The 56523-nt window shown below is 68.7% G+C and carries 49 protein-coding genes, 7 pseudogenes and 1 riboswitch (1 of these 57 cut by a window edge); of the genes and pseudogenes, 26 read left to right on the top strand and 30 right to left on the bottom strand.

What is annotated here, in order from left to right; all coding sequences use genetic code 11:
• A pseudogene (locus AAW14_RS25215) lies at positions 1-593 on the top strand (hypothetical protein); the annotation flags it as partial.
• A gap of 336 nt (positions 594-929) precedes the next feature.
• Here the strand turns inward: AAW14_RS25215 and AAW14_RS25210 are convergent.
• From AAW14_RS25210 to AAW14_RS25195, 4 genes are all read right to left on the bottom strand, one after another.
• Positions 930-1166, bottom strand: coding sequence for a hypothetical protein (locus AAW14_RS25210; RefSeq protein ID WP_265566202.1), 237 nt, complete (start codon positions 1164-1166; stop codon positions 930-932).
• A gap of 269 nt (positions 1167-1435) precedes the next feature.
• Positions 1436-1873 carry a glycine-rich domain-containing protein gene (locus tag AAW14_RS25205; RefSeq protein ID WP_189815833.1) on the bottom strand — a complete coding sequence of 146 codons (438 nt, stop codon included), beginning with the start codon at positions 1871-1873 and terminating at the stop codon, positions 1436-1438.
• Between the two features lie 326 nt (positions 1874-2199).
• Positions 2200-2439 (bottom strand): hypothetical protein, encoded by a 240-nt coding sequence (locus AAW14_RS25200; protein ID WP_265566201.1) that lies wholly within the window; start codon positions 2437-2439, stop codon positions 2200-2202.
• Entirely contained in the window at positions 2436-2798 is a 363-nt protein-coding gene (locus AAW14_RS25195; protein WP_265566200.1) for a hypothetical protein, read from the bottom strand. Before AAW14_RS25195 ends, AAW14_RS25200 begins: the two co-directional genes overlap by 4 nt.
• A 182-nt stretch (positions 2799-2980) precedes the next feature.
• On the opposite strand from AAW14_RS25195, the gene AAW14_RS25190 reads away from it, so the two are divergent.
• Genes AAW14_RS25190 through AAW14_RS25175 form a run of 4 tightly spaced genes read left to right on the top strand, consistent with a single transcriptional unit; the run spans position 2981 to position 4943 of the window.
• Positions 2981-3388, top strand: coding sequence for a hypothetical protein (locus tag AAW14_RS25190; RefSeq protein ID WP_189815830.1), 408 nt, complete (start codon positions 2981-2983; stop codon positions 3386-3388).
• A complete protein-coding gene (locus AAW14_RS25185; RefSeq protein ID WP_265566199.1) occupies positions 3360-3884 on the top strand; it encodes a DUF6879 family protein in 525 nt (174 codons plus the stop codon). Before AAW14_RS25190 ends, AAW14_RS25185 begins: the two co-directional genes overlap by 29 nt.
• 7 nt (positions 3885-3891) lie before the next feature.
• Positions 3892-4746 (top strand): helix-turn-helix domain-containing protein, encoded by an 855-nt coding sequence (locus AAW14_RS25180; RefSeq protein ID WP_265566198.1) that lies wholly within the window; start codon positions 3892-3894, stop codon positions 4744-4746.
• A 17-nt stretch (positions 4747-4763) separates the two neighbouring features.
• Positions 4764-4943, top strand: a complete 180-nt coding sequence (locus AAW14_RS25175) for a DUF397 domain-containing protein (protein WP_322741109.1) — start codon at positions 4764-4766, stop codon at positions 4941-4943.
• Between the two features lie 171 nt (positions 4944-5114).
• Here AAW14_RS25175 and AAW14_RS25170 read toward each other — a convergent pair whose 3' ends face one another.
• Positions 5115-5453 (bottom strand): hypothetical protein, encoded by a 339-nt coding sequence (locus tag AAW14_RS25170; protein WP_189815827.1) that lies wholly within the window; start codon positions 5451-5453, stop codon positions 5115-5117.
• 318 nt (positions 5454-5771) lie between these two features.
• Here AAW14_RS25170 and AAW14_RS25165 point away from each other — a divergent pair.
• Positions 5772-5897: pseudogene (locus AAW14_RS25165) on the top strand (AAA family ATPase); the annotation flags it as partial.
• 588 nt (positions 5898-6485) lie between these two features.
• On the opposite strand, the gene AAW14_RS39835 reads toward AAW14_RS25165, so the two are convergent.
• The 12 genes from AAW14_RS39835 to AAW14_RS25110 all read right to left on the bottom strand — a co-directional run bounded on the left by AAW14_RS39835 (position 6486) and on the right by AAW14_RS25110 (position 18827).
• Positions 6486-7310 carry an SMI1/KNR4 family protein gene (locus AAW14_RS39835; protein WP_416223365.1) on the bottom strand — a complete coding sequence of 275 codons (825 nt, stop codon included), beginning with the start codon at positions 7308-7310 and terminating at the stop codon, positions 6486-6488.
• Positions 7311-7458: 148 nt separating this feature from the next.
• Positions 7459-7623 carry a hypothetical protein gene (locus AAW14_RS25155; RefSeq protein ID WP_265566195.1) on the bottom strand — a complete coding sequence of 55 codons (165 nt, stop codon included), beginning with the start codon at positions 7621-7623 and terminating at the stop codon, positions 7459-7461.
• Entirely contained in the window at positions 7620-8669 is a 1050-nt protein-coding gene (locus tag AAW14_RS25150; RefSeq protein WP_265566194.1) for an LLM class flavin-dependent oxidoreductase, read from the bottom strand. Before AAW14_RS25150 ends, AAW14_RS25155 begins: the two co-directional genes overlap by 4 nt.
• Positions 8666-10372 carry a dipeptide ABC transporter ATP-binding protein gene (locus AAW14_RS25145; RefSeq protein WP_416223364.1) on the bottom strand — a complete coding sequence of 569 codons (1707 nt, stop codon included), beginning with the start codon at positions 10370-10372 and terminating at the stop codon, positions 8666-8668. The genes AAW14_RS25150 and AAW14_RS25145 overlap by 4 nt, the downstream gene beginning before the upstream one ends.
• The gene (locus AAW14_RS25140; RefSeq protein ID WP_265566192.1) at positions 10354-11277 is read right to left on the bottom strand and encodes an ABC transporter permease; all 924 of its coding nucleotides are present in this window, start codon (positions 11275-11277) and stop codon (positions 10354-10356) included. Before AAW14_RS25140 ends, AAW14_RS25145 begins: the two co-directional genes overlap by 19 nt.
• Complete coding sequence (locus tag AAW14_RS25135; protein WP_265566191.1) at positions 11274-12233, bottom strand: ABC transporter permease; 960 nt, start codon at positions 12231-12233, stop codon at positions 11274-11276. The genes AAW14_RS25140 and AAW14_RS25135 overlap by 4 nt, the downstream gene beginning before the upstream one ends.
• A gap of 3 nt (positions 12234-12236) precedes the next feature.
• A complete protein-coding gene (locus AAW14_RS25130; protein ID WP_265566190.1) occupies positions 12237-13853 on the bottom strand; it encodes an ABC transporter substrate-binding protein in 1617 nt (538 codons plus the stop codon).
• A 202-nt stretch (positions 13854-14055) separates the two neighbouring features.
• The gene (locus AAW14_RS39520; protein WP_023551189.1) at positions 14056-14172 is read right to left on the bottom strand and encodes a putative leader peptide; all 117 of its coding nucleotides are present in this window, start codon (positions 14170-14172) and stop codon (positions 14056-14058) included.
• Positions 14173-14206: 34 nt separating this feature from the next.
• Positions 14207-14320: riboswitch (SAM riboswitch) on the bottom strand.
• 88 nt (positions 14321-14408) lie between these two features.
• Positions 14409-15233 carry a DUF1684 domain-containing protein gene (locus AAW14_RS25125; protein WP_265566189.1) on the bottom strand — a complete coding sequence of 275 codons (825 nt, stop codon included), beginning with the start codon at positions 15231-15233 and terminating at the stop codon, positions 14409-14411.
• Positions 15234-15295: 62 nt separating this feature from the next.
• Entirely contained in the window at positions 15296-16219 is a 924-nt protein-coding gene (locus AAW14_RS25120; RefSeq protein WP_265566188.1) for an LLM class F420-dependent oxidoreductase, read from the bottom strand.
• Positions 16220-16323: 104 nt separating this feature from the next.
• Positions 16324-17724 (bottom strand): NtaA/DmoA family FMN-dependent monooxygenase, encoded by a 1401-nt coding sequence (locus AAW14_RS25115; RefSeq protein WP_265566187.1) that lies wholly within the window; start codon positions 17722-17724, stop codon positions 16324-16326.
• Positions 17721-18827, bottom strand: coding sequence for an LLM class flavin-dependent oxidoreductase (locus tag AAW14_RS25110; protein ID WP_265566186.1), 1107 nt, complete (start codon positions 18825-18827; stop codon positions 17721-17723). Before AAW14_RS25110 ends, AAW14_RS25115 begins: the two co-directional genes overlap by 4 nt.
• Before the next feature lie 528 nt (positions 18828-19355).
• On the opposite strand from AAW14_RS25110, the pseudogene AAW14_RS25105 reads away from it, so the two are divergent.
• The 13 genes and pseudogenes from AAW14_RS25105 to AAW14_RS25040 form a co-directional block, all read left to right on the top strand.
• Positions 19356-19478, top strand: a pseudogene (locus AAW14_RS25105) (isopenicillin N synthase family oxygenase); the annotation flags it as partial.
• Positions 19479-19514: 36 nt separating this feature from the next.
• A complete protein-coding gene (locus AAW14_RS25100) occupies positions 19515-20129 on the top strand; it encodes a 2OG-Fe(II) oxygenase family protein (RefSeq protein WP_322741108.1) in 615 nt (204 codons plus the stop codon).
• Entirely contained in the window at positions 20126-21547 is a 1422-nt protein-coding gene (locus tag AAW14_RS25095) for an MFS transporter (RefSeq protein WP_265566185.1), read from the top strand. The genes AAW14_RS25100 and AAW14_RS25095 overlap by 4 nt, the downstream gene beginning before the upstream one ends.
• A gap of 64 nt (positions 21548-21611) precedes the next feature.
• Positions 21612-22853 (top strand): vanadium-dependent haloperoxidase, encoded by a 1242-nt coding sequence (locus tag AAW14_RS25090; protein WP_265566184.1) that lies wholly within the window; start codon positions 21612-21614, stop codon positions 22851-22853.
• Between the two features lie 241 nt (positions 22854-23094).
• Positions 23095-23364, top strand: a pseudogene (locus tag AAW14_RS25080) (TauD/TfdA dioxygenase family protein); the annotation flags it as partial.
• 636 nt (positions 23365-24000) lie between these two features.
• Positions 24001-24897 carry a TauD/TfdA dioxygenase family protein gene (locus AAW14_RS25075; RefSeq protein ID WP_265566183.1) on the top strand — a complete coding sequence of 299 codons (897 nt, stop codon included), beginning with the start codon at positions 24001-24003 and terminating at the stop codon, positions 24895-24897.
• Entirely contained in the window at positions 24894-25787 is an 894-nt protein-coding gene (locus tag AAW14_RS25070; RefSeq protein ID WP_265566182.1) for an ABC transporter permease, read from the top strand. The genes AAW14_RS25075 and AAW14_RS25070 overlap by 4 nt, the downstream gene beginning before the upstream one ends.
• Positions 25784-26515, top strand: coding sequence for an ABC transporter ATP-binding protein (locus AAW14_RS25065; protein WP_265566181.1), 732 nt, complete (start codon positions 25784-25786; stop codon positions 26513-26515). The genes AAW14_RS25070 and AAW14_RS25065 overlap by 4 nt, the downstream gene beginning before the upstream one ends.
• Positions 26516-26557: 42 nt before the next feature.
• Complete coding sequence (locus AAW14_RS25060; RefSeq protein ID WP_265566180.1) at positions 26558-27616, top strand: aliphatic sulfonate ABC transporter substrate-binding protein; 1059 nt, start codon at positions 26558-26560, stop codon at positions 27614-27616.
• Positions 27613-28941, top strand: a complete 1329-nt coding sequence (locus AAW14_RS25055) for an LLM class flavin-dependent oxidoreductase (RefSeq protein WP_265566179.1) — start codon at positions 27613-27615, stop codon at positions 28939-28941. Before AAW14_RS25060 ends, AAW14_RS25055 begins: the two co-directional genes overlap by 4 nt.
• A complete protein-coding gene (locus AAW14_RS39830; protein WP_416223363.1) occupies positions 28832-29287 on the top strand; it encodes an ATP-binding cassette domain-containing protein in 456 nt (151 codons plus the stop codon). The genes AAW14_RS25055 and AAW14_RS39830 overlap by 110 nt, the downstream gene beginning before the upstream one ends.
• A gap of 186 nt (positions 29288-29473) precedes the next feature.
• On the top strand, positions 29474-30310 hold the full coding sequence (locus AAW14_RS25045) for a hypothetical protein (protein ID WP_265566177.1): 837 nt from the start codon (positions 29474-29476) through the stop codon (positions 30308-30310).
• A gap of 77 nt (positions 30311-30387) precedes the next feature.
• Complete coding sequence (locus tag AAW14_RS25040) at positions 30388-31155, top strand: hypothetical protein (protein ID WP_265566176.1); 768 nt, start codon at positions 30388-30390, stop codon at positions 31153-31155.
• A 233-nt stretch (positions 31156-31388) separates the two neighbouring features.
• On the opposite strand, the gene AAW14_RS25035 is transcribed toward AAW14_RS25040, so the two are convergent.
• A complete protein-coding gene (locus AAW14_RS25035; protein WP_265566175.1) occupies positions 31389-32336 on the bottom strand; it encodes an integrase core domain-containing protein in 948 nt (315 codons plus the stop codon).
• 90 nt (positions 32337-32426) lie between these two features.
• Between AAW14_RS25035 and AAW14_RS25030 the strand changes: the two genes are divergently transcribed.
• Positions 32427-33023 carry an RICIN domain-containing protein gene (locus tag AAW14_RS25030; RefSeq protein ID WP_265566174.1) on the top strand — a complete coding sequence of 199 codons (597 nt, stop codon included), beginning with the start codon at positions 32427-32429 and terminating at the stop codon, positions 33021-33023.
• Between the two features lie 362 nt (positions 33024-33385).
• Here AAW14_RS25030 and AAW14_RS25025 read toward each other — a convergent pair.
• From AAW14_RS25025 to AAW14_RS25015, 3 genes and pseudogenes are all read right to left on the bottom strand, one after another.
• Positions 33386-33909, bottom strand: a pseudogene (locus AAW14_RS25025) (transposase); the annotation flags it as partial.
• Between the two features lie 107 nt (positions 33910-34016).
• A complete protein-coding gene (locus AAW14_RS25020) occupies positions 34017-34625 on the bottom strand; it encodes a hypothetical protein (protein WP_265566211.1) in 609 nt (202 codons plus the stop codon).
• Between the two features lie 36 nt (positions 34626-34661).
• A pseudogene (locus AAW14_RS25015) lies at positions 34662-35153 on the bottom strand (integrase); the annotation flags it as partial.
• A 341-nt stretch (positions 35154-35494) separates the two neighbouring features.
• Here AAW14_RS25015 and AAW14_RS25010 point away from each other — a divergent pair.
• The 5 genes from AAW14_RS25010 to AAW14_RS24990 all read left to right on the top strand — a co-directional run bounded on the left by AAW14_RS25010 (position 35495) and on the right by AAW14_RS24990 (position 43317).
• A protein-coding gene (locus AAW14_RS25010) for an IS3 family transposase (protein ID WP_265566173.1) occupies positions 35495-36744 on the top strand; the annotation gives its coding sequence in 2 pieces (ribosomal slippage) (positions 35495-35747 and positions 35747-36744; 1251 coding nt in all).
• A gap of 378 nt (positions 36745-37122) precedes the next feature.
• Complete coding sequence (locus AAW14_RS25005) at positions 37123-37677, top strand: SseB family protein (RefSeq protein WP_265566172.1); 555 nt, start codon at positions 37123-37125, stop codon at positions 37675-37677.
• On the top strand, positions 37677-38327 hold the full coding sequence (locus tag AAW14_RS25000) for a hypothetical protein (protein WP_265566171.1): 651 nt from the start codon (positions 37677-37679) through the stop codon (positions 38325-38327). Before AAW14_RS25005 ends, AAW14_RS25000 begins: the two co-directional genes overlap by 1 nt.
• Positions 38327-43036, top strand: coding sequence for a putative T7SS-secreted protein (locus AAW14_RS24995; RefSeq protein WP_265566170.1), 4710 nt, complete (start codon positions 38327-38329; stop codon positions 43034-43036). The genes AAW14_RS25000 and AAW14_RS24995 overlap by 1 nt, the downstream gene beginning before the upstream one ends.
• Entirely contained in the window at positions 43036-43317 is a 282-nt protein-coding gene (locus AAW14_RS24990) for a hypothetical protein (RefSeq protein ID WP_265566169.1), read from the top strand. Before AAW14_RS24995 ends, AAW14_RS24990 begins: the two co-directional genes overlap by 1 nt.
• A gap of 411 nt (positions 43318-43728) precedes the next feature.
• Here the strand turns inward: AAW14_RS24990 and AAW14_RS24985 are convergent, their stop codons facing one another.
• The 8 genes from AAW14_RS24985 to AAW14_RS24950 form a co-directional block, all read right to left on the bottom strand.
• On the bottom strand, positions 43729-44811 hold the full coding sequence (locus AAW14_RS24985) for an integrase core domain-containing protein (RefSeq protein ID WP_265566168.1): 1083 nt from the start codon (positions 44809-44811) through the stop codon (positions 43729-43731).
• 338 nt (positions 44812-45149) lie between these two features.
• Positions 45150-45431, bottom strand: coding sequence for a hypothetical protein (locus AAW14_RS24980; RefSeq protein ID WP_265566167.1), 282 nt, complete (start codon positions 45429-45431; stop codon positions 45150-45152).
• 146 nt (positions 45432-45577) lie between these two features.
• Complete coding sequence (locus AAW14_RS24975) at positions 45578-46261, bottom strand: TetR/AcrR family transcriptional regulator (protein ID WP_265566166.1); 684 nt, start codon at positions 46259-46261, stop codon at positions 45578-45580.
• A 41-nt stretch (positions 46262-46302) separates the two neighbouring features.
• Positions 46303-48006 carry an allophanate hydrolase gene (locus tag AAW14_RS24970; protein ID WP_265566208.1) on the bottom strand — a complete coding sequence of 568 codons (1704 nt, stop codon included), beginning with the start codon at positions 48004-48006 and terminating at the stop codon, positions 46303-46305.
• Positions 48007-48011: 5 nt separating this feature from the next.
• Positions 48012-51605: an urea carboxylase gene (gene uca / locus AAW14_RS24965; protein ID WP_265566165.1), complete on the bottom strand. Its 3594-nt coding sequence runs from the start codon at positions 51603-51605 to the stop codon at positions 48012-48014.
• Positions 51602-52405 (bottom strand): urea amidolyase associated protein UAAP2, encoded by an 804-nt coding sequence (locus AAW14_RS24960; protein ID WP_322741106.1) that lies wholly within the window; start codon positions 52403-52405, stop codon positions 51602-51604. Before AAW14_RS24960 ends, uca begins: the two co-directional genes overlap by 4 nt.
• A 1-nt stretch (position 52406) precedes the next feature.
• Positions 52407-53318 (bottom strand): urea amidolyase associated protein UAAP1, encoded by a 912-nt coding sequence (locus AAW14_RS24955; protein ID WP_322741105.1) that lies wholly within the window; start codon positions 53316-53318, stop codon positions 52407-52409.
• A 62-nt stretch (positions 53319-53380) separates the two neighbouring features.
• Positions 53381-54985: an amino acid permease gene (locus tag AAW14_RS24950; RefSeq protein ID WP_265566164.1), complete on the bottom strand. Its 1605-nt coding sequence runs from the start codon at positions 54983-54985 to the stop codon at positions 53381-53383.
• 654 nt (positions 54986-55639) lie between these two features.
• On the opposite strand from AAW14_RS24950, the pseudogene AAW14_RS24945 reads away from it, so the two are divergent.
• Positions 55640-55860 (top strand): annotated as a pseudogene (locus AAW14_RS24945) (ISAzo13 family transposase); the annotation flags it as partial.
• A 274-nt stretch (positions 55861-56134) separates the two neighbouring features.
• On the opposite strand, the gene AAW14_RS24940 reads toward AAW14_RS24945, so the two are convergent.
• Positions 56135-56523, bottom strand: partial view of a hypothetical protein gene (locus AAW14_RS24940; protein WP_265566163.1) — the 3' end only. It continues 739 nt past the right edge of the window; only the last 389 of its 1128 coding nucleotides appear in the window; its start codon lies beyond the right edge, outside the window — the gene reads right to left on this strand; the stop codon is at positions 56135-56137.

Genomic DNA, 56523 nt, shown 5'->3' with positions numbered 1-56523 from the left:
ACACCTGGAGTTTATCGAACAGCCCAAATGAGATGACCTCTAAGGGAGAGATGCTGTCTGCCGCGTTCACTCTGGTTCGGCGGTCGGTGCAGGACGCCGTACGCATCACCGGGAGGGCTACCTCTCCGAAGGTGAAGCGACAGCCACTCAGTCTCGCTGACAAGGTCCGGGCCCGGATCGAGATGCACGGCGGTCGGGCCATGTCCTCTCAGGTTCTCCCGTTCGTCGGGGCGACGGCCGCTGAGGTTCGCGCCCTGCCGGGAATCGTCGTGACTGTGGAGCGGTCGGGGAAGACGGGCCGACCGGCCACCGTTTTCTCAATCCGCGGTGACAGTTCCGGTGACTCTGCGGCACAGCCGGCCAGCACGGACAGCAACAGGAACCGGGACACTTCCCGTCACGCTGAGCCGCAGCCGGCCAGCGCGGAGCGTGAACAGAACCGCGCAAGGGTTGTCCGTCTGGACGCCTATCGTCCGGAACCGACGCAGGCCCCGGAGCCAGCGCCAGAACCGAAGAGGTTGGTTCGCACGCCGGTTTCCGTGACCGAGCGGCCCAAACCGCTCGAAGAGAACCCGTTCCGCGCACTGCTCTAGCCAGCAAAGCGTTCCTGACTTCTGGCAGGCGTCACAATGGAGAAACCCCCCGCATCCGAACTGCGGGGGGTTTCTGGCCTCCGGGACACGGCGGCGTCCCATTGGCAGTCATGGAGCCTAATTCACTCCTTCCGAGGCTGATGCCCAGAGGGCGGCTCAGCGGGGCTTGTGCTGGGTACCTTGCGGCCGGGCCGGTGGAGGACCGCCCGGCGGATCAGGCCCCGGTGTTGTCGCCGGAAGGTCTACCCTCATAGGTGAGTTCCCTTCATCTGATGGTGGTGGGGAGCCAGGCGCCTCGGCCACTTGACCTTTGCGAGAGCGAGAGTGGTCGGGGCGTCATCCCGCGTAGTGCGGGTAGTAGGTGAACTTCGGGGCGATCTGCTCGGCGGTGAGGTCCGGCACTGTGAGGTTGCCGGTGACCAAAACGTCCTGGTTGCACCAGGGGGCGCCGAGTTCCACGAGTCGACCACCAGGCTCCATCTCCCAATCGGAGTCGGAGAGCTTCACGACGACGTCACTGCCGCAGATGAACGCGCGGTTCGCCTGGGTGATGATCCACCGGGCGTGTGCCACTTCCCCTTCTCCCGCCCGACAGCACCTCTCTGCCACTCGCCAGAGCAGGCGCCACTCGATTCCGGGGGTCAGAGGACCGACGGAGGCAACCTGTTGGTCATCTACAAGAGTGCTCGCGTGGCCGAAGACGGGTCCGAACATGGAGAAGGCCGTGAAACGGCCCCGACCCTTCGCTCCTTCGGCAGTTGCCATGAAAATTCCCCTTTTATACCTAGAGTTCCGGATCGTGAGGGCCGGACTCTAGCGGCTGGCACTGACAGCGGCCGGCCTCAGCAGCACGGGCCGTCGCCGCAGCACGTCGGTTCGTTGCAGTCGGCCTTGGTGCCCCACAGGGACTCGTCCACCTCGTAGCCGTGGGCGCGGATCTTGGCCACGACGTCGACCATCGTTGCCTTGTCCCGGTAGCGGCTCTTCGGGGCGTGGTGGATGAACCGGCCGTACTGCTCCGTGCAGAAGGCGGCGTACTCCTCGGTGTGGAGCATGAAGGTGTGCCAGCCGGGGTCAACGATCTGAGAGGGGGACATGCCCTCACCGGTCTTGCCCATGACGTCGATGAACGCCAGGGCCTCGTTCATGATGCGGTCGGCCATCGACCGTTCGTGTCCGTACTCCTCGGCGCAGAAGTCCACCAGGCGCGCGAACAGCTCGGGCGACACCAGGTCCCTGCCCTGGAGCAGGGAGACGGGCCTTTCGGGTGCCACAGTCATTCGGAAGTCCCTTCTTCCTCTGATCTGATGTGCACTTGCTGACCCACCCCCGGCCCCGACCGTGACGTCCCAGGCCGGGGGTGGGCGTTGAACCCCGCCCATCCGTCGGGGGAGGCAGATGGGCGGGAGCTTTTAGGCCGGTTGCCTGTCTCGATGCCTGTTGTAGTTGCGGACGAAGTTCCGCATGTATGCGCAGCAGCCTTCACAGGCGTGTACGGGGGCTTGCATGCCGTCCGACTCGACCGGGCCTATGAAAACGACCATCGCCCAGTGCCGGCCGTGGACGCACCAGCCCCAACTCATCGGCCTGCTCGGTCGGCTTGCCACTACTCCACCTTCTCCACCAGGGCGTAATCCTTGTAGGTGCGCTCGAAGCGTGTGTGGCCCGTTTCCTTGGCGTGCTCGGCCATCCAGTCGATAGGGTCCTCGTCGCCGCCGAACACCATGGACTCGGCTCCACACTCCTCTTCGTCCCCCGAGACGCAGCGGGCCCGCCAGGTCCTCTCTCGGTCGGGGTCTCGGGTGATCTTGTACTTCACGAAGCGGAGTACGGCTTTGGCGCTCACTGGTCCTGGCCCTCGTTCTTCGTCACGTAGACCTTCAGCAGTTCGAAGGTGACAGTCGCCATGTCTCGCATATAGGCAAATGCGTCGTAGGCGGGGGTGGCCGGCGTCGGACGGCTGGACAAGTCGAGGTGCCTGTACGCCCGGCGGAACAGCTCCATCACCTCGTCGTCCTGGTCCGCGCCCAGGTCTACGACCAACAGTTCTTCCAGGTGCCTGATGCACTCGGCCGTCCTGGCGTCGATGTCCGCTCGGGTCGACCGGGAGAGGTCCATGAGCTGAATCACGGTGATGGTGTCCCTGAACCAGTCAACTTCGAGGTGTTCTCTGGTCGTCTCAGGCTCTCGGATCACGCTGGCCACCACGATTCTCCCCTCGGTGCTGCCTCAGCAGGCTGGGTCCGAAGACGAACGTAGAGGCGCTGTCGCCCAAGTCCCAAGGAGATTGCGCCAGTTTGCAGCAAACCGATTGACGGGCTCGAACGACCTCGCGACCATCGTCTTGTCGCGCAATCCGGTGCAAGGAAGCGGACGGGAGAGCAACCATGCAGCTACGGTTCCTTGGGAAGAACTCCACCCCGGGAGACAGCCCCACCCTGTACGCCAGCGACCAGGACACCTACGTCATCCAAGGTTGGAAGGTGTATGCGAACGAACTCCTCATGCGTCTCGATGTGCCGGACGGTCAGACCGTCATCGAGGTGCCGACTGAGCTGTTCGAGCACCTGACCAAGGACGGGCTCCCCACTGGCGAGATCAAGAAGTACAACGACCCGATCAAGATCGTCACTGAACAGGGGACCTGCGTCCTTCAAGGCCCGGAAATGCACGACGCTGAAGCCCTGAGCCAGATGCGCATGCCCGACTATGAGACCTGCATCGAGGTCCCCAAGTCCTCGATCACGGCCCTGCTGGAGGAAGACAGTGGACCTGATCAGCCCCGCACAGCGTGACGAGCTGTTCAACCAGTTCGAGCGTGATGCCTTCCATCTGGAGCTGCGAGACGACTACGGGTCTCCCATCGAGGACACGCCGTACGCCCGATGGAAGCGTGGCGAACCCGACGACTACTCGTGGCTCGATGACTGGACGACGCTGATGAAGCGCGTCACGGGTGAGGGCAAGACGGTCCGTCGCGTTCGCGTGGTCACCGAGCCCCACAGCCAGTACGTCACTTGGGAGCACTCGCTCACGCACCTCAACATCGAGATCGGCGAGGACATCCGATGGCTTCCGAGGCACCGGCTGCCGGAAGGGGTTGCCTTCCCCGTGGGAGGGAACGACTGGTGGCTGTACGACGACCGCCTTCTTGCCGTGGGGCACTTCGATCGTGAAGGCCGAGTTCTCGGGTCAGAGATCGTGGAAGACCCTCACACCGTGGCCGAGTGCATCCGGCTGCGAGACCTGCTCTGGGCCGTCGCCATCCCTCACGCCGAGTACAAGCCCTGACCCATCGGTGAGCAACCAAGCACAAGAAGCACGAGAGGCGTTGGGTGCCCGGCTTCGCGGGTTCCGCAAGGATGCGGGCTTCGCGAGCGGCCGGGCATTCGCGCTGGCCACAGGATGGCAGGAGTCCAAGGTCTCTCGGATCGAGAACGGGAAGCAGAATGCCAGCGAGGACGACATCCGCGTCTGGTGCACAACGACCAACAGATCCGAGCAGATCGAAGACTTGATTGCCACGGTCCGGCACATTGACGAGCTCTGGCTTGAGTGGCGCCGGCAGTTGGCGACTGGGGCAGAGAAGAGACAGCAGGCCGCGATACCGGTCTACTCAAAAACTAAGGTATTTCGAATCTGGCATCCGACGCTCGTATGGGGGACGCTCCAAACGTCCGAGTACGCCGCAGAGACCTTCAAGCAGGTCGTCAACTATTACGAGATTCCTGACGACACCGAAGCCGCCACGGCTAAGCGGCTTGAACGTCAGCAGTACCTGTACCGAGGAGATCGAATCTTTAACGTCTTGCTCGGCGAGCAGGCGCTGTACAGCAACTTTGGAGGAAAGGAGGTGATGAAGGGGCAACTGGACCGCTTGTTGTCGGTCATGGGGCTGGCCAGGCTGAGCCTGGGCATCGTCCCTAAGTCTGCACCCCTGCGTATCTGGCCTGGTAACTCATTCTCGATGTTCGATGACAAACTCGTCCTAGTTGAGACCTTCTCGGCAGAGTTTTCCGTCACGCAGCCACGCGAAATCGAGCTGTACACTAAAGCGTTCGCCCTGTTGAAACAGTCAGCGGTCTACGGAGCCGCTGTACGAGACCTCATTTTCGCTGCAATCCATCACTACGACAGGATGCCGACCGATTAGGAGGCGGGACCTTGGCCGTGAACCCGAATTGGCGCACGAGTTCCTACACGAAATCCGATAGCTGCGTCGAAGTCGCAGACAACGACCCCTCTCGGGTCATGGTGCGAGACACCAAGCATCGGGAATTTGGTCACCTGAGTCTCAATCCGGCTTCCTGGAGCCGGTTCATCGAGGCTGCGAAGGAGGTCTCTCAGTAGCACTACATCATCACCTGTGGGATCCGGCCCCCGTGCAGGGAGGGGGCCGGATCACCTGAGCTACTGGTCTCTGCCGAAACTCTCGAAGCGGTCCCCCGGAGCGGGGGCCTACAGCCCCCTGGCGCAGGGCGGGAGTTTTCATGCGCCCCCGGCCAGGGAGGACGGGAAGTTTCAAAGCCGGGCAGTATCCCCGAGACGATCAAGGACCGTGGAGGGCAGCGGTCCCGGCCTCCACTCCCCGCTTCCGCCGTCCTCACGGCTGGCATAGTGGCTGACCGCGCCGTCCGCGTCATGGCGCTCGCTCAAGAAGTGTCGGTTGCCCTTGATAGTCCACGGCTCGATGAGTGCCGTGCCGACACCCGGCCACGATAGTGCGAGGGTTGCGAATGCCCGTGCCTGCTCCAAGGTGCCGCCAACGAACTGGCCGCCCGGTGAGTCAAGAGCACCAACGTGGCTTCGCGGTACGACCTGGAAGTAGATCGCGTAGTCATCAATCGTCTGTCCACTCATGGCGCAAGACTACGTGTGGGACTGTGGCGCACGGCGGGGCTTTCCGCTGCTCAGAGCGGGTTGGCCACGTGACCAACGCATGACCAACAGCGGCCAGGAACAGGCAGAAACGGCAGGTGAGCATGACCAACCTCCACAGCCTCGAAGGCGGCTCGTGGGGCGTGTTCCCGCAGGTCAGCTAGCTAATGGGCTGGTGCCCGAGTGGAGAGTTCAAGTCCCCCCTCGGACACTCGCTATCCAGTTCTTCGGCCCCAGCTGTCCGAGCCTCTTGGCCCCAGCTGCCGGGTCGGGAAGTTCGTGTTCGTCAGAAGTGGCCCCAGGACGTTCACCGACCCCCGGCTCTGCGCGGCCATCGCCGACCGGCTCACCTTCGGGGGCAACATCATCGAGATCGGCACGGACTCCTACCGTCTCGCCACCACCCGGGCACGCGCCGAGCACTAGCGAACGGCCTGATCCTCCCAGCTGCCCCGCACCGCGTCACCGCTCGCGCAGGCGCCGATGCCACCAAGGACCCGCTGGCGACAGCGGGTCCGCCAGAGTCCGGCGCAGCAGTTCGCCATCCAGCCGTTCGACAATGACTCGCAGATCAGCTTGGGCCCGCGGCGGCAACCCGATCAAGGCTTCCTGGAGCGTGTCACGGGCAGAGACCACGTCGCAGCACGGGCAGTCCGCCCACGGGACATACAACACTCTCTCCGGGCCCTTGAGGAATCGGCCAAGTGCCACGATCGCATCGAAAACAGCTCCAGGCCAGAGACGCTCGGCCTCCAGCCGAGTCACCGCCGCCTGCGAACTGCGGCCGAGACCGTCAACCTGCTCGGCCCGCCGTTCACCGACACGGCGCCGTCGAGCGCGCACAGTGCTGGGCGGCCTACGCGGCATTGCCCCTTGAGATCGTCATGCCTGCAGTCTGCCATGCGTCGGCATATCAGTGGGGCCAATTCCCCCGGTCACAACCTCCCGCCAAGATCGCCCCCCTGGGGCCAGAACCCGCGGCCGAACGGGGCCAACGAACACGTTCCAGATCATTCAGGCCCACCAGTCGTCGCCGGTGTGCCAGCGCCGCACCCACTCCTCGAAGCCCCATGCCTCGTCACCAGGTGCAGCGATGGCACCGACGTCGGAGACCATCCAGACCTCGCCGCAGCGGGGGCCCGCGGTGAGGAGGAGCCAGAAGCACTGTCCGTCCTCGGAGCCGAGAACAAGAAATCCGTTGTTGAACGCGGCTTCGATCCGCGGGTCCTCGGGGGTGGCCTCCTCGTCGTCCTCCCAGTGCCAGGCCGCCTGCAAGGCTAACGGCCTTCCTGGCTGCCGTGGGCCGAGGTCAGGCCAGGTGCCGGGCAGCCAGCCAAGCGGCTGTAGACCACCGTCGCCTGCAGGGCCGAGGCTCGACCCGTTGCTGATCTCCGCGACGAAGGTTCTGTACGGCTCAGGAAGGCCCACCCCGTTCTCCGCCTCCCACGCTGCGACGGCCTCATGGCCGAGCGCCGGCTTGCGCCATTCCGGGGGGAACGCGGAGCGCGGTGAGCCTTCTAGGGCGTGTTTCAGAAGTGGATCTTGATGTGTCAAGATCCACTTTATGGGGAGGCACGATCTGACGAATGCGCAGTGGGCGAAGCTGGAGCCCCTGCTCCCGGTCGGGAAGAAGTCTACGGCGGTGGGCTCTCCCTGTGTGACCGCCGATACCTGCTCGTCTCTGGGCTGCTGAGGTCGATGGTCGCGTCCCGCCAAGTCGGTGGGGTGTCCCCGGCCGCGAACGGGTGGGCTCGCCCCTGCCCGGACCTCATGCCGGAGGGGGAGGGGTGAGGGCTGTTCACGACTTCGAAGTGCGTTGCCGGCGATGTCGTCGTGCATGAGTGGCAGGCCGCTGACGCCATGGCTGTCGAGGTATGGCATGCCCCGGGCCGGGCGCTGCGCTTCTACGACCGCCGCGGATGGTGTCGGGCTGCGGTTGACGGCGGACCCGTCCTGCCGAGTAGACGCCGTGACCGGTTGTGGCGGCTCAGCCGGCTGGCATTACCAGTTTTGGCGCCGTCGGGTCCACGGCGTAGTGGGCGGTGGTGGTGAGCGTCTCGTACGCCCCGGCGCCGTGGAAGCGGTGGGCCTTGGCGAACGGCTCGCGGGAGTGCATCTCCAGTCGGCCCGGGGGCTCCGGAACAGGACTCACCGGCCCGTCTCCTGAAACGCCGGGGAAGCGGGGCGCCAGCCCAGCTCGCGGGCGATCAGGTGCCGTACGTCGTGCAGGATCTGTTCGTACTCCTCGCGATGGAACTCGTACGGCAACTCCAGGCGCAGCTCCGACACCTGCGCGAGGACGGGATCGGCGGCCAGTTGCTCGAGGATCTGCTCGGCGGTGCCCACCACGTCCGGGGCGAAGAGGATCTGCTTGGGGCCGAAGGCCCGCGGTGCCAGGGTGCGCTCGTGCCGGCTCGCCGCGTACTCCCGGTAGCGGGCCCGGGTGGCCGCGTCGGCGCTGTCGTACGGCACGATCACCCGCCCCAGGGCCACCCGTGGTGCCGACCGGACGCCGCCCAGGGCCCGCCGGTACTCGGCGAGCAGGTTCAGCTGGGCCGTGGTGAAGTCGGTGGTGTCCTCACTGCTGACGATGTTCCCGGACAGCAGGTTCAGGCCGTTCTCGGCGGCCCAGCGCGCCGAGCGCAGGCTGCCTCCGCCGTACCAGATCCGGTGCACCAGGCCGGGGTTGTGCGGTTGCAGCCGCGGCCGCTGGGTGTTGCCCGGCGACTGGATGACCGTGTCCGGGCCGCCGAGGTACTCGCCGCGCAGGGTGTCGACCAGGCGGGTGATCCTGCCGTAAGACAGGTCGAAGCTGCGCCAGTCGCCGTCGTACACCAGGTCGCCGAGCAGTTCGGCGTGAGGCATGCCGGTGCTGAAGCCGACCTGGAGGCGGCCGCGGGACAGTACGTCGGCCAGCGCGAGGTCCTCGGCCAGGCGGAACGGGCTCTCGTACCCGATGGGGATGACTGCGGTCCCCAGCTCGACCCGCTCGGTGCGCTGGCCGGCCGCGGCGAGGAACACCGCGGCGGAACCGACGCCGTGCTCGAGGTGGCGCTGGCGAATCCAGGCCCCGTCGTAGCCGAGCCGTTCGCCGTATTCGAACAGCTGGAGGGTCTCCTCCAGGCCCGTATAGGGGTCGTCGTCGGCGAAATTGCCCGGAGTGAGGAAGGCCAACGAGGTGATGGTGGGAGTGCTCATGACGCTGCTCCTCGGCTCGTGGTGGTCTCGGGGGCGGGGGAGGGGACACGGCCGCCGGGGATCGCCGCGAGCAGTTCGCGGGTGTACTCGTGGCGAGGGCGGGTGAACAGTTCCTCCGGCGGGCCTGTCTCGACGACGCGGCCGGTCCGCATCACGGCGACCTGGTGCGCGATCTGCCGTACGACGGCCAGGTCGTGCGATATGAAGAGGTAGGTCACCCCCGTGTCGGCCTGCAACTCGGCGAGCAAGTCCAAGACTTGGGCCTGCACGGACACGTCGAGGGCGGAGACCGGCTCGTCGCAGACCACCAGGTCGGGGGAGAGGGCGAGGGCGCGGGCGATCGCCACGCGCTGCCGCTGTCCGCCGGACAGCTCCGCCGGCCGGCGCTCCAGTGTGGCGGAGGGAAGCGCCACCCGGTCGAGCAGTTCGCGGGCCCGGGCGAGCCGGGAAGCGCGGTCGCCGACCTTGAAGGCGCGCAGCGGCTCGGTGATCACCTCGCCGATGGAGTAGCGCGGGTCGAGCGAGGCGTACGGGTTCTGGTAGACGAGTTGGGCGCGGCGGCGCAGCTGCCGGGTCTGGGCGCCACGCGCGGTGGTGACGTCGGTGCCGTCGAAGAGGATCTGCCCCGCGGTCGCGTCGGCGAGGCGGAGCACCAGGCGGGCGGTGGTGGACTTGCCCGAGCCCGACTCGCCGACCAGGGCGAGGGTCTGGCCCCGGTGGAGGGTGAGGCTGACGTCGTCGACGGCACGCAGGGTGCGGGGCCCGTCCTCCGTGCGGGGCAGCCTGAACTCCTTGACCAGGTTGCGCACTTCCACCAGGGGTGCCGTCTGCGCCTCGGGGATGGAGACCGGCGTACGGGGCCGGGTGGTGGTGAGGCTCGGCGCACTGGCCAGCAGGTGCCGGGTGTAGTCGTCCTGCGGGTCGGCCAGGATGTCACGGGTGGGGCCCGCTTCCACGACCTTGCCCTGGGACATCACCACCAGCCGCTGTGCCCGGTCGGCGGCGACCCCGAGGTCGTGGGTCACGAGCAGGACCGCGGTGCCCGACTCCTCGGTGAGGCGCTGGAGATGGTCGAGGATGACCCGTTGCACGGTGACGTCGAGCGCGCTGGTGGGCTCGTCGGCGATGATCAGTTCGGGCTGCGCGGCGATGGCGATGGCGATCAGAGCGCGTTGCCGCATGCCGCCGGACAGTTCGTGCGGATACTGCCGGGCCCGGAGGGCCGCGTCTGGCAGTCCGGCCCGGTCCAGGACGGCGACCGCCTTGGCGGGAGCCGATCGGCGGGTCGCCAGACCGTGGATGCGCAGCACCTCGGCGACCTGGTCGCCGATCCGCTTGACCGGGTTGAGGGAGACGGTCGGGTCCTGGGGGACCAGTCCGATCCGTGCTCCGCGTACGGTGCGCAGTTCGGCTTCCGAGAGGGCGACGAGATCGTGCCGGCCGAAGCGGACCGTGCCCGCGTCGATACGGCCATTCGTCGGCAGGAGCCGGGTGATGGCGTGTGCGGTCGTGCTCTTGCCGGAGCCGGACTCGCCGACCACCGCGGTCACCTGGCCCGGCCACACGTCGAGGTCCACGCCCCGGACGGCCGGGATCGTGCCGCCCCGGGTGCGGTACGACACCGACAGGCCGCGTAGCTCCAGCAGGGGTGTGGTCACGTCATCACCGTTCTCACGTTCGTCGGTCATGGCTGCCGGGACCATTCGCCGTCCAGCGCCCGGGCGATGCGGTTGGTGGCCAGCACGGTAGCGGCGATCGCCAGTCCGGGCAGTGCTGTCAGCCACCAGGCGTTGGCGAGGTAGTTGCGGCCGTCGGAGATCAACGTGCCCCACTCCGGGGCGGGCGGGGGAGCGCCGTAGCCGAGGAAGCTCAGGGCGGAGACGGCCAGGATGGAGGAGCCGAAGTCGAGGGTGGCCAGGACGATCACCGGGCCCGCCGCATTGGGCAGCACATGTCGGCCGAGCACCGAGTACCAGCGGGCCCCGCTCGCGCGCGAGGCCTCCACGAACACCGCCTGCCGCACTCGGAGCACCTCCGCGCGCGCCACTCGGGCGAACGCGGCGACGCTGGCGATGCCGACCGCGACGGCCACCTTCACCGTGCCGTAGCCCAACGCGGTGACCAGGGCCAGGGACATGAACAGCGCGGGGATGGACAGCAGTACGTCGACGAAGCGCATCAGCACGTCGTCCACCCAGCGGCCCACGAACCCGGCGACCAACCCGAGCAGTCCGCCCACCACGAACGCCACCAGCACCGCTATCAGCGTGGCCTTCAGGGACAGCTGGGCGCCATGGACGACCCGCGAGAACACATCGCGGCCCAGTTCGTCGGTGCCGAACCAGTGACTGCCGCTCGGGCCGCGGAAGTTCTGGGACGGCACGCTCTTCAGCGGGTCCTGGGAGGTGAACAGGCCGGGCCAGAACGAGGCCAGCACCACCAGCACGAGGACGACGACCGACAGCAGCAGACCCGGGCGGCGCACCGCGAAGCGCAGCCCCCGCCGTACATCCATGCGGCGTCCCGGCTCCGGCCCCGACCCCGCCTCGACCGGGCGGGCCAGTCCCAGCGCCGCCTCGGCCGGGTCGTCGACAAGGCTCTGGCTCATGCGAGTGCCGCCCTTCTGTCTGAGGCCACCACGATCCGCGGATCCAGGAGCGGATAGATCAGGTCGATGACCAGGTTCGTCGTCACGAAGATCAGCGCCCCGAAGGCCACCACCCCCTGGACCACCGGGATGTCCTGGGCGGTGACGGCAGCCGCGGTCACGCGCCCGAGGCCGTCGCGGGAGAACACCGTCTCGACGACCACCGAACCGGCGATCAGCTGCCCCACCAGCAGGCCGACGACCGTCAGCGCCGGCAGGGACGCGTTGCGCAGGGCGTGCCGCAGATGGACCCGCCACCGGCCGGCGCCCTTGGCCCGCGCGGTCTCCACATACGCCTGGTCCAGTGCGGTGAGCAGGCTCTTGGCGAGCACCTGGGCGATCTGCGCGCCGGTCGGGACCGCCAGCGTCAGGGCCGGCAGCACCAGCCCCTTCAGGCCGTCGTTGCCGAACGCGGGGAACCAGTGCAGCCGGAAGGAGAACATCTCGACGAGCAGCAGCCCCACCCAGAACGTCGGGACGGACACCCCCAGCGGCGGCAACGACAGCAGAAGCTGCCGCAGCCAGCGCCGAGCGGTGTAGGTCGCCAGCACCGCCAGACCACCGCCGAGCAGCACCGCCAACAGGATGGCGGCACCGGTCAGTTGGAGGGTCTGCGGCAGCGCGTCGGCCAGCGTCGAGGTGACCGGACGGCCGGTGGCGACCGAGCCGCCGAAGTCCCCGAGCACCGCTTGTCCCAGGTAGTCGGCGTACTGCACCAGCACCGGCTTGTCGAAGCCGTACTCGTGCCGCAGCGCGGCCAGCCGGGCCGGGTCGACGTCCCCCGAGTCCATCCCGGCACTGGCCATCGCGGTGACCGGGTCACCGGGCAGCCAGTTCAGTACCAGGAACGACACCGTGTACGCCGCCCACAGCACCCCGACCGCCTGCGCCAGTCGCTTGATCACATAGCGGCGCATGCGCTAGCCGATCCAGGTGTCGTGCAACTGGATGCGGCTGCCCGAGTCGAAGTCGAGGCTGTGCACCTTCTTCGACACGGCCAGCTGGGTCTGGAGTTCCACCACCGGCACGTTGTACGCGTTCTGCACGATCAGCTTCTGCGCCTCGTCCACCAGCTGCTCCCGCTTGGCGGTGTCCGTGGTCGCGGCCTGGCCGGACAGCGCCGTGTCCAGGGAAGTGGCGGGCAGGCGGTAGAAGTTGGCCAGTTGGCTGGAGAAGGAGGTACGCAGGATATCCGGGTCGGAGCGGGTCACGTTGCTCCACACCAGGTCGAAGTCACCGCCCTGGAGCGTGGAGGCGAACTGGCTGACCTGACCCTGCTTGAGCACCACGTCGATCCCGACGGCCTTCAGCTGCTGCTGGACCAGCTCCAGTGCGGGCTGGTTGGTGGCGGCGTTGGGGAACCAGCTGATGGTCAGGCTCAGCTTCTTGCCGTCCTTGGCGCGTATGCCGTCACTGCCGGCTTTCCAACCGGCCGCTTCAAGCAGGGACTTCGCCTTGGCCGCGTCGAAGGCGAGGTCCGAGGAGAGGTCGGTGTAGTCGGGCGTGGTTTGCGCCAGGACGCTGGTCGCCGGCTGGGTCCCGGTCGGGAACACGGTGTCGGTGATCTGCTTGCGGTCGATGGCCGCCAGGATCGCCTGGCGCACCTTCACGTCCTTCAGCAGAGGCCGCGCGTTGTTGACGCCGAGCCCGAAGACCACACCGGGGTTGGCCCGGCGCAGCAGGGTGACCTGACCGCCCCCGAGCGCCGCCTCGTTGGCCTTGCCGACGCTGCTGATCGCGTCCACCTGCCCGGACTGGAGGCTGCCGACCCGCACCCCCGCCTCGGGGACGACCTTGAAGACCAGCTTGTCCAGGTAGGCCTCGCCCTTCTTGGACCACAGCGAGGAGCCCCAGTCGTAGCCGGTGCGTTTGGCCAGGGTGATCGACTGGTTCTGGACGTACTGCTTGAGCACGAACGGCCCCGACCCGATGACACCGTCGCTGCACTTCTGCTGCGGGATCTTCTTCACGCTCGCCGACGACTCGATGCCCAGCGAGTGGGTCGAAGTCGCCTGGAGGAACTGGGCGTTGGGCTCCCTGAAGGTCACCTTGACGGTGAGCGGGTCCACCACGGTGGTGCTCTTGACGCCGCTGAGATACCCCTGGGCGAGGACCCCGAGGGCGCCGAGCTTCGGCACCGCGTCGAAGTTGTCCTTGACCACCTGTGCGGTCAGCTGGGAGCCGTCGCTGAAGGTGACGCCCGAGCGCAGATGGAAGGTGAACTCCGTGGCGTCGGCGTTGATGTCCCAGCTCTTGGCGAGCCACGGCACGATCTTGCCGGTCCTGGGGTCCTGGTCGGTCAGGGAGTCCACGGTCTGGCGTACCGAGTAGATGCTCTCGTTGCTGCCGACCTGCTGTGGATCCACGCAGCCGGCGTCGGAACCCACCGCGAAGGTCAGGGTGCCGCCGGACTTCGGCCGGCTGCTTCCGCTGTTGGAGTCGTTGCCCGAACCGCAGGCGGTCAGCAGAACACTGGTGGTCAGCAGGGCGGCGAGGGGCGCCCAGCGGGGGGCTCTGAAAGCCGGAAGTGCGTTCACGGAGGGTTCTCCTACTCGTGTCACCAGGCATGGAGGCGCCGTACAAGGCACGACCGTGCATGGGTGTGCGGCCCCGGCCGGACAAGACCGGTGGCGGGGAAGCGCTGTGCAGACAGGGATCAGGGGGGAGCGGGGGTCAGCCGCAGGCGGGTGCGGTGACGACCGGCGTGTGCCGGACTACGACCGGCGGCGGAAGGGCCCGTCAGGCCTGACAGAGGCAGCTGGTCGAGCGCTTGAGGTCGATGTGGCGCCGACGCGAGAGCCGGGAGAACACGGTGGCGCCGGCGAAGCGGGCGCTGAGGTCACCACCGTGCCGCATGCCGGTCCTCCACATTTCCGGCCCCGGTCACGGGGCCACGCGCTTGCGGAGATCGTCGGTGATCCCGCCGGGCTTTCACCTGGAGCACCCCACCGCGCGGGAGGGTTGCCGGCCAGCGAGCCAGGGCTTGACGCTGACACTCAATGCCGTCCGTGATCGTACGGAGGCCTCTTGTCGTACGTCAATGCCGCAAAGCGACGCCCTGCAGGGGCAGTAGGACCGGCACCGGGTCCGGCTCAGGAACCGCCGCGCTCGCGGGGGATCTTCTGGCCGGCCTCGATCGCCACCGGCAGCCGGTTCTCGGCCGGGGGCAACGGGCAGGTGGCCAGGTCCGTGTAAGCGCACGGCAGGTTCGCGGCGCGGTTGAAGTCCAGGACGACCGTACCGTCGGCGGCGGGCGGCTCCATGGCGAGGGCCCGGTTGGCGGCGTAGGTGGTGACCCCGGAGGTCGCGTCGGTGAACAGCACCATCAGCCGGCCCGCACCAGGGCCGGGGAACGCGGTCAGCGACAGTTGCTGCCCGTCCAGCTCGAACTCGACCCTGCCCGGAGCGTCGTACACATGCTCAAGGCCCTCGACCGCGGCACCCACGGTGGTCGGCCGCGGCGTGTCGAAGGGGATGTAGCGGCCCGTCACGGCCCAGCGCGGGTCGGGGGCATAGGCGGGCGTTCCGGTGAAGGCCGTGCGCAGCGGCGCGTCCGGGTGCCGGGGGCGCACGATGTCGTTGCCGCCGCGCTTGGCGACCTCGATGACGGCGTCTCCCCAGACCGCGTCGACGCCGCCGCGTTCGGGGAGCACGCCGAAGCGGTGTTCACCGTGGACCGGCGTTCCGTCGACGGCCAGTTCCTCGCCGTCGTCGAGGTTTACGACGACCCCGCCGGGGCCGGTGCGCCACGCACCGGGCGCGTCCGGGAAGCGCTGGGGCCGGTCGTCGAGCCAGTGCAGGCCGGTGATCGCCAGGAACCCGTGCGGGTCGGCGAGCCGGGCCTCTTGGGCGCGGTACCACTCCAGCCAGTTCTCGGTGAAGGCCTGGAGGTCCGTTGCGGTGGCCTCGGTGGTCATGGGTTCTCCTTCGTCACGGGGGTGCAGGGGGGCCGGTCGGGCCGTCGGTTCGACCGGCGTGTTCAGCGGGCCAGTTCGCCGAGGAGTCGCCAGGTGCGTCGGCGGTCGGCTTCTCCCGCGATCTCGGTGCCCGAGAACACGACCTCGGTGGCGCCTGCGTCGCAGTAACGGCGTACCTCGGCCTCGACAGTCTTCTCGTCTCCGATCACGGCCAGGTCGGCGGCCCGCCGGCCGCCGGAGAGTTCGATGACCCGGGCGTAGGACGGGATCTGTTCGTAGAACGCGAGGTTCTCGGTGGCCTTGGCCCGCACCGCCTCCACGTCGTCGGTGACCACGCCGGGCACCAGGGCCACGATCCTGGGCGCGGGACGACCGGCGGCCTCGGCGGCTGCGGTCAGGTCGGGCACGATGTGGTCCGCCAGGGCGCGTGGTCCCGCCAGGTAGGGCAGGATCCCGTCCGCCAGCTCACCGCTGACCCGCAGCGCCTGCGGCCCCATCGCGGCGACCAGCAGGGGGACACCGCTCTCGGCACCCGGTACCCGCGCCGGGACCGGGGTGGTCGCGGTGAGCAGCTCACCGTGGAAGTCGGCCATGCCGGTCTCGGTCAACTGCCGTAGTGCGGTGAGGAATTCACGCAGGCGGGCGATGGGGCGTTCGAAGGGCAGGCCGAAGCCGGTCTCCGTCAGCAGTTTGGTGCCCAGGGCCAGGCCGAGGTGGTAGCGGCCGTGGGTCGCGGCCTGGGCGGTCTGGGCCTGGCTGGAGACCAGCAGCGGGTGGCGGCCGAAGACGGGGATCGCGGAGGTGCCGACCTGCAGTCCGGGCACTTCCCGCCCGACGATCGCCGCGAGCTGGGGTGAGTCCGCGCCGAAGGTCTGCCCGAACCAGGCCGACCGCAGACCGGCGGCCGCGGCCTCCTCGGCCAGTTGTACGGTGGCGTCGACCTGGTTCGGCGCGTCGGACGCGTTGAGCGCTACTCCAACAGTCATGTCAGTCAGAACGGGCGTCGGTCGGACCCGCATTCCGGTCCGTGTGTGACAGCTTCTTGTCAGTCATGTGTACTCAGTCGTGAGTGGAAGGGCCGTCCCGATGCTCAGCCCGCCTGCCGTCGGTCCAGCGCGGACCGGTGCGTGAGGGGTGCGCGCAGGCCGAGGTTCTCGCGCAGGGTGGTGCCGGTGTACTCGGTGCGGTAGATCCCGCGTTCCTGCAGTTCCGGGATGAGCAGGTCGACGATGTCGTCGAGGCCGTCGGGGATGAGGAACGGCGTGACGTTGAAGCCGTCGATCGCGCCGTGCCGCACGAAGTGGGCGAACTTGTCGGCCAGGCCGGACGGAGTGCCGACGTGCCCGCGCTGCGGTCCGAGCGCGATGACGGTCTCGCGCAGCGACCAGCCGTGCGCCTCCGCCTTCGCCCGCCATTCGGCCACGACCGCGCGCGGGTCGGCGATGCGCCGGGCGCCGAAGGAGCCGTCGTTCTCGGTGACGACCGGATCCTCTTTCGGCAGTGGCCCGTCGGCGTCGCGGTCCGAGAGGTCGATGCCCCACAGCAGCCCGGCGATCCCCAACGCCGTGGCGGGGGTGACCTGTTGGAGCCGGATCCAGTGCTTCTTCTCCTGGGCATCCTCCTCGGTGGCGCCGAGGATGATCTCGGTGCCGGGCAGGATCCGCAGGTCGTCGTCGGGCCGGCCGATCGCCCGCAGCCGGCGCCGGATGTCGTCGGCGAAAGCCAGTGCGTCGTCGAAGTCGTTGCCGTGCGCGGAGAAGATGACGTCGGCGTTGCGGGCGGCGAAGTCGCGCCCCTCGCCGGAGTCCCCGGCCTGGAAGATCACGGGTTGGCCCTGGGCGCTGCGCGGCAGGGTGGGGGCGAGGTCGATGTCGAACTGCGGTCCGCGGTGGTGTACTCGGCGTACGGCACCGCGCACCGACCATTCCCGTGCAAGCGCGGAGTCGGCGATTGCTCCTTCTTCCCAGCCGTCCCACATGGCGCGGGCCACGGTGAGGAACTCCTCGGCGCGGCGGTAGCGGTCGGCGTGGTCCAGGTAGCCTCCGCGGCGGAAGTTGGCGCCGGTCCAGGCGTTGTCCGTGGTCACCACGTTCCAGCCGGCGCGGCCTTCGGAGAGCAGATCGAGTCCGGACAGGCGGCGGGCCAGATCGGCGGGTTCGTTGAAGGTGGAGTTGGAGGTGGAGACCAGACCGATCCGGCGGGTGACCGCGGCCAGCGCCGCGAGCTGGGTGATGGCGTCCGGCCGTCCGGCCACGTCGAGATCGTGGATCCTGCCGTCGACCTCGCGCAGCCGCAGCCCCTCGCCGAGGAATAATGCGTCGAACAGGCCCCGTTCGGCTGTCTGCGCGACCCGGCGGAAGGAGGCGGGGTCGATCTGGGAGCCGCTTTCGGGGGCGGACCAGATGGTCCAGTGGTTGACGCCCTGGAAGAACACCCCGAAGTGCAGCTGGGCGTGCGGCCGGGGGACGTCGAGGGGATCGGTGCGGGTCATCGGGCGTCCTCCTGGGCGGCCACGGCAGCGGCGGCGAAGCGATTGGCGGGGCGCTCCAGACCCAGGGCCGAGCGCAGGGACGTACCGGGCAGCGGGCGGGCGGCGAGGCGCCGCTCGGACAGGGCCGGCAGCACGACGCGGGAGAGGACGGGCAGGTCCTCGTCCAGCACCAGCGGATGCAGCCGTACGCCGTCGACGTGACGGCTCAACTCGGCCAATCGCGCGACCAGTTGGCCTGCCGAGCCGACGTGCCGCAGCCATCCCCGGTCGGTCCACGACGTGTGCCGTTCCAGATCGGCGACGCGCTCGGCGGCCGTGGCGTCCGGTGTGTCCAGCGCCACCTCGACCTCGGCGAAGACGCGGGGCGTAGCGGCGGTGGCAGCGGCCGTGGCGACCGACGCGAGGTCGCGGCCCTCGACGAGAGCGACGTCGAGCTGTGCGGCGGGAACCCGGTCCGGCCTGCCCAGGACGACAAGCTGCCCCTGAGGCGGGCGTGGCACGATCGCCGGGCCCTTGACGGCGTACGTCTCGCCCGTGAAGTCGATGTAGTGCAGCCGCTCGCGGTCGAGGTAGCGGCTGGTGACCACGGACCGGATGACCGCGTCGTCCTCCCACGAGTCCCACAGGGCGCGGGCCACCTCCACGCCGTCCCGGGACTCCCGGGCTCGCGCGGCGGCGTCGGCGATCAGCGGCCGCCCCCAGACACGGGCCGCCTCGGGACGCTCCTCCTCCGTCACCACCCATCCGGCGCGACCGGCGGAGATGTGGTCCAGGGACGCCAACTGGCTGGAGACATGGAAGGGTTCGGCATACGTGACCGGGACGACGGGCGCGATCCCGATGGTGCTCGTGGACGCCGCGACGAAGGCTGCCCGCTCCACCGCGCCGATACGGCCCACCGGATCCGGTGAGGCGCCGGGCGGCAGCACACCGTCATCCAGGGTGATCAGGGTGAACCCGGCGTTCTCGGCGATGGCGGCGACCTGGGCCACGCGGCGCGGTGTGAGCAGCTGATCGGGGGAGTGGGCGGCGCGGCGCCAGGCCGCGGGGTGGGCGCCGTCGCCGTCGATCTCGACGGCGAGGTGCAGGGCGGGGCCTGTCAATGGGGTTCCTTCCGGGAAACACGAGGACTCGCGGCCACAGGGCCACGACGAGACAGCCGGCGGGACGGCCGGCAGGGGTCAGGCGTGTACGGAAGGACAGACGGCGGAGGAGGTACGGCAGTAGTCGACATGCCGCCGGGTGATGAGCCGTGCACCGGTGCACGCACCACGCGGTGCCGCGCCCAGTACGTGCATCGAACCCTCCACCTGTCAGGAACTTTCCCGTTCAACGTACGTCGCCCGCCCCTGTGAGTGTCAAGGTCGACCATGACCAAGGGGCATCTGATCCGCTGGGACGCGTGGTGGACGCAGCTTTCCCGTTGTGCTTTGATCCGGCCATGGAGACCACTGGCCCGGCGCACGCGGTGCTGCTCGACCTGTTCTGGGTGAGCCGCCGCGCCGATCAGTTCGACCAGGTCTGTTGCTGATCGCCGTTCGACGGCTCGCGATCTAGTTCTTCTCTTTCTGCCTGCAGCTTTCTCTTGCCCTCGACCAGCCGCTCTCCGGGCGTAGTTCGGCTATACGCGCACCGGCACCGAATACACGGCGGGCAGCGCCGACTGGCGGGAGCAGATCGACATCGGTCCCGAGCGGACGGCACTCGATGTCGGCCCGGACGATCCCGACTACTTGCGTCTGATCGGCCCCAATCAATGGCCGTCCGCGCTGCCGGAGTTGAGGGACCTCGTGCTGCGCTGGCAGGCGGAGGCGCTGCGGGTGAGCCGTGAGGTGCTGCGGGCGCTCGCGGCGGCGCTCGGACAGGACGAGGGCTACTTCGACCAATGGTTCGACGACGAGGCGGCCGTGCACGTGAAGATCGTGCACTATCCTCCGCGCGCCGCCGAGGACGCCGACCAGGGGGTGGGCGCGCACAAGGACTACGGCTACCTCGCCCTGCTCCAGCAGGACGAGGTCGGCGGGCTCCAGGTGCAGCGCGAGGACGGGGTGTGGATCGACGCGGTGCCGGTGCCCGACGCCTTCGTGTTCAACATCGGAGAGATGCTGGAGATCGCCACCCAGGGATATCTGAAGGCCACTCAGCACCGGGTCGTGAGCCCGCGGTCGGGCGTCCACCGCTACTCGATTCCATTCTTCCTCGGCCCGCGCCTGGACGCGGTCGTCGAGCCGCTGCACCTCCCTGAGGAGCTGGCGGCGCTGAGTCGAGGCGTCACCGACGACCCGGACAACCCGCTCCTCGCCGCTTTCGGGGAGAACGCGGTCGTCGGCTGGCTCCGCTCACATCCCCGGGTCGCGGAGCGCTGGTGGTCCGACGTCCTGGCCGAGCCGGAGGCCGGACGATGACCGACTGGGCCTTCGAGACACGCCAGGTCCACTCCGGTGCCGTCCCCGACCCCACGACCGGCGCCCGGGCGGTGCCGATCCACCCGGCCACCAGTTACGTCTTCCGGGACACCGCGCACGCCGCCGCGGCCTTCGAACTGGCCGACCTGACCACCCACGCCTACACGCGGCTGTCGAACCCGACCACCGCCGCGGCCGAGGAGAGGATCGCCTCCCTGGAGGGCGGATCGGCCGCAGTCGCCGTGGCCAGCGGCCAGGCCGCGACGACGCTCGCCCTGCTCAACCTGGCACGCGCAGGCGATCACATCGTGGCCTCGTCGTCCCTGTACGGCGGTACCCGTACCCTCCTGGAGCACACGTTCGCCGACCTCGGGATCGAGGTCACCTTCGTCGACGACCCGGACGACCTGGGCGCCTCGCTCGTCGCCGGACTCGGCTCCGAGGCGGGCTGGCGGTGCTGTCTGTTGCTGAGCTCACCGTGCGCGGTACTCACACTGACCCTCGCTGCCCGATGGCTGCCCCCGCCCCGGCGCACCGCCCGCGACTCCCGGCTGGACGTCCTCGGCCTCGGTCTGCTGTGCGGCTGCACGCTGACGCTGATGGTGCCCTTCATCCGCCCTCCGGGCAGCGGGGGAGAGGCACTGGTGTGGGGCACCATGGTGTGCGCGCTGGCGGCCGTCTTCGTCGTGCACCAAGGGCTGCGGGTGCGGCGCGGCCGTCACCCGCTGGTGCACCCGGCGCTGACCTCGTGGAAGCCGTACATGCTGGGCACGGCCGTCGCGATGGCCCAGTTCGGCTCCTCACTGGCCGCGTTCCTCGTGCTCACCGTCTTCCTGCAGGACGGGCTCGGCCTGTCCGCTCTGCTCACGGCGGCGGTCACCCTCCCCGGGGCGGTCGGGATGGGCATCTCCTCGGCCCTCGCCTGGCGGCTGGTGCGGAGGATCGGCCCGCGTACGGTGACCGTCGGCCTGGCTCCGGGCATCGGTGCGTCCCTGGCCGGAGCGGTGGTGACGCTCGGTGTGCCGACGGCGGTGCTGCCGATGGCGCTGGCCGCAACGCAGCTGATGTCCGGCGTCGCCGGAGGGCTCACCGTCTCGCCCAACCAGACCCAGGTACTTCAGCACGCTCCGCCAGAGGCCGCGGGAGTGGGCGGCGGGATCCTGCAGATGGCCCAGCGTATCGCGGCGGCCGTCTGCCTCAGTGCCGTCCCCGCGGTGTATCTGCACACCGCTTCCGGCCCGCCGGGAGGCAGCCACCCCCGGGCCGGGTACGCGCTGGCCTCCTGTGTCTGCGCCGGCCTGCTCGCCGTCGCCCTGCTGCTGTCCCTGCTGCGCCAGGCCGCCACGCCGCCCCGCCCGTCCGTACTCGCGCCGCCGAACCACGCCGGCGTGGTCCCCCGCCCCAAGGAGACGACCTGACCACCCGTGGCGTGGGTGCCGCACCCCGTCGCCCCCTCACCCCACCGAAACCCAAGGAGAACACGTGAGTTCGACCAGAACCCGGCCCGCCCTCGTCGTCCTGGGCGCGGCGGCGCTGCTGACCGCCTCCGTCGCCGTTCCGCAGGCCTCGGCGGCCGTACGTATGTCCACGGCTCTCGCCTGGTACGACGCCACAGCCGAGACCATCGCGACGGCCGGGGCATCCACCCAGATCACCAACAGCCGTACCTGGGCCATCAGTTGGCTCGCGGCCGCGCGGGCCACCCGGAACGTGCCCGCCGGTGTCGACCGCGGTGCGTATCAGGAGGCGGCGCTCGCCGGGGCTGTACACCGCGCTCTGGTGACGCTGGCCCCGAGCCGAACGGAGCAGCTCGACGCGAAGTTCAAGGAGACTCTCGACGCGATTCCCGACGGCCCGGCCGAGGAGCGGGGCGTCGCGGCGGGGGAGAAGCAGGCCGATCTCGTCCTGAAGTCGCGGGAGGGCGACGGTCTCGACCCCGCCGCGGTCAACGCGCCCTATCCCGTCAAGCCCGCGGCGCCGGGTGTGTGGCAGCCGACGCCACCCGGCTACGCGCCGGCGGCCCAGTACGGCAACCGTCTCGCCAAGCCGTTCCTGCTCAGGACGCAGAGTCAGTTCCGGCTCGCCCCGCCGCCCGCCCTGGACTCCGAGCGCTATGCCGCCGATCTCGCGGAGGTGCGTGCGTACGGCGCCGCGGACAGCACGGTGCGCAGCGCCCGCCAGACCGAGACCGCTACCTTCTGGCTCGGCTCCTCCCTCACCCTCTACACCGAGCCGCTGCGTGTGGCGCTTTCCCGCACACATCAGGGGATCGCCGGGCAGGCGCGGTTGGTCGCGCTGTTCCATGTGGCGCTGGTGGACACGCAGATCGCTACCTCCGACAGCAAGTACGCCTATGAACGCTGGCGTCCGGTGACCGCGATCCGCACCGGCAGCATCGAACCCGACGCCGATTGGACGCCTCTGCACACCACCCCGGCGCATCCGGACTACCCGAGCGGCCACAACACCTACGCGGGCGCCGCGCAGACCGTCCTGTCGGCGCTCGCAGGTCCGCGTACCGCCCCGTTCGCACTGACCAGCCCCACCGCGCCGGGCGTGACCCGGACGTACACCACCTGGAAGCAGCTCTCGGAAGAGAACGTCGACGCCCGGGTCTTCTCCGGTATTCACACGCGGTCGGCCGACGAGGCGGGGATCACGCTCGGCACGAACGTGGCACGGTACGCCCTGCAGAACACGGGACGGCTCTTCGCTCCGCGCTGACTCTCCGCGCGCTCACCGGCATCGCGGCGGACCGAGCGGAGGGTGCCGGTGTAGCGGAAGACGCCGTGCCGTGCGTACAGCGGCCAGGAGACCGGCGACTTGCGGTCCACGCCCACGCTGATGCCCTGGAACGGCGCCATGCCGATCAGCTGGTGGACCGATTCCGCCACGGCCCTGTCCGTCCCGTCGACGGACAGGGCGAAGCCCCGGCCCAGGCCGGCCTCGGCGGTGGCGGTGAGTCCAGTCGCACATCGAACGCCCAGAGAACACGGTCCGCCGGCAGTGGCGCGTCGGGGACGTCGCGCTCTGGGACAACCGCGCCACCCAGCACTACGGCGTGGACGACTCGGACGACCACACCCGCACCCTGCGCCGCGTCACCATCGACGGTGACGTGCCGGTGGGCGTGGACGGCCGCCGCTCGGCGCTGCTCACGCCCGAATCCGTGCCGGAGCCCGCGTACGGTATCGCCTCGGGCGCCTCCACCGACGGCGCGGTCGCCCAGACCTGACCTGCTGATCGGACGGCCCGCGAGGGCACGCACCTGGAACAGGCGATCACGCCCGACCCGGTGTGCGTGCCCTCGCGTTCGTTGCTGCGGACAGACCGCGTGGGCGGGTCCCGAAGAGGCGGAGAAGTTCTCCGTGTCCGCAATGCAAGATCTGTCCGGGAAGTTATTGACCAACCTGGTGGACATCTGCTGGACTCCGGACCCATGAACCCGCGCGTGGACCTGACCCGGCGGCGCCACATCGATCTGGCGCACGTCTCCAGCGCGTTTTGTTGTCGCTGATCCGGCAAGCGGTCCCCGGCAGCGGCCGGTGCGTGCCCATGACGCGCGCCGGGCAGCGGCGGTTGAAGGCCGCCCACACCACGATGCCTCCCCACGGGATCGTCGTATCCACCTCCTGAGGGCTCCCGCCTCCTCTCCTTCTCGCATTCGTGTGAGCCGGGAGCCTGTGCGCGCACGCCGTCGCGGTCGCTGAGAACGCGGCTGTAGCGGTCCTGCGACCACGCGCCTTCTCTCCGCCCGCCCACCGGCGCTTCGCCTGCGGCCGATCAGCCCTGCGCAGTACCAGCCCCATCACCCGACTCCCCGATCCTCAGCACCCCTTGGTGTGCCCGTCTGTCCGGGAGGGACCCCCTCATGTCTGTGTCCATCCGTAAGCTCACCGGCCGCATCGGCGCGGCCGTGGAGGGCGTCGACCTCACGGCGACCCCCGATCTCTCGACGATCACGGCGCTCCGTGACGCCCTCAACGAGCACAAAACGATCGTCTTCGACGACGTGAACCTCGACAACGCCGGCCAGGAGCGCGTGGCCCGGTGGTTCGGCGAACTCACCACCGCCCACCCCAACGTGCCGGCCGCCGACGGCACGACGAACGTGCTCGCCGTCGACAGCGAGACGTCCAAGGCCAACGAATGGCACACGGACGTCACCTTCGTGGTCAACCCGCCGCAACTCACCACGCTCCGGTCGATCGTGACCACGCCGTACGGCGGAGAGACGCTCATCGCCAACGCCGCCGCGGCCTACCGCGATCTGCCCGCACCGCTGCGCGCCCTCGCGGACACGCTGCGCGTCGTGCACACCAACCAGTACGACTACGCCCGCCCCGCGGCCACGACCGCGGGGCGGCAGGAGTACGACCGGGCCTTCGTCTCGACGCCGTACGAGGCGGAGCACCCGGTCGTGCGGGTGCATCCGCTGACGGGCGAACGCGGGTTGTTCATCGGCGGGTTCGCCAGGCGGATCGTCGGCCTGTCGGGCAGCGACTCGGCGGATATGCTGCGCCTCCTCCAGTCGTACGTGACGCGTCCGGAGAACATCCTGCGCTGGACTTGGGCGCCCAACCAGCTGCTGATCTTCGACAACCGGATCACCCAGCACTACGGGGTGGACAACTACGACGACCACCCGCGCCGTCTGAACCGGGTGACGGTCGCCGGAGAGGTGCCGGTCGGTGCCGACGGCCGCCGCAGCGAGCAGCTCGTGGGCGATGCCTCGCACTACAGCAGCGTGCTGGCGGTGGCGGCATGACCGAGGTCCGCACCCCGGCCCCGGCCGTCACCAAGGGGCCGGACGCCGAGACGGCGAGCGCGCGCGAGCGTGAGGTGTTCCTGCCGCGTGACGCCCGCCGCCGGACGCCGCTCACCGAGCTCCGCGAACGCCTTCGCTGGCCCCTCGGGGTCTATACGACTCCGGTCGTGATTCTCGTCGCCTGGGAGGCGCTCGCCCGGGCCGGAGTGGTGTCGAAGACCTACGCCCCGGCGCCGACCTCGCTCGTGAAGTCAGCCGCCGATCTGTGGCAACAGGGCGTCCTCGGGCCCGACTTGGCCATTTCGCTGCAGCGGGCCGGCATCGGTCTGGCGATCGGTCTGACGGTGGGGATCGTCACCGGCGTGCTCGGCGGGCTGCTGCGCAGCGGTGAGTACCTCTTCAACGGCGTGGTGCAGGTGCTCAACACGATCCCCCTCCTTGCGGTGCTGCCACTGATGATCGTGTGGTTCGGCATCGACGAGCTCACGAAGGTACTGCTGATCTCCTTCGGAGCCGGCGTCCCGATGTATCTCAACCTGTTCGCCGCCATACGGGGCATCGACCAGCGGCTGATCGAGATGGCGCGCACGACGGGCGCGGGCAACTGGCGCCTGGTGACGCGCGTGCTGGTGCCCGGAGCCCTGCCGGGGTTCCTGGTCGGCCTGCGGTTCTCCCTGGCGTACAGCGTCCTGGGCCTCGTCGCCGCCGAAACGGTCAACGCCGACGAGGGACTTGGCTTCCTCATCACTCAGGGGCAGACGTATCTGCAGACCAACCAGGTCTTCGTGGGGCTGGTGATCTACTCGCTCCTCGGTCTGCTCGCCGACCAGTTCGTCCGGGTTCTCGAGCGGGTGCTGCTGCGGTGGCGACCCAGTTATGAGGCGTCATGAGCAGCACGATAGCGACGGAGCCCCGGCGGCAGACCGGGGTCGTCGTCGAGCAGGTGGTCCGTCGGTTCGGTGACCGGGTGGTGCTCGACCACCTCGACCTCACCATCGCCGACGAGGAGTTGGTGATCCTGCTCGGCCCCTCCGGCTGCGGCAAGAGCACCCTTCTGCGTCTGCTCGCCGGACTGGACCGGCCCGACGGCGGGCGCGTGGAGGTCCCGGCACGGCGTGCGATCGTCTTCCAGGCCGACCGGCTGCTGCCGTGGCAGCGGGTCCTGCGCAACGTCACGCTCGGCCTGCACGGACCCAACGCGGAACAGCGGGCCCGCGACGTGCTCGCCGAGGTCGGACTCTCGGGCCGCGAGAAGGCATGGCCCAAGGAGCTCTCCGGCGGCGAGGCCCAGCGGGTGTCGCTCGCGCGGGCCCTGGTCTCGGAGCCCGAACTCGTGCTGCTCGACGAGCCGTTCGCGGCCCTCGACGCCATCACCCGGCTGCGCATGCACGACCTCGTACGGGCGCTGCGGACCAAGCACCACGCCGCGATGCTGCTCGTCACCCACGACGTCGACGAGGCGATCGCCCTGGCGGACCGCATCGTCGTCATGAGCAACGGCCGCATCGGCACCTCGCACGAGGTCCACCTCTCCGCCGCGGACCGCGAAGCGAGCGTCGCACGCGAGGAACTCCGCGCCCGGCTGCTGGAAGACCTCGGCCTCGCCGGCCAGCACTGACCTCCCCGAACACCCTCACCCAGCACAGAAAGCACGACAACCATGCGAAAGAGAACCACCAGACTCATCGGCGCCGTCGGCTCGTTCGCCCTCGGGAGCACCCTCGTCGCCTGCGGATCGTCGTCTTCGAACAGCGCCGCGCCGCTGAGCAACGCCGCCGCAGCGAGCGACGCCAAGCACCCCGAGTGGAGCAAGTACACCTTCACCATCGGCGACAACGGCGGTGACGGCAGCCAGGAGCTGGCGAAGATCACCGGCGTGTTCGACAACGCGCCGTACAAGGTGAAGTTCGCCCGGTTCACCTACGGCCCGCCGCTCGTGCAGGCCGCGGCCTCGGGCGACATCGACCTCGGCAGCGTCGGTGACGTGCCACCGATCACCGGTGCCGCGAAGGAGTACGGCTTCAAGGTCGTCGCCGTCAACCGCTCGCTCACGCCCGACCAGGCGGGGGAGAACATCATCGTGCCGAAGGGCTCGAAGCTGAAGACGGCCGCCGACCTCAAGGGCAAGAAGATCGCTGTTCCGCAGGGCAGTTCGGCCCACGGCCTGGCACTGAACGCCCTGAAGAGCGTCGGCCTCACCCCCAAGGACGTGAAGCTGACCTTCCTCGACCCGGCAGCCGGCGCGACGGCGTTCAACACGGGCAAGGTGGACGCCTGGTCGATCTGGAACCCGCAGTCCGCGATCGCGGTCAAGAACGGCGCGCGGATCCTGGTGAAGGGTCTCCCGCCGATCGACCAGACGAGCAGCTACTACGTCGCCAGTGACACGTCGCTGAAGGACAAGACCAAGCGTGCTGCTCTCACGGACGGCCTGAAGAGGCTGTCGCGGGAGTTCGCCTGGGCCGTCAAGAACCCCGACCAGTACGCGCAGGCGCTCTCGAAGGAGCAGGGCATCCCGCTGGCCGACGCCAAGGCGTCCCTGGCCGCCTACTCGAACCGGGTGACCCCGGTGGAGCAGTCGGACATCGAGCTGGAGCAGAAGCTCGCCGACGCCTTCCTGGAGGCGGGGCAGATCACCAAGAAGGTCGACGTCAAGTCGATCACCGACAACCTCCTGCCGGCCGGTTACGACAGCTCCAAGCTGAAGGTCACCTCATGAGCGCGAGACGGCGTCGGCTCCATCTCAACGCTTTCCTCATGGAGGCGGGTCACCACGAGGCAGCGTGGCGGCTCCCGCACAGCAATCCCCGGGCGGACTTCGACCTGCGGCACTGGATCGAGCTGGCGCAGCTGGCCGAGAGCGCCAAGTTCGACTCCCTGTTCCTGGCGGACGGCCCGGCGCTCATCGGCACCGGCGAGTTCCGCCCGCCGGGCCAGCTCGAACCGCTGACCCTGCTGACTGCGCTGTCCCGGGCGACCAGCAGGATCGGCCTCATCGCAACGGTGTCCTCGACGTACAACGAGCCGTACAACCTCGCCCGTCGGCTCGCGTCCGTCGACCACGTCAGCGGCGGCCGGGCCGGCTGGAACATCGTCACCTCCGCCGGAGCCGACGAGGCCGCCAACTTCGGCCTCGACGACCGCCCGGGCCACGCCGAACGCTACGCTCGCGCCGACGAGTTCCTGAAGGTCGCCAAGGCGCTGTGGGACAGCTGGGAGGCCGAGGCCGTCGTCGCGGACAGGACCACGGGCCGCTATGCCGACCCCGCGCGGCTGCACCGCCTCGACCACCGGGGCCGGTACTTCAAGGTGGCCGGCCCGCTCAACGTCGAGCGTCCCCCACAGGGCTACCCGCTGCTCGTCCAGGCCGGTTCCTCCGAGGACGGCAAGGACTTCGCGGCCCGCCACGCCGAGGCGATCTTCACCGCGCACACGAAGTACGAGCGCGCGGCCGCCTTCTACGCCGACATCAAGGCGCGGACCAGGGCCGCGGGCCGCGACCCGGACGGTGTGATCGTCCTGCCGGGCATTGTCCCGTACATCGGGTCGACCGAGGAGGAGGCCCGGGCGCTTGCGCGGGAGTTCGACGAGCTGCGCGTCCCGGAGTACGGGCTGCGGCAGCTGGCCGCCGTGTTCGAGACCGAGCCGTCGGTCTTCGAACTCGACGAGCCTCTTCCGCACTTCATCCTCGCCAGGCCGAAGCTGGAAGGCTCGCAGAGCCGCTCCGACCTGATCATCGATCTTGCGGTGCGCGACCAGCTGACGGTCCGGCAGATCATCTCCCGGCTCGGCGGCGGACGCGGTCACTTCGAGTTCGTCGGCACACCCGAGCAGATCGCTGACACGATCATCGCCTGGTTCGAGGGCGGTGCCGCGGATGGGTTCAACATCATGGCGCCCGCCCTGCCGTCGGGCCTCGCGGCCTTCGTCGAGCATGTGCTGCCGATCCTGCGCGGCAAGGGACTGTTCCGCGAGGAGTACGAAGGCACGACCCTGCGCGAGCACTACGGGCTCCCGGTCCCGGCAAACCAGTTCCATGACTGACCCGCTTCCCGTGGCCGGCCCGCTCGCGACTCCCGCCGCTTCCCGGAGCGGCGGGAGTCCGCCCGCGCTGCGGGTCGAGGGCCTTCGCAAGACCTACGAAGACGGCTTCACCGCGGTGGCCGGGCTCGACCTGGAGATACCGGACGGCGCCTTCTTCGGGCTGCTCGGCCCGAACGGCGCCGGGAAGACCACGCTGATCGGCTCGGTGTGCACATCGTCCGACCCACCGCAGGCACCCTCTCCGTCTTCGGCCACGACCACCGCAGCCGTCAGGCCCGGAGGCTGCTGGGTCTGGCTGCCCAGGAGATCAACGTCGACCGGTTCCTGTCCATCCGGCAGATCCTGATCTACCACGCCGGATACCACGGCATCGGCCGGAAGGCGGCCGCCCGGCGCGCCGCCCAGCACCGGCCGCTTCACCACCACCGACCCCGTCCCCGCTGGCAAGCTCAGTGCCAACTCCTCCCCGTACGCGTACGCCAACAACGACCCTCTCAATCAGGCCGACCCCTCCGGCGAATGTCCACTGTGCGTGAGCGCCGGCATCGGCGCCGCATTCGGCGCAGTGGTTGATGGAGGCATCTACACCTGGCAACACCGCAACGCAGGCTTCACCTGGGGCAGCCTTGCCAAGGCGAGCGGCGAAGGTGCGATCACCGGTGGCATCGCCGGAGCTCTCATGCCCGGCATCGGTAACGCATTCGCCCGCGGCCTCGGTCTTACCGGCGGGCGCGCACTCGCCGCCTCTTCGGTCGTCAACGCTGGCGTTGGCGCAGCCTTCTCCTGGGGCGTCAACCAGGCCCACTGCCGCCCCACAGACCCTTGGGACTTGCTCACTGGTGCTGCAGGGGGAGCCAGCAGCAGCCTTCTCGGGCCGGCGTTCAGCTGGCTCAAGGGGAAGTTCTCACCAGCCTCCCCTTCGGGTCTCCGCTTCGGCCCCGGGGCGGCGCACGCCGATGACCCGGCCTTCCGCGGCGGTAGCTCCTTCTCGCTGGATTCGATTACCGAGGAACCTGGGTTCAACTATCTGTACCGCGGCGTTTCCATCGCGAGCCCGGCCTACGACGACGCAGCGCAAGGAATAGCCAAGCCTCGCGGTGGCTCCGCAAGCATGGAGCAACACCACGACGGAAACACGAACAGCCCCTACACCTCGTGGAGCACGTCGAAGCAGACCGCTCTGTCGTACGCACGCGGGGCTGCCGAAGGCCGAAGCGACCTTCCCGGCGTCATCCTCCAAGTGAAGCTCCCTCTTGGCCAGCCGGTGTACCCGGCGATCATGTTTAGCACTGAGCTGTGGGAAAGTAACGAGAGCTTGGTGGAAGGGCTCGTCCAAGGAGCTAAGGTGTTCCACGTTCCAGCTCCATAGAGGGGTCGAACTCCAGGCGGCCGCGGCATACAGCCGCGGCCGCCCTCCCTCTACTCCTACAACGGAAAAGCAGGCGAATGGAAGTGCCGGAAATCGTCACAATGGACGTGGGCCAAGCCATGGAACGCTGCGCACAACTTTCCCAATCAGGGTGGGAATCAGCGCAGCTTGCCGCGTCAGCCCTTGAACAATTCCCAGAAGCGACTATTGAAACAACTCGCATCAAAACCGCCTCCATGGCGGGAATCTATAGCACTCGCCTAGCACAAAATGCCGATCTTCCCCAAAGGGCATTTGATATCGGCCGGTTTGTTCAATCGTTGACAGAAAGTACAGAATCCTTCGTTCGCTTCTTCTCTGTCCGCTTCAAAACATGGCGCATCCTTGTTGTCCTGTCGGATGACGTGTGTTCTCCGCTCGCGTCGACTGCAGTCGCCGGTGTGGGGGAGAATCCAGCAGCGAATAGCGTTGGTGCGGTGGGAACTATTTCGGCAGGCCAAGCTCTCGCTCTATGCCGAGAACTGATGGAGGACGGATGGGTCGCGGCAAATATTGCCGTAGAAAAGCTAGCCGCTTCAGAGAGGGGTGAATACCCCGTATGGATTGCGACGCCTGCGACCCTGGCGCGCCATTACGGAGAGCGCGCTCTGGTGACGGATGAAGGCAGTCGCAACTTGGCAAGCCTTGACCTTGACCGGTTTGCTCAAGTTATGTCTGGGCTAGATGACACAACCATTCGAATCTTTCATCTCTTCGATGATTATGGGTGGCAGGTAACCTGTGCCGTGTCCGATGACTTCGCCCGTCCCCTGGGGGCGGTCGCGATTAGTCGTTTAGGGGAATGACCAGGGTTGCATCAATTGCTTGACTTCGTCGAGGGTGTTTCTTGGCCTGTCCCGCGTGAAAACCCTGGTTCGGGCTGCTGATCAGGCCGTTTGTCTGCCTGCCGTCAGGCTGCTTGCTGGTACTCGTTGATGAGGCCGCCGAGTAGTTGAGTGCGGCGGACGCGGCCTCCGAAGGGGATGACAGGTGCCGTCTGGCCGGTCTCCGAGGCTTGGGGAGATCGTTGGTGGAGGGATTAATAGGGGCGGTGCCGGTTGTAGTGGTCGGTGTAGGTGTTCAGGACGGTGCGCAGGTGCCGTTCGTTCATGATGAGTAGGCGGTCGGTGCACTCGCGGCGGACGGTGCCGACCCAGCGTTCCGCGAAGGCGTTTGCCTTCGGCGATCTCGGCGGGGAAAGTAACACCTGCACGCCCGCGTCGGCGAGCACGGCGTCGAAGGCGTCGGAGAACTTCCTGTCCCGGTCGCGCAGGAAGAACCGGAACCGGTCCACCCGGTCTTCGAGGTCCATCATCAAGTTCCTCACCTGCTGGGTCACCCAGTCCCGGTTCGGGTGCGCGCTGATGCCGAGGACGTGCACTCGGCGCGTTGCGACTTCCATGACGAACAGCACGTACAGCCGCCGGCAGAACGCGGTATCCACATGGAAGAAGTCGCAGGCCAGCAGTCCGGAAGCCTGGGCGCGTAGGAAGGAGGCCCAGGCGTCGTGAGCCCGCTGGGGCGCGGGCGGAATGTTGCCCTGCCGCAGAACTGACCGGACGGTGGCGGCGCAGACCGTGATGCCCAACCGGGCCAGCTCTCCCTGCACTCTGCGGTGTCCCCACAGCGGATTCTCCCGCGCGAGACGCAGGATCAGCTCCCGCGTCTCCTCCGATATCGGCGGCCGACCGGGGCTCTTGTGGGGGTAGGTCCACTTGCCGGCGATCAGTTCTCGGTGCCAGCGCAGCAGCGCCGCTGGGGTGACGAAGAAGCTGCTCCAGCTCTGTCTAGGCAGCAGACGCGACAGGGCCGCCAGCAGGACCCGGTCGGCCGGTTCCAACCTCGGTTTACCGAGCTGGCGTTGGAGTACAGCGAGCTGGTGCCGCAGCACCAGCAGTTCGACGTCCTTGGCAGCGTTGCCCAGCAGCCGCAGTACCGCCAGCTCCAGCGACCTGCGCGTCAGCAGATAGATCCATGACCACCGCATGGATCTCGATCATGCCCCGGTCCACCACCGTCCCGCAGCGAAACGTCGTGATCAGGGGCCCGAACTCGGGTTTTCACGCGGGACAGGCATATGAAGCAGAAGCTCAGGACCGCGGTGGCGGCGGGTGTCATGACCGTGGGCTCCCTGGCCGGCACGCTCGCCCTGTCGGGGACGGCGCACGCCGAGACCTACCAGCGCAACGTCCAGCTGCAGGACCTCCAGGACCAGGGCGTCGACTGCCTGGACAGCAACTACAACGGGTCGCTGTACATCCTGCCCTGCAACGGCGGCAGCTTCCAGCGCTGGAACGTCACGTCCTACGCCCCGGACGTGAACAACTACTACAGCAGGGTGCAGATCCAGAACGTCCGGACCGGCCGTTGTCTGCGGGTCCAGTTCTTCGCCGGAAACGGCTACGAGGCCAAGACCGACAGCTGCGACGCGAGCAACTACCGGGACCAGTGGAACATGACCTGGGTCGGAAACACCCCGGGCAACCCTTCCAACAGCTTCCAGTTCCTCAACTGGCAGCCATCAGGCCCGCTGTCGGGCCGCAGCGAGTTCGACTTCTGCCTAGACCGGGGACAGGCAGGCCACGCGAACAACATGGTCTTCGACATCGGCCAGTTCCGGAAGACCTGTGACAACCACTCCAACAAGTGGCAGATTTGGAGCATGGTCCACTAGGCGGCCGTCGCTGCCGGATGGCCGGCCGGTCGTCACGGTTCCGTCCGGGGTTGGTCTTGATGTCGTAACAACGATCAAGGACCCGTCGGTCCGTGACGATGATGTGAGCAGTAGTTCGCGGCCCCGCCGAACTTTCCCGTCGGCGGGACCGTCGCCATGAGCGTGCCGTGAAGTGTCCGGCTACGGGGAGGACTTGACGGCCTGGATGCGCTGGCAGGCGACAGCCAGCTCGCCGGAGCCCGTGCTGACCTCCTGCGTCCCCTTCTTCATCGCGCCGGCCTTGGTGCTCTGGGCGCCCGCCGGGCAGTCGGACGCACCCTGGTGCAGATGTGCGAGCGCGTGGCTCGCGCCAAAGTGGCTGGCTACTGATCTCTTCGGGTTGTTGTCGGCTGGTGGGTGAGTCTGAGTCCGGTGCCGGCAAGGCAGCCGTCAATCAGGTCGGGGCGGAGCTGGATGTGTCGCAGACCTCGGCGGAGGGTCCGTTCGAGGTGCTCGTCGTCGGTGAAGGCGGTGTTGGCCAGCGGCCCGCGCCTAACAGCGACCAGATGCCCTCGACCGGGTTCAAGTCGGGTGCATAAGAGGGCAGTTGCACGATGGTGAGCCAGTCGTGTGCGCCGGCGTACTCGCGCATCCCGGCAGCCCGGTGGGTGTTGAGATTATCCCAGATCAGCACGATGGGAGCCTGGAGCTGGATGTGGGCACGCACGACCATGTCGCGGTAGCCACTCCACGCGAAGGTGTCGCGTCCTTTGCCTCGATGCTTGCGGTGGCGGCGCGGCCGGTAGATCAGCCGGGACGTCTCGCCCGGCCTGTAACAGCACATCGCCGCGATCGACCAGCGGCGCCAGGAACGAGCTGAGCACGCTGGAGCAGGTCGAGCCCCGCGAGGGCGACGAAGCCGCCCGTTACGAGCTCACCCGCCGTGCCGGGTCGTACGTCCAGGCCGACGTCGACGCCTGGCTCGCCCGCGCCCTGGCCGCGCGAGCAGCGCCATCAGCGGCTCTCGAACCGGCGCAGCCCGAGCCGCCGGGACAGCCAGACCAGCAGCTCGAAGAGCACCAGTACCACCGGCAGGGCCCACGCGGCGATGTCGATCCCGCTGTAGTCCGTCTCGGCCAGCTCCGGCGCCGCCCAGCCGTGCGGGTCGACGAGTACGTCCTCGGTCTGCCCGACTTCCATCGGCCCGTCGCAGGAGTCGTTGCCCAGCTCGGCGTGCTTGAGCGGCTCGCCGTCCACCCGCCCCAGAAGGCAGGTGTACTCCGGCCCGTGCTTGCCCTGGTACGTCTTCACCGAGGTGACCCGCACCTGCACCCGCTGCCCTTGGTGCGCCATCACCTCCGCCTGCAGCACCGGCCCCGGCCCGGACAGCGCGGCGATCCCCACGATCACCCCGCCGACGATCAACCACCCGTTCGGCGCTGCGATGGTCATCAGCGTGAGAGTCGCGATCAGCGCGAAGGTCCCGAGCACCAGTCCGAGCCCGCTCCAGTCCGGATTGGCGGCCAGCAACGACAGCCCGACGATCACCGGCGGACCGAAAAACGCCATCGTGGTGAGGCGGCGGACCTGCCGGGACGAGGTGGCGGTGGCTATTCGAGGCACGGCGTTAGTGTGACGAACGGGGTCGTCAGGCTGAAGAGCGGGGTCCGTTGCCACAGTCGTCGCTCTCGATGAGCATTCCCAGACCGTGGACGCCGCCACCTTCACCCCGAGCACGAGTAACTCGCCGTGCAGGCGCCGGTAGCCTCAGCTTGGATTCTCCCTGGCCAGGCGCAGTACCAGGGCTCGGATCGAGTAAACGGTCCGCGGTCGGCCTCCGCGCCTGGGTCGGGGCTGGGCGGCGTGCCGGTGGGCGATGACGTTGCGGTGCCAGCGGAGCACGGTGTCCGGCCGCACCAGCAGCCGCATCCGGCGCAGCACCTCCCGTGGCACGCCATGGAGGAGCGACGCCAGGAACGCCCGGTCGCTCGCGTGGAACCGAACCTGCTGCCCGTTCAGTTGCCGCTCCAGAACGCCGATCTGGTGGCGCAAGGCCAGGATCTCGACGTCTTTCTCACGGTCGCTCATAGGCAGCAGCCGCAGCATCGCGAACGCGTTCGTCATGCCCGAGTACGCCAGTCTCAACAGCACGACTGATCATCATGCCGCGCCGACCGCCGCCGCGCGACAGCTGCGACTCGAGCGGCCTCGACTGGTGCCGAAACCCGTTCCCAGCTGCATGGATGAGGTATTGGGCAAGACCAACCTTGCCTCGGGGGTCGCTGGCCTGCCAGTTCAGTGCCGGAACGGTTCCATTACCGTCCAAGACCGTCTGACCGCGGCTGTGACCTTTGGCCCCCTGTTTGGCCCCCACGAGCGCCCGACTCCTATGGGCGTCTGTGCGCCGTACCAACCTGCCGAGGAACTGAGGCTGATCCTTTGGAGTGGACACCCTGACAATGGATCTTGACGGTCCGGGGAGGGATGTCCAAGTGGGACGCCAGTCTCCGTACCCGGAGGAGTTCCGGAAGGACGCCGTCGCGCTGTACCGCGCGTCCGGCGGCAAGCGCACGTACGCGGCGGTGGCCGCGGAGCTCGGGATCACCGGGGAGACGTTGCGCAGGTGGGTCCGCAAGGACACCGTTCGCTCCGCGCCCGAGCTGTCGGACGGCAGCGTGCAGGGTCAGGCGGAGGAGCTGGCCCGGCTGCGGGCCGAGAACCAGCGGCTGCTGAAGGCGGAGAAAGAGTGGCAGCTGGAGCGGGAGATCTTGCGCCGGGCAGCCGCCTGTTTCACCCGGGAGGTGAAGTGAGCCCCTGCCGCTGGGACTTCATCTCCGACAACCGTGCCGACTTCGGCGTGCAGCGGATATGCCAGGTCCTGGGTGTCTCCCGCTCCGGCTACTACCGGCACCAGGCCACCACGCAGGTCCGTGCCGCGCGTCAGGCCGAGCAGACCGCCGCGGTCGCCGAGATCCGCGAGATCCATGCCGAACACCACGGCGCCTACGGCGCCCCGCACATCCATGCCGAACTCCGCTCGAGGGATCGGAAGATCAACCGTAAGCGTGTCACGCGCTCGATGCGCATCAACCAGATCGTCGGCCGTCACCTGCGCCGCACCAAGCGCACCACGATCGCGGACAGGACAGCCCCTCCCACACCGGACCTGGTCATGCGCGACCTCACCGCGAAGACGTTGAACACCCGGTGGTGCGGCGACATCACGTATGTCGCTGTCGGCTCAACGTGGCTGTACCTGGCCACGGTCATCGACAGCTCAACGTGGCTGTATCCGGCCACGGTCATCGACATCTGCTCGCGCCGCGTGATCGGCTGGTCCATCGCCGACCACATGCGCACCCAGCTCGTCACCGACGCGATCGAAATGGCGGTCTGCGCCCGCGGCGGCAAGGTCGACGGCGTTGTGTTTCACACGGACAGGGGCGCGCAATACACGGCGGCGGCCTTCGCCGAGGTCTGCCGCCGGCATGGGATTCTCCGCAGCATGGGCCGCGTCGGCTCGAGTTACGACAATGCCCTGGCCGAGTCGTTCTTCCAGGGTCTGAAACGGGAGCTGCTCCACGGGCGACGCCTCACCTCGAAGGCGCAGACACGGCTGGAGCTGTTCCGCTGGCTCGCCTACTACAACCGGCGCCGCCGCCACTCCGCCCTCGGCTACCTCACGCCAGTCGAGTTCGAGCAACAGCTGATCTCATCACGTACGCTGTCGCTCGTCGCATGAAACCCGGTGTCCACTCCCGAGGTTGAGCCTCACGTGAGCGATCCCCGTCGTCCAGTGCCTCCTCGTGCTGAAGGCGGATGACCACGTCGTCCAAGCGTGGACGGTTTGAGGATTCCTTTGAGTGCACTTGATGAGCAGGTGGTTGTCACTTTCGATCACACCTTGCGAACATGTTGAAGTTTGATCATGAACGGGGTTGAAAGCCTGCCCCGCGACAGGGACTTGATGGTGAACGAGCCAGGAGAGACGCCGGGCGCGCACGGCGGCACTGAGGCTGTGCAGCGAGACGAGCGGCATGGCGACCCCAGCGAGGCGGCAGCGAGCAGATCCGTACCGGCGTCGCCACGTTCGCGGCTGACGGACATCGCCGATCAAACCGTGATTCGTACCGGTGGCGAGCAACCGGAGGGGGATGTCACCGCCGCCTTGGCTGCCGCCGCGCCGGCGGACGTCGACGCCCCTGCCGACCCGGGGCCCGCCCCGCCTCACGGCGAGGCGGTTTCCGACGAGGAGGCCGCACAGGTGCAGGCTCGTCGGCGTAGGTTTCTTGCCGAGTTGGGCGAGTTCCGGCGGTCACGGGTGCTGGTGCCGGTGGGCGCGTTGCCCGGCCCGAACGCTGAGGAAGCCCCCTTGACGGTGGATATGGGCGGAGTGCGCTGGATCCTGGCGTTCACCGGTGAGGCAGCGCTGGCCCGGTACGTGGTGGCCCGAGGGGAAGACGGACGGGCATGGCCGTACCGCAGCGTGTGGGGTGCCGCTCTGCTGGACGCGGCCGTGCCGGCAGTGGCCGAGTCGGGGGTGCCGTGCGGAGTGCTGGTGAACGCGGCGGACGGTGCGCACGGACTGGTGCTGCCGCCGGTGGCCCAAGTGGTGCCGGAGGCGGTCGCGGTGAACGGGCCGGAACATCGTATGGACGGGGAGGAAAACCGGTAATGGAGAGGATGGTCAGGTTCGACCGCGGGCCGAGTGCGGGTGGCACTCCCGATCTGAAGGTCATCGGGCTGGATCTGATCGCCGACGGGATCAACAGGGCTCTCAGCGAGTTGGGGAAGCTGGGGCTCGTCAACGACGCGGGTCGGTCGGGCACAGGGCGTGGTTTCAACGACCTCGAGATGGACGGTATGACCATCGGTGACGAGACCGTCGGCGCCGTCTTCCACTCGTTCTGCGAGCGCTGGGAATGGGGCGTGAGGGCCCTGATCGACGAGGGAAACGCGTTCGCGGCGGGGGTCGGGCTCGCGGCGGGGACGATGTACCAGACGGACCAGACCGTGAAGAACTCGCTCAAGGTCGGCCTGAACTCCCTGACGGGCAACCCCTACGCGTCCGAGCAGCAGATCGACCAGGAGAGCTGGGGCCAACTGGCCACGCCCGGCTGGCTGCATCCGGACTACAGCGAGAAGTCCTTCCGAGACGGTCTCGCCGTCTCGGAACAGACGCTCAAGGGAATGGGACGTGACCTGGCGACCGCCGAGCAGCTTCCCGGCGTGGAGCTGGCGCCGAGTCTCACCGGGATGGACCAGGACCAGTACAACGCCGCGGTGAACGAGGAGTTCGGCCTGAAGCAGGAGGGGCAGGACTGATGTCGAGCTGGGGCAAGTTGGGCGGCGAGCTCCTGAGCGGGGGCAAGAGCCTCTACGACCACGCCAAGCGGGTGACGGGAGAGGTGGTCGACGAGGGAGCCGACCTCACCGGCGACGCGCTCGACAAGGTCGGCGCGCACGGCGTGGCCCAGGAGGTGCGGCACGGCGGAGACCGGGTCGCCTCCTATCTCGGTGCGCACGTCGCCGAACGGCAGCTGGGACCGGATGTCGAACCGGCCGATCTGATCCACGGCAAGCCGTCGACGATCCGTGAGAAGGCCAAGCACCTGCTGGTGTTCGCCATGGCCTTCGAGGAGGTCGGCGTGGGCATGAAGGCTGTCGACTCGGGCGGCTGGCAGGGCAAGGCCGCGGACACCTTCCGCGAGAAGTTCGCCCTGCACCCCACCAAGTGGCTGCAGGCCGCAACAGCCTGCCAGGAGGCGGCCACGGCACTGAACGGCCTGGCCGACACCGTCGAATGGGCCCAGGGGCAGTCGCGGGAAGCGATCCGCCTGTACAAGCAGGGCAAGTCCGCCTCCGACGCGCACCGCAAGCAGGTCGACTCGTACAACCACAAGGTGGAACAGGGCAGCGACGACCCCGGGCCACGCCCTTCCGAGCAGGACCCCGGCGAGCATGCGATGCAGGAGGCGCAGGGCATCCTCGACGCCGCCCGGCGGCAGCGGAACAAGATCGCCGGCGAGACGGAGACCAAGCTGAGGGCTGCGCTGCAGCACGCCCCGAAGGAGCCGTCGGCCGTCCAGCAGCTGAAGCTGGACGGCATGGACGTCCTGGCATCCGACTCCATCGACGCGGCGCATTTCCTCGGCGGCGTCGTCAAGGGCACAGCGGGCATCGTGAACTTCTCCCGCAGCCTCGACCCCCTGGACCCCTACAACCTGACGCATCCGGCCGCGTTCCTGCAGAACAAGGTGCAGCTGCTCGGCGGCGTCGTCTCCATGGCGACGCATCCCGACCGTGCCCTGAAGTCGGGCTGGAAATCCTTTTCGTCGGACCCGGCCAACTTCTTCGGGGAGTTGGTTCCCCAGGCCGCGCTGGCCGCGGGGACGGGCGGGGCCGGGGCCGCAGCGGACGTGGCCGAGGGCGGCATGCTCGGCGCCGACGGCGCGGAGGCTGCTGCGGCGGACGGTGCCGCCGAGATCCCGGGTGCGGCCGAGAGCCATGCTCCGGGTGATGTGGAGTCCGCGGGCACGGACCCGATCAACCTCGCCACGGGCACGATGTACCTGTCCCAAACGGACGTGACGCTTCCCGGTGCGCTGCCGTTGGCGTTCAAGCGCCGGGTGGAGTCGGGCCACACGTACGGGCGCTGGTTCGGCCCCGCGTGGACGAGCACCATAGACCAACGACTGGACATCACCTCCGCCGGCGTTGTCTTCGTCCACGAGGACGGGATGCGGCTGTTCTACCCGCACCCGGCGCCCGGCCTTCCCGTCCTGCCGCACAACGGCCCCCGCTGGCCGCTGAGCCGGCAGGCGGACGGCTACACCGTCACCGACCCGCGGACCCGGCAGGTGTGGCACTTCGCCGACCGGAACGACGAACTCGCCGAGCTGGTACAGATCGACGACAGCAACGGCAACTGGATCACCTTCGAGTACGACGGCGCCGGAGTTCCCTCGGGCATCGCCCACAGCGCCGGATACCGCCTGCGCATCGACAGCGCCGAGGGCCTGGTCACCGGCCTGCACCTTGTCGGCGGGGCCGATGACGGATCCGACCTCGCACTGATCCGTTACGGCTATACCAGCGGAAACCTGGCCGAAGTCCGCAACTCGTCCGGGAAGCCGCTCAGGTTCACCTACGATGAGGCGCTGCGCATCACGTCGTGGACGGACACCAACGGGCATGCGTACGAGTACGCCTACGACGACAGAAACCGCTGCATCGCCCAGGGCGGCACACAGGGCCACATGAGCCTCCGGCTGTCCTACAGCGAGAAGGACCCGGAATCCGGCCTGCACATCACCACAGCAGTCAACGGAGCAGGCGCCGTACGCCGCTATTTCGTCAACGACCTGCACCAGATCGTCGCCATCGTGGATCCGGCCGGACACACCAGGCGCTTCACCCGCGACCGGTTCAACCGCCTGCTGTCCGAGACCGACGCCGTCGGCCGTACGACGTCCTACCGGTACGACGACCTGGGCAACCCGACGCAGATCATCCGCCCGGACGGCCGGTCCACCACGTTTTCCTACGACGACCGCGGCCTGCTCACCCGGGTGGTGCGTCCCGACGGGAGCACGGTCCGCCAGGAGTTCGACGATTGCGGGAACCGGACCTCGGTGACCGATTCGGCAGGCGGCACGACCTTCTTCACCTACGACGCGTCCGGGCACTTGTCCGAAGTGCGCGATCATCTCGGCCGGATGACCCGCATACGCTGCGACGCCGCCGGTCTGCCCGTGGAGGTGCGTGACCACCAGGGCGGCGTCATGCGCTACGCGCGGGACCCGCTCGGACGGGTCATTTCCATCACCGACCCGCTGGGGGCGACGGGTCGCATGGAATGGACCGTCGAAGGCCGGCTCAAGCGTCGGCTGAACCCGGACGGCACCGAGGAGACGTGGAGTTACGACGGTGAGGGGAACTGCCTCACGCACACGAACACCATCGGCGGCGTCACCCGCTTCGAATACGGCCAGTTCGACCTGCTGACGGCGCGTGTCGAGCCCGACGGCTCACGGTACGAGTTCCAGTACGACAACGAACTCCGCCTGACCGCTGTGACCAACCCCCACGGGCAGACCTGGACCTACGACTACGACCTGGTCGGGCGGCTTGCCTGCGAGACAGACTTCGGGGGCCGGGTCACCCGCTACTCCTACAACGCGGCCGGTGAGCTCATCTCCCGCACGAACGCACTCGGGCAGGTCGTCACCTTCGAGCACAACGAACTCGGACAGATCGTCCGCAAGACCGCCGACGGCGAGGTGACGACATACGACTACGACTTCACCGGCCGCATCGCCCAGGCCAGTAACGCTCATGTGGACCTGAGCCTTCTTCGTGACCGCCATGGGCATCTGGTTTCCGAGCGCGTGAACGGCCGGGAGGTGGCCTATCGGTACGACGAGTTCGGCAGGCTGGAGGGACGCACGACACCTTCGGGCGCCGAGACCGTCTGGCAGTTCGACGCCGCGGGGCAGCCCTGCCGGCTCCTGGCGGACGGACGTGTCATCACGCTGGGGTACGACCAGGTCGGGCGTGAAGCCCATCGCCGGTTCGCCGAGACCCTGAGTATTTCCCGCTCGTTCGACGCAATCGGCCGACTGGCGTCCCAGGCAGTGGACGGCCCGCTCGGGCGCATCCAAGAGCGCGCCTACGAGTACCGCGCCGACGGCAGCCTGACGAAGATCCATGACCAACTGAATGGCGATCAGCTGTTCGAACTGGACCTGGCGGGCAGAACCACACGAGTCCACGGACAAGGATGGGCGGAGGCCTACTCCTACGACGCGCTCGGCAACCAGGTGTCGGCCGACTGGCCCGCACACCCGTTCGGAGACGACGGATGCGGGGAGCGCGTCTACCAGGGTGCCGATCTCGTGCGCGCCGGCCGGATCCGCTACGAGTACGACGCCGCTGGACGTGTCGTGCTCCGCCAGAAGGCCCGGCTCTCCCGCAAGCCGGACACATGGCGCTACAGCTGGGACGCGGAAGACCGGCTCACCCAGGTCGTCACTCCGGACGGCACCGTATGGCGCTACAGGTACGACGCTCTCGGGCGGCGCGTGAGTAAACAGCGCATCGCCGAGAACGGTGTGGACGTCCTGGAGCAGGTGGACTTCAGCTGGGACGGCGTCTCGCTGTGCGAACAGACGACGAGCTGGGGTTCCTCGGCCGACTCGGTGACCCTGACTTGGCATCTCAACGGTGCCGAAGCGGTTGCGCAGAGCGAACGCAGAACCATGACCGCAGCCTCGCAGGAAGAGGTAGACGCCCGGTTCTTCGCCATCGTGGCCGATCTCTCGGGATCTCCTTGCGAACTGATCGACGAGTCCGGAGAGATCGCCTGGCGGTCCCGGACCACGAACTGGGGAAAACAGTCGTGGTCGGTGCGGAGCCACGCCTACACACCGCTGCGTTTCCCAGGGCAGTACTTCGACCCCGAGACGGGCCTGAACTACAACTATCTGAGGTATTACGACCCCGAAGTGGGCCGATACGTCAGTCTGGACCCCCTCGGGCTGGCTCCGGCGGCCAATCCTGCCACCTATGTGGACCGTCCGTCAGTGAGCTGCGATCCCCTCGGCCTCGCACCGCAGAAGACTCTGCTCCCCCCTAAGCCATACGAAACAACCGATCTTTCCCACTTGGTAAAGTACTTCAACCCGGAGGGAGGGATGAGAAACTGCACCTACCTGGGCGAGGCATTTGACCGGTACCTTGCTGGCGAGGGCATCAAGGCTGTCCCCGGCGATATTCCGTTCCAATCACTCGATCGACTTGAGAGCGTGTATGGGCGGGACTTCAAGGATACTGGGTTCTGGGACATGGTCGACCATATTCGAAATTCTGGCCACGGGGCTCGGGGGATCGTGGCTGCGATGCCTGAAGAAGGTCCGGCGGGTCACGTGTTCAACATCGTTAACCACCAGGGCCATGTGCTGTTCTGTGATGTGCAGACAGGGTTCGTCGACCCGACGTATTTCAAGACATTCAAGCTGATGAGGACTAATTGATGTACACGATGGACCAAGCGGAGCGACTGGCGGCGGAGGCTCTGCGTCAGGAGTTTGGCGAGTGGAGCGATCAGGTCGCGCTCTTCGGTAAGGGTGAATTCGCCATGGAAAAGGGTGATTTCTTCTATTTTGGCTTCCAGTCCGTCAAGTACATTGAAACCAGGGACGATAAATATTTCAGCTACGGACCCAACTGTATTTCGGTGCACAGGGAGACCGGGGAATGCCGATTCCTCGACATTCATGAGGTTCTGGCCTTGGGGTCCTTTAACAACGGCTAGCTGATCATTTCAGAATGAGATCGCGATCTCGATTTCTTGGCGACGTGGAAATCGGTGATGCCGCGGAACCGGTTGCTTAGCTTGCGCGTTGCCTCGACAGGTCTTATGCCGGGGAAGAACCTTGTCGAGCTTGATACGGGACAGACACGGCAGCTGTAGTTGTTGATCACGTTTGGTCGTGACGGCGGTGTCGTTGCTGATGGCAGGCCGTTGCGACGGCTCGCGCCAGGCGGTCCAGTGCAGGATGTGGTCGCGGTCGCTGACGGGTGGAGGAAGCACAAGTACCCGCAGGAGGCGGACGAGTTCGGGGCAGGTCAGCGGGATGAGCTCGGTCCGCTCCTCGACGGTCTCGTGGACGTGTGCCGCTCGAAAATACGATTTAGTCCTGTGAGCTGCGGTGATGCGGCGCGGTCAGGCAGCGTGACGGTATTCGTTTATCAGGCCGTCGAGGACGGGTTGTCGCCGGATGCGATGGGCTTGCAGGTTGGTGACAGTGGCCGGGGCGGGTGGTTCGGTGCTGTCTGGGGGTAGTTGCTGCCAGGATTGATGGGGGCGGTGCTGGTTGTAGTGCCTGATGTAGGCGGTGAGAACTCTGTGGGCGTGAGTCTGGTTGTAGATGAGGATCCGGTCGAGGATTTCGCGGCGTAGGGTGCCCGCTACTCTTTCGCAGATCGCGTTTGCTCTCGGTGCCCGGGGTGGGTTGAGTAGGACCTCCACGTCTGCCTCGAAGGCGGCGTCGGAGGAACGGGTGTACTTCGTATCCCGGTCCCGGAGTAGGAAGCGAAGTGAGTCCATCCGGCTCCCCAAAGTCATGGCGGGATTCCTTGCCTGCTGCGTGGTCCACTGAGCGGTGGGGTGGGCGGTGACGCCGGCGAGGTGAACGCGCCGGGTGCCGTGCTCGATGAATACCAGGGCGTACAGGCGCTTGAGCGGGACGGTGTCGAGGTGCAGGAAGTCGGCGGCGATGATGCCGTGGGCTTGGGCGGTGAGGAACTGGCTCCAGGTTGGACCGGAGCGTTGCGGGGCAGGGTCGATGCCGGCGGTGTGCTGGATCTCCCAGACTGTGGATGGGGCGATCGGGTATCCGGGGCGGGCGAGTTCGCCCTGTATTCGGCGGTGACCCCAGTTGCTGTTCTCGCGGGCCAAGCGCAGGATGAGCTGCTTGACGGCCGGTGCGGTGGAAGGGCGGCCAGGGCGGCGGTGGTGGGCGAATGTCCACTTACGCGTGAGGAGTTCCCGGTGCCAACGCAGGAGTGTTGTCGGGGTGACCGCGAACACCTCGCGCCATCGCTCGCGAGGGACCAACCGCGAGAGCACGGCGAGCCGAATCCGGTCGGCTGGCTCGTAGCGGACCCGCCCGATCTGACGGCGCAGCACCGCATTCTCATGCCGGAGCGCCAACACCTCCGCGTCCTTGGCCCCGCGGCTGCGCAGCACGGCAGCGGGCGCTGCGACCAAGTTCCGGACCAGGGCGGTGACGAGCGACAGCACCATCGGAAGATCGTCCCAGATGCCGTGTGCGGTCCATGCTCTGTCGGAGGAGCTTGCAGGTCACGACCAGAATCGAGTTTCCGAGCGGGACAGGGCTTGCTGACCTGGCGTTGCAGTATGAGCAGTTGATGCCGCAGGCAAGGATCTCGATGTCTTTGTCCCGGTCGCTCATCGGCAGCAGGCGCAGGAGCGACAGGGCGTTGGTCGCAGCGAGGTAGGTCAGGCGCAGCAGCACGACAGATCATGATGCCGTCTGCGTCTGTAGACGTGAAGACATTGGAGTTGTCGGCGAGCGCGGCCTGAGAGGTCAGTCGATCAAGGCCTCCACCTGGGTGGATGATTTATCGGCACCCGCAATGTTGGTACTCGTGCGGAGTTCGGTCCGTCACTCGCGTCGACGGGCCTGCACGTTCGCGAACTCCCCTGATCCGGGGGTGCCGGAGCGCGGCGAGCAGCGCGCGGTCGGGCCAGGTGAGGTTGGGCTTGTCGATCTGCCGCTGCGGCAGGGCCAGGTGGTGGCGCAGTGCCAGGATCTCAGCGTCCTTGTCTCGCTCGCCCATCGGCAGGAGTCGTATCAAGGTGAACACGCTCGTCAGGGCCAGGTAAGGCAGTCGCAGCAGCACCGGACCATCCTGGCGTCGCCTGGAGCCAGTGGGCAATCACCGAGCGAGGCCCCCATCGTCACCCCTGACCGGCAGGGACTCACGACAGTGCTCACGCGCCTTCTGACCGGCACGGATGAGGTTGCTGGCACCTGCAGGGCCGGCGGTCAGTCCAGGCTGCTCAGCAGCGTTCGGCCCTCCTCCCGGGCGGCGGCCACCGCCGGCTCTCCGAGCCCGCACAGGCGCAGGCACGACGACGCGATGGCCTCGGTGTCAGCCGCATCCGGCTCACGGGAGCGCCGTATCTGGATGACAACCTCCACCAGCTGGATCAGCAGTTCACCGAGCCGCTCGGCGGGCAGGCCGCGCGCGACGTCCTCGCTCGCCGCCAGGGCGCCCAGCGTGCCGTAGCTCGACTGCAGACGGCCCCGCTCGGTCCGGAAGGCGTTGAACCGCTCGGCCCGCACTTCCGGCAGCAGATAGAGCGTGCCGATGTTGTACGGAGTGCGGGAGAGGGTGCGTACGTCCATAGCGGCCACGGCGTAGAGTGCGGCGGCCGCATCCGCCTGCTCGGGCACCAGGGCCCGGATCCGGTCCACAATCTGCAGACTGGGCCGGACGGACGTCGCCAGCAGCTCGGCGAGGATCTCCTCCTTGGTGGCGAAGTGGTAGTAGAGCGAGGCCTGCCTGATGCCGACCCGCTCGGCGATCATGCGGGTGCTGGTGCTGGTAATGCCATGGTCGACGAAGAGCGCCCCGGCGGCGTCGAGGATCTCTTCCCGGGCGGAGGTGCCGGGGTCGGACGGCGGCGTGTGCCGGGGCCTGCCTTGACGGGGACGCGTCGTCGTCATGGCCCCATCCTGCCACCAGGTGTCCGCCCTGCGGCCTCCGGTCACGCGGACGCCGTGTACGCCCGCCAGCCACCGAAGCGGGTGATGTCGGGCGCGCCCTCGACGGCGTACGGCTCGACGAGGAAGCCGCAGACCTGCCGCCCGTCGGCCAGTTCGACGGTTCCGATGGTCATCGGCGCGGGCACGGCGGCGGTGAACGCCCCGAACCCGGCAGCGGGCAGCCACCAGATCTCGCCCTCGATGCCCGTCCGCGCGTCGCCGCCTGACCCCGTGGCGTGACCCGGCCCGGCGCCGGCGTCCCGCCCGCCCTTGGTGACCCGGAGCAGGCCGGGCTTGGGCGGCTCGGTGGCCAGGGCGTACAGCCGGTAGCCGCCTGCGGTGCGGGCCGGGCCGGTCAGGGTGCCGCCGGCCTGCACCAACTGGGCATTGAGGGGCTGACCGGTGAGGTGGGCGCCGACCACGAACAGGTTGAGCCCGGGGTTGGCGAACCGCTCGGCCAGCGCGGCCAGGGCGCGGTCGGAGAAGGCCGGTCCGGTGAACATCACGCCGAACGGCAGGCCGTCCACGAGCCCGGCGGGAACGGCGAGCGAGGCGCAGTCCAGCAGGTTGGCGAAGTTGGTGAATCGTCCCAACCGGGCGTTGGCGCCGACCGGGTCGGCCGCCACCTCATCGAGGGTGGGATGCCAGGTGGTGGTCGGCGTCAGGAGAGCTGTACAGCCGTCGACCACCGCGCGTCCGGCGGCGCCGAGCGCGGCGAGCCTGGCGGTGTCGGCGGCCCAGTCGGCGGCGGTCTTCTCCCGGCCTGCCAGCACGATGGCGGCGACGGTCGGATCGAGGTCCGCCCCGATCAGGTCGCGGTGCTTCTCCAGATGCGCGCCCACGGCGGCGTACCGCTCGGCGACGAACGCGCCGCCGTACAGCAGGTCCGCGGCCTGGAGCAACGGGGTGATGTCGGTTTCGACGATCTCCGTCCCGGTGCCCGCCAGGCGGGCGACGGCGGCGTCGAAGGCTTCGCGCCAGCCGTCGGTCATGCCGTTCAGATGCTCCCCGGCCGGTACGGCGATCCGCGGGCGCGCGGGGGGCGGCGGAAGCTGGGTGCCGGTGCGGGAGAGCGGATCGGCCGGATCGGGGCCTTCGACAAACTCCGTGGCAGTTCGGGCGAGTTGCAGGTCGCGGGCGAAGACGGTCACGCAGTCGAGCGTGTAGCAGGCGGGGACCACCCCGGTCACGGGCACCAGACCCTTGGTGGGCTTGACGCCGACGATGCCGTTGAGGGCAGCGGGCACCCGTCCGGAGCCGGCCGTGTCGGTGCCGAGCGCGATGTCGGCAATGCCCAGCGCCACTGCGACTGCGGATCCGCTGGACGACCCGCCGGAGATGCGGGCCGCGTCCCAGGCGTTGCGCACCGCACCGTAGGGGCTGCGGGCGCCGACCAGACCGGTGGCGAACTGGTCCAGGTTGGTCTTGCCGAGCACCACCGCGCCGGCTGCGCGCAGCCGCGCCACCGCCGGCGCGTCGTCCTGCGGTTCGTAGGCGTACGACGGGGCGCCCGCGGTGGTGGGGAGGCCGGCCACGTCGATGTTGTCCTTGACGGCCACCACCAGGCCGGCCAGCGGCAGCGCCGGGTCGACACCGGCCGCCTCGGCGAGCACCTCCTCGCGTGGCCTGAGGTGGATCCAGATCTCGGGCCGGCCGACGCCCTCGATCCGGTCGTAGGCGGCCCGGACGCGTGCGGTCGGTGTCATGGCGTTCATGCCCGCACCGCCGCGAGGATCTGGCCGGGGGCGACCTGCTCACCGGGCTTGACGTAGATCTCCAGCAGTGTCCCGGCGGTGGGGGCGTTCACCTTGGACTCCATTTTCATCGCCTCCAGGGACAGGATCGCATCGCCGCTCGCGATGGTGGCGCCTGGCTCGGCGGCGATCTGCCAGACGGTGGCGGTGTACGGCGCGGTGACCGGGACCGCCCCGTCTGGCAGGGTGACGGCAGCAGTGGCGGTCACGGGTTCGGGATCGTGGGCGCGGTCGAACTCTCCCGCGGCTCGCCAGAGTTGCTTCTCGGCCTCGAAGGCGGTGCTCTGCCGCCGGCGGAACGCGGCGATCGAGTCGGCCTCCGCGGCGAGGAAGGCGTTGTACTCGGCGATCGAGAAGGTGCCCTCCTCGGTCGCGAAGTCACCGCGCCCGGCGTCGGTCTCGGCCCGCAGTTCGAGTAGTTCCTCCGCGGTGACGGGATACCACTCGATGCGGTCGAAGAAGCGCAGCGCCCACGGCGAGTCCCGGAACAGGCCGCCCTTGCGGAACCGGTTCCAGATTTGCACGGTGCGGCCGACGAACTGGTAGCCGCCGGGGCCTTCCATGCCGTAGATGCACAAGTAGGCGCCGCCGATGCCGACGGAGTTCTCCGCGGTCCAGGTGCGGGCCGGATTGTACTTGGTGGTCACCAGGCGGTGCCGTGGGTCGAGCGGGGTGGCGACGGGGGCGCCGAGATAGACGTCGCCGAGGCCGAGCACCAGGTAGGAGGCGTCGAAGACGGTGCGGTAGACGTCGTCGGCGGTCCGAAGGCCGTTGACACGGCGGATGAACTCGATGTTCCACGGGCACCACGGGGCGTCGTCGCGCACCCCGGCCATGTACCGCTCGATGGCGAGCCGGGTGGCCGGGTCGTCCCAGCTGAGCGGCAGCCGCACCGTGCGGGAGGGGACCACCAGTTCGTCGCTGGGCGGGACTTCGTCCTCCAGCTCGCGCAGCAGGGCGGTGAGGTCACGGGCCTTCAGCCGCCGGGCGTCGGTGTGGATCTGGAGGGAGCGGATGCCCGGGGTGACGTCGAGGATGCCCTCGGGGGCGTGGCCGGCGAGAGTCTCCTGCAGGGCGTGGACCCGCATCCTCAGGCCGAGGTCGAGGACCATGGGGCCGTACTCGACCAGGACGTTGTCGTCGCCGTCCCGGCGGTAGGTGACGGCGGGGCGGGCATCGGTGGCCTCCAGGCGGCCGAGTACGCCGTCGTCGCCGTCTCCGCCCGTGCTGATCAGCGTGGGGGAGGAGCGGCGGGCGTCGAGGGCGGCCGCCTCGGCTTCCCTGACCGGTACGAAGCGGACGGTGTCGCCGGGGCGGAGCTGGCCGAGTTTCCACAGTTCGCCGCTGGCGACCACCGCGGGGCAGACGAACCCGCCGAGGGACGGACCGTCGGGGCCCAGGATGATCGGTGTGTCGCCGGTGAAGTCCAGGGCTCCCACCGCGTATGGCGTGTCGTGGATGTTGGAGGGGTGCAGGCCCGCCTCACCGCCGTCCTGGCGGGCCCACTGCGGCTTGGGCCCGATCAGGCGGACGCCGGTGCGGGCCGAGTTGTGGTGCACCTTGTAGTCGGTGGCGTAGAGGGTGTCGATGTCCTCGCGGGTGAAGAACTCGGGGGCTCCGTGCGGCCCTTCGGTGACACCGATCTGCCAGTGCGAGGTGATCGCCGGCCGGCGCTCGGGCGGGGTCGGGCCGCCACCGGCCGTCGCCCAAGCTCCGGGTCGCAGCACATCCCCGGCGCGCAGCGCCCGACCGCCGTGCCCGCCGAAGCCGCCGAGGGTGAACGTCGAGGCGCTGCCCAGATATCCGGGTACGTCGATGCCGCCCCGGACGGCCACATAGCTGCGCAGACCCGGCCCCCGGCAGGCGCCCAGCACCAGGGTGCCGTCGGCCGGGACCGTGACCGGCTCCCACAGGGCTGCCGCGATGCCGTCCGCCGTGACCGGGACGGGGGCGCCGGTGACGGCGACCACGGTGGCGGCCGAGAAGCGCAGGGTCAGCCCGCCCGCGGTGACCTCCAGGCCAGGCGCCTGGGCCGGGTTGCCGACGGCCAGATTCGCCTCGGCGAAGGAGACGGCGTCGAAGGGGCCGCTCGGCGGTACGCCCACGTGCCAGTAGCCGAGCCGGCCCGGAAGGTCCTGGACGGTGGTCATCGCGCCCGGCACCAGGACGTCGACGCGCGGCTCGGGGTCGACGGTGGTGGCGAGCGTGCTCGTACTGTGCACCGCCTCGCGTACCTCGCCCCGCACGGCCAGCTCGCGCAGCAGGCCCAGGTTGGTGACGATGCCGTCGACCCGGCTCGCGGCCAGGGCCTGGCCGAGCACGTCGAACGCGGCCTCCCGGGTGGGGCCCCTCGCGATCACCTTGGCGAGCATGGGGTCGTAGTACGGCGAGACCTCCAGACCGGTTTCGGCAAAGCCGTCGACGCGCACGCCGGGCATGTTGTCGGCGCCCTGGCCGGGGAAGGCCGCCCGGGTGATCAGGCCCGAGGACGGCAGCGAGTCCTTGCCGGGGTCCTCGGCGTAGACGCGAGCCTCCACGGCATGCCCGGCGGGCGTCCACTCCCGCTCGAACACCGCGTCCTCGACCCAGCCGTCGCGGGCCAGGACGAGCATCAGTTCGACGAGGTCGACGCCGTACGCCTCCTCGGTCACCGGGTGCTCGACCTGGAGACGGGTGTTGACCTCCAGGAAGGCGGCCTCCTCGCGCAGGGGGTCGTAGACGAACTCCACGGTCCCCGCGCCCCGGTAGCCGACCGAGGCGAGCAGCCGCCGCGAGGACTCGTGCAGCATTGCCCGCACATGAGGAGGCAGGGCCGGGGCCGGGGCCTCCTCGACGACCTTCTGGTTGCGGCGCTGCAACGAGCAGTCCCGGTCGCCGAAGACGGCGATCCGGCCGGTGCCGTCGCCGAAGACCTGCACCTCGACATGGCGGGCGGGGCGCACGAGGCGCTCCAGGAACACCCCGGCGGACCCGAAGTTGGACTCCGCGAGCGCCGCGACGCGGGCGAATGCCTCACGCACCTCGTCGGCGGTGGCGCAGGCCTGCATGCCGATGCCGCCGCCACCGCCGGTGGCCTTGACCATCACGGGCAGCCCGATCGCCCCGGCCGCGGTGACGGCCTCCTCGGCGCTTGCCAGCAGTTCCGTCCCGGCCAGCAGCGGCACTCCGGCGGCCTTGGCCAAGGCGCGTGCGGTGTGCTTCTCACCGAAGGCGGTGATCTGGTCGGCGGTCGGTCCCGCGAAACGCAGACCGGCCTCCTCGACGGCACGGGCGAAGACGGTGTTCTCGGAGAGGAAGCCGTAGCCTGGGTGGATGATGCCCGCGCCCTGGGCGAGCGCGGCCTCGATGATCGCCTCGCCGCGCAGATACGACGCGCGGGCGGGCGCAGGACCGAGGCGGACCGCGTGGTCGGCCTCGCGGACGTGCGGGGCGGCCCGGTCGGCGTCGGAGAAGACGGCGACGGTGCCCAAGCCCATCTTCCGGGCGGTGCGGATCACACGGCGGGCTATCTCACCGCGGTTGGCGACGAGAACGGCGGTGGGGCGGATCACGCGCCCTCCTTCGCGGTGCGGGCGGCGTGCGCGGACCGTGAGTCATCGGCGACCGGTGCCGGCTCCACGACGATCATCCGCAGCGGAGTGGGGTTGAAGTCGTTGCACGGGTTGTTCATCTGCGGGCAGTTGGACACCATCACCAGCGCATCCGTCTCGGCGCGCACCGCAACCCGACGGCCCGGCGCCGACATGCCGTCCACGATGCCCAGCGCGCCGTCCGCCTCGACGGGCACGTTCATGAACCAGTTGAGGTTGGAGACGATGTCCCGCACCCCGAGGCCACGCCGAAGGGCCTCGGCGAGGAAGTTCTCACGGCAGCCGTGCTGGAACATCACATGATGGCCGTAGCGCAGGGTGTTGGACTCCTTGCCGCACGCGCCGCCGATGGTGTCCTGGCGGTCGACCTCGTTGGCGACGACGGTCATCAACGGGCGGCCCTCGCTGCTGCGCAGCACGGTGCCGGTGCGCACATAGGCGTTGCCCTGCCAGGCCAGGGTGTCGGGGACGCTGTAGCGCTCCTCGGGATCGTCGGCGTTGTAGAGCAGACAGTCGGCCGACTGGTTGCCGCCGACGTCGACGATCGTCAGGACGTGCCCCGTCCGCACCACCGCCGACCAGGGCGCGTTGGGGGCCACCGTCTCGTCCAGGACGACTTTGCCCTCGACCAGGCTCGCACCCCAGTCCAGGGGGGAGCCCTCCGCATGCACGGCGCCCACGGGGACGGTGGAGGCGACCGTGCCGCCGCCGGCGGCGGTCGGGCAGCTGACGGGCGTGGTCTCGGTCCGTGTGGTCGCCATGTCACAGCCCCCGGGCTTCGCAGTAGTCGACGGTGTTGAGGTACGCCCGGTGCAGTTCCGGAGTCGCCGTGAACCGCCGCTCGCCGGGGCCGGTCGGGGCACCACGCCAGGCGTGCACCCGCAGTGGGCCGACTACATAGCCGGGACGAGGATCCAGTGGGTGGGCGACATTCGCGACCAGCACCAGCAGGGGCATCTCCGCGACGAGTTCGACATGCGTGCCCGCCCCCGCGCTGCCCTGCCAGGTCAGGGTGCCGTCCGGTTCGACGCGCACGCCCTGGAAAAAGGAGAGACTGGGCGGCAGGTCGCGCCGGGTCAGACCGTGCTTGGCGGCCGCCTTGAGGAAGAGCCCGCGGCCGGACGGCGACGGCCCCTCGGGGCGGGCGTCACCGTACTTGCGCTCGTTCCAGGCGTCGGTGGTGGTGCCGCAGAAGGCGTCGTGCCGGCCGGAGGAATCACCGCTGACCACGGCCAGGACCCGGCCGTCGCCGGAGAGCAGCGGATGGTCCTGGCCCGGATACGCCTGCCACGGCACCTTCTGGGTGTCGGCGACGTTGAGCCGCTCCACCGGCTCCAGGGCGTTGAAGAGCAGCAGGTGGGCGCAGGCGTCACCGCCCGGGTCGTCGAAACGCAGCCGCGTGCCGCGGGCAAGGACCTTGTGCGTGTAGCCGCCGGGCGCCACCGTCTCCGCCCACACCAGGGCGGCCGCGTCCACCCCCGGCGGGCAGTACGGGCTGTCCGACGCCGGCAGGTACGGCATCCACGCGCCGACCTGCCCGCCCTGGGCGCGGGCGTCGTCACGGGCGCTTCGGACGCTGTCGGTCAGGTGCAGATCACGGGCGCGGGCGGGAGCCTGCCCGGTCGCGTAGCGGCCGTGCTGCGGTACGGCCGTCGAGCTCTCGGTGGTGGTCATGGATGTCCCGTCGTCGCTTCGTCGGTACGTCATCGATGCGTCCCCTCGCGTCACACGGGCCCTCAGGCGGGCTCCGCGACGGCCTGCGTGTCCAGGGGCGGCTCGATGTGCGTGTGCGGTACGTGCCTCAGCTCGATACGGCGGTGCAGCCGGCGGGCGAGGAAGTAACCGGCACCGGCGGCGAGGCTGAGCCCGATGAACAGCGGGGCGCTCCACCGCAGCCACCAGGTGCCGCCGGTGAGGTCGTAGATCTCCGCACGGGGCCAGATCAGATTGACCGTCATGCCGGCCTGGTAGAGCACGGCGAGCGTGTTGACCGCCACTCCCCCCCGGCCCAGCGAGAACAGAGGCCGGCCGGTCTCGTCGACGCCCGCCGGCAGCCCCCCGCTGCCCCTTCGCCGGATACGGGTGACCAGCAGGGGCACCGTCACGCCCAGATAGGCCAGGTACAGCAGGGCGATGCAGAGGCTGGACAGGGCGGTGAAGATCGCCGACTGGCGGATGTTGACCACGAGTGCGATCGCGGCGCCGACGCCCACCACGATCGACGTGATGATCGGCGTACCGGTGCGGGCCGAGACCTTGCCGAGGTGCCGGTGGAAGGGCAGGGCGCCTTCGCGCGCCATGGAGTACATCATCCGCGCCCCGGAGGTCTGCACGGCCAGGGTGCACGCGAACACCGCGACCGCCACGCAGCACAGCAGCAGGCGGCCCAGAACCCCGCCGAGCCGGTCGGTGAGCACCCAGGACAGACCACCGGCTGCCAGCTTTCCGTCGGTCAGGCCGCGCGCCGCCATCAGCCCCGACAGGATCAGCAAGGCGCCGCCGACACCCGAGGTGGTCAAGGCCCGCAGGATGGTCCGGGGAGTGGTTCGGCGCGGGCTGTGGGTCTCCTCCGCCAACTCGCCGGCCGAGTCGAAGCCGACCATCACGTACGCCGCCATCAGTGAGGACGCGAGGAAGGCCCCGAAGTAGCCGCCGTGGCCGGCCCAGCCGGTGGGGTGGGCCACCACCTGCGGACCCCGCTCGGGCAGGAAGAAGAGGATCAGCACCAGCGCGAGCACGCCGATGATCTCGACCGTGACGCCGAAGCTGGTGGCGGCGGCCATCTGGCGGATTCCCAGGATGTTCACCACCGTCGTGATCACCAGCAGAACGCATCCCAGCAGGACCGCGTTCTGTGCGCCGGTCGGGGAGGCGACCGACGGATCGGCACCCGGGCCGCCGACGATCTGGAAACCGGACCAGATACCGGGCAGCACCGCCTGCGCCGCGATCGCGGCCGCCGCGACCGTGAGTACCTGCCCGATGATCATGATCCAGCCGACGAACCAGCCCGTCGTGGTGCCGGTCAGTCGGCTCGACCACTGGTAGATCGCCCCGGATACGGGCCAGCGTGCGGCCAGTTCGGCGAAACACAGCGCGACGAGGAGTTGGCCTGCAAAGACCAGCGGCCAGGTCCAGAAGAACGCCGCGCCGCCGAGACCGAAGCCCAAGCCGAACAGCTGGAAGACGGTGGTGAGGATCGACACGAAGGAGAAGCCCGCGGCGAACGACGCGAAGCTGCCTACGCCGCGTCGGAGTTCCTGCGGGTAGCCGAAGTGGGCGTGGCCGGTCGTGCCACCGCCGCCAGGGTCCTGCGCAAGGGGGAGTTCGGGCCGGCCCATCGCCGCACCTCCGATCGGTCGACAGATACCTGTCGCTTGATAGGTATTGCGATCGTCGGCCGGACCGGTCTCACACCCGAGTCGGGGAAGTTAACTTCGTGTATCTGCGGACGCGCCTCGGGTATGACTGTGTGTCAGCACTTTGTCGGTGTCCCCGCAGCGGATTCTCCCGCGCGAGACACAGGACCAGTTCTCGGCGCCGGAGGGGCAGCGTCGCTGGGGTGCCGAAGAGGCTGACCAACCACTCGCCTCCTCGCCATCCCGTCGCCGAACAAGCAGGCCGGACACTGGGACTACGCCCACGTCCGGTTCACCAGCGCGGGCATGCACGAGCGCTGACGGGTGCCCGGGTCAGGCGGTGGTCGTCAGGCGGGGGAAGAAGACGCGAACGGGCAGCAGCAGCCGAAAGAGGTCTCAGAGGCCGAGTCTGCCTTGAGCGACGACGCCCAATGCCCAGACAGGGAGGCAGGATGAACCGAGACACATCAAGTTGATCCGAACGGGTGAAGATCGGTGGTCGAACGCTGACGATGCAAGCTGCCATGCCGATTCCTCGCGCTGGCTGGAACCGGCACGGCACTGCGGTGGGACTGTGCGGTCGGCTCCTGGGACGCTGCGCGATAGGTGCGCGGGCGGTCGGTGATCTGTTCGACGATGGCCGCCGTGCTCTACCTGCGCAAACTCGGCACCCGAGAACTGCTCGCCCAGCTCTTCGGAGCCAACGGCAGCACCCGCACCAGGGCCATTCGCCGAGTCCAGCGCCTCCTTGCCGACCACGGCTACACCATTACACCCTCGACAGCCAGGTCCGGACGCCCGCTGACGTCACCGCCCTCCTCACGAACGGCAGCCGCACAGGGATCAAAGCAGCATGTTGCTTCTCTGCGAGCCCTTACCACCGGGGCAGTACCGCAGAACGGTGCGTCAGCAAATGGAAGCAGTGCCGGGCAGTGCCCATCCGGTACGACAGCCGCGACTACGACTTCCATAGCACCCTCACTCCTCGCGGCCGGGGCTCTGCGAACCGGAGGAAGGAGATCGTCGTGGAGTCTCAGCGCTCCATGGGGCCGTGCACGTTCAGGCGCTCACGTTGCCTCACTGAGGTGGGGAGGGCGCAATGCGGCTCGATCGGTGCCGGGACGAGGCGGCCTATCGGAGACCGTGGCGGTCGAGGCGGTGGATGAGGCCGGGGCGGCGCTGGTAGTCCTCGCGCAGGCGGGCCAGGCGCTGGTGGAAGTCGGTGTGCTGTCGGGCGTGGGCGTAGGCGTCGCGCAGTTCCGCGAGGAGGCTGACGGCCTGGTCGTAGCAGCTGGTCTTCTTGGTGGCGATGTGCGCCTCGATCTGCTGCCAGACGGATTCGGCCTCGCCTGCGAGAGCGGTCAGATGCCGGGCGCGGGCGGTGGCCCGTTCGTGTTCGGCGCGCTGTTGGCGTTCGGTGCGCAGGGTGTGGGCGGCGTCCAGGAGGTGGGCGGCGGACCGGCGCCCGGGGACTGTGGTGGGGGCGTCGGCGCCGCGCAGGCGATGCAGGAGTTCTGTGT

Source organism: Streptomyces hygroscopicus (assembly GCF_026168105.1).
Lineage (GTDB): Bacteria > Actinomycetota > Actinomycetes > Streptomycetales > Streptomycetaceae > Streptomyces > Streptomyces hygroscopicus_D.
This window is presented reverse-complemented; position numbering and strand designations above follow the sequence as displayed.

Excerpts from the sequence above, each read along its gene's own strand:
- AAW14_RS25095 (WP_265566185.1), top strand. The coding sequence starts at position 20,126 with ATGACCGACTGGGCCTTCGAGACACGCCAGGTCCACTCCGGTGCCGTC.
- AAW14_RS25060 (WP_265566180.1), top strand. The coding sequence starts at position 26,558 with ATGCGAAAGAGAACCACCAGACTCATCGGCGCCGTCGGCTCGTTCGCC.
- AAW14_RS24960 (WP_322741106.1), bottom strand. The coding sequence starts at position 52,405 with ATGGCGACCACACGGACCGAGACCACGCCCGTCAGCTGCCCGACCGCC.
- AAW14_RS24970 (WP_265566208.1), bottom strand. The coding sequence starts at position 48,006 with ATGACACCGACCGCACGCGTCCGGGCCGCCTACGACCGGATCGAGGGC.
- AAW14_RS25075 (WP_265566183.1), top strand. The coding sequence starts at position 24,001 with ATGTCTGTGTCCATCCGTAAGCTCACCGGCCGCATCGGCGCGGCCGTG.
- AAW14_RS25065 (WP_265566181.1), top strand. The coding sequence starts at position 25,784 with ATGAGCAGCACGATAGCGACGGAGCCCCGGCGGCAGACCGGGGTCGTC.
- AAW14_RS25205 (WP_189815833.1), bottom strand. The coding sequence starts at position 1,873 with ATGACTGTGGCACCCGAAAGGCCCGTCTCCCTGCTCCAGGGCAGGGAC.
- AAW14_RS25040 (WP_265566176.1), top strand. The coding sequence starts at position 30,388 with ATGGAAGTGCCGGAAATCGTCACAATGGACGTGGGCCAAGCCATGGAA.
- AAW14_RS25135 (WP_265566191.1), bottom strand. The coding sequence starts at position 12,233 with ATGCGCCGCTATGTGATCAAGCGACTGGCGCAGGCGGTCGGGGTGCTG.
- AAW14_RS25055 (WP_265566179.1), top strand. The coding sequence starts at position 27,613 with ATGAGCGCGAGACGGCGTCGGCTCCATCTCAACGCTTTCCTCATGGAG.
- AAW14_RS39520 (WP_023551189.1), bottom strand. The coding sequence starts at position 14,172 with ATGCGGCACGGTGGTGACCTCAGCGCCCGCTTCGCCGGCGCCACCGTG.
- AAW14_RS24985 (WP_265566168.1), bottom strand. The coding sequence starts at position 44,811 with ATGGTGCTGTCGCTCGTCACCGCCCTGGTCCGGAACTTGGTCGCAGCG.
- AAW14_RS25145 (WP_416223364.1), bottom strand. The coding sequence starts at position 10,372 with ATGGTCCCGGCAGCCATGACCGACGAACGTGAGAACGGTGATGACGTG.
- AAW14_RS25190 (WP_189815830.1), top strand. The coding sequence starts at position 2,981 with ATGCAGCTACGGTTCCTTGGGAAGAACTCCACCCCGGGAGACAGCCCC.
- AAW14_RS39835 (WP_416223365.1), bottom strand. The coding sequence starts at position 7,310 with ATGCACGACGACATCGCCGGCAACGCACTTCGAAGTCGTGAACAGCCC.
- AAW14_RS25070 (WP_265566182.1), top strand. The coding sequence starts at position 24,894 with ATGACCGAGGTCCGCACCCCGGCCCCGGCCGTCACCAAGGGGCCGGAC.
- AAW14_RS25150 (WP_265566194.1), bottom strand. The coding sequence starts at position 8,669 with ATGAGCACTCCCACCATCACCTCGTTGGCCTTCCTCACTCCGGGCAAT.
- AAW14_RS24995 (WP_265566170.1), top strand. The coding sequence starts at position 38,327 with ATGTCGAGCTGGGGCAAGTTGGGCGGCGAGCTCCTGAGCGGGGGCAAG.
- AAW14_RS24990 (WP_265566169.1), top strand. The coding sequence starts at position 43,036 with ATGTACACGATGGACCAAGCGGAGCGACTGGCGGCGGAGGCTCTGCGT.
- AAW14_RS25000 (WP_265566171.1), top strand. The coding sequence starts at position 37,677 with ATGGAGAGGATGGTCAGGTTCGACCGCGGGCCGAGTGCGGGTGGCACT.
- AAW14_RS25115 (WP_265566187.1), bottom strand. The coding sequence starts at position 17,724 with ATGACCCGCACCGATCCCCTCGACGTCCCCCGGCCGCACGCCCAGCTG.
- AAW14_RS25030 (WP_265566174.1), top strand. The coding sequence starts at position 32,427 with ATGAAGCAGAAGCTCAGGACCGCGGTGGCGGCGGGTGTCATGACCGTG.
- AAW14_RS24975 (WP_265566166.1), bottom strand. The coding sequence starts at position 46,261 with ATGACGACGACGCGTCCCCGTCAAGGCAGGCCCCGGCACACGCCGCCG.
- AAW14_RS25120 (WP_265566188.1), bottom strand. The coding sequence starts at position 16,219 with ATGACTGTTGGAGTAGCGCTCAACGCGTCCGACGCGCCGAACCAGGTC.
- AAW14_RS24955 (WP_322741105.1), bottom strand. The coding sequence starts at position 53,318 with ATGACCACCACCGAGAGCTCGACGGCCGTACCGCAGCACGGCCGCTAC.
- AAW14_RS39830 (WP_416223363.1), top strand. The coding sequence starts at position 28,832 with ATGTGCTGCCGATCCTGCGCGGCAAGGGACTGTTCCGCGAGGAGTACG.
- AAW14_RS25125 (WP_265566189.1), bottom strand. The coding sequence starts at position 15,233 with ATGACCACCGAGGCCACCGCAACGGACCTCCAGGCCTTCACCGAGAAC.
- AAW14_RS25035 (WP_265566175.1), bottom strand. The coding sequence starts at position 32,336 with ATGCGGTGGTCATGGATCTATCTGCTGACGCGCAGGTCGCTGGAGCTG.
- AAW14_RS25140 (WP_265566192.1), bottom strand. The coding sequence starts at position 11,277 with ATGAGCCAGAGCCTTGTCGACGACCCGGCCGAGGCGGCGCTGGGACTG.
- AAW14_RS25170 (WP_189815827.1), bottom strand. The coding sequence starts at position 5,453 with ATGAGTGGACAGACGATTGATGACTACGCGATCTACTTCCAGGTCGTA.
- AAW14_RS24950 (WP_265566164.1), bottom strand. The coding sequence starts at position 54,985 with ATGGGCCGGCCCGAACTCCCCCTTGCGCAGGACCCTGGCGGCGGTGGC.